Raw genomic sequence first — 57671 nt, 5'->3', positions numbered from 1 at the left:
AACTACTACCGGATCTATTTCGATACCAGCGGCAACCTGCTCCATAAAAGTAGCAATATATCCCAGTTCCTCTTTGTTGGCCTTGTTAAGTGGATTTCTAGGTTTATCGGATACCCGCTTGATCTGGGCATTGTTCATAACAGAAATACTATCCGTTAATTCTATGGCCCGGAGGTTACAGAATGCTACCGCCCCATCCGTTCCTTTTTCCTGTATGGCCTTCATTAAATTTTTTCCCAACGCAGCTTTTGTGGCCAAGGCATAACCAAGTCCTATATCCCCATAATCCGTCTGTACTCTATGTTTGGAACCTGGGCCCATTCCTTTGCCCATTCCCATTCCTTTTCCTTTGCCCATTCTTCCAGCATGCTCCCTCTGAAAATGATCATCAAACCATTCTGGCTGTGCAATTTCATAATCGTACATATATTCGGCAATTAGGCCAATGGTTGCTTCGGGGTAGGGTTGATAGGGCATTATCCCAAATCGATTTAGTGCGCCGGGCATTTTGGATTTTTCTTCCTGTGGATCATTAATCCAGTCCACCATAGCTTTTATGAATTGTTCCTTGGTAGTAGTTGAATCTATATAGTGTTTCTTAATAGCCACCATGGGAGGCGCAATCATACTGACTTCCGATGCCTTAGGATTATGACATAAATAGCACTCTGTCTCAATTATCTTTTTACCAGGATGTATCTTTTCCTGATCAGCAGAGGCGCTTTCTAGTTTTGTTTCCACCGGTTTCGTTTCCGCATTTTTAGCCTCCTTACAGCTTAGCAGGGTCATTAAAAGGATTGTAAAGTAAGATAGATACTTCATAAAGCTACTATTTTTGGATTTATTCCTGCATTATCCTTCCCGAATCACAGCTTAGAAAGGATTTGGCCTTATCTCCCAAGCCGTTTTTGGCATCGGCCGTAGGATAGCCCAAAGCTTTAAGAGAATCCCTTAGCCTTTGGGTGGACTCAACGTTCTTGGATTCAAAAGATATTGTTCCGGAATTTACATTCACCAAAACCTCTTTAATATTCTCCAATTCCGATAATTTGGTGCTAATTGTTTTAGCACAACCTCCACATTTAATATTTTGGACAACTAGAGAAAATTTCATAGTCTTTATTTAAGGCTAATTTATAAATTGCCATTAGTTGCCAAATTATCTCCAAGACATGTAGCCGCCTTTCAGGTCAACTACTTTTTCAAAACCCATGCCGATTAATTTACGAGCTGCCCCCCTACTCCTGGCACCCGAACGACAATATAGGTACACGGGCTTGTCTTTGGACATTTTTTCACAGTATCTTTCAAACCCTGCTGCATTAAAAAAATCGACGTTTACTGCATTTTTTATATGCCCATTGCCATATTCACCAGGCGTACGGACATCTATAAGTTGCACCTTTTTATCCTTTATGGCAGCCGCAAAATCGGCTTGATTCAAAACTTCAATTTTATCCGATTTCTCTTTGCCTGTTCCGAAAAGTGTACTAAAAATAGACATAATAATTATTTTTTGAGTTATTCCAAGGTAGTTGTTTAAAAAAGGAAACCGCCATCTTTTACAATGACCGTTTCCTTAAACAACCAACCAAAACATTTATAGTGTAAAGATAGGACAGGTAATTAATGTCCACAGCAACTTTTGTTACACTTGGCCTTTTCCATCAAAAATATGCCATTCTTAATACATTAACTTACAGAGAGTTTAAAACCAAAAAAACCTCCGGAGAACAACAAAAGAGTTCAAAATATAAACTCCAAAAAGAAGCCGAGATTCCCATAGTTCCACAGTCCTAGGATTATCAGAAGTACACTTTGCAATTGTCATATAATATATATTACTTAATATACATTATATTTTAACCTAAACTAATATTTAATTGGTTTAATTGATTAAAATGAGTTAATATTATTGCATTAATGGAATGAGAAAAGATTAAATGCGCTCAATGCCCCTTATTTGTGAACAACCAAGGGATTAGAGGGCCGAACGGAATTCAAGATAAAATCAATTAAGACCAAAACTTAAATACTCACAAATAAGAACTAGCCATGTTTAAATATTCTTTATTGCCCTTGGTTTCGGTTTTCATTTTTATAAACCATGGCCTGCTTGCCCAAAAAGTAAATGAATTTCCAAAAAAAACAGACCCTCTGTACAAAAAGGTGGAAATGTTTGACCGATTGATGCTTGGAAACCATTGGAACGAAGGCGCCATCATGCAACACGTCATTTTCCCCCCTGCAGGACTGGAGCGACCCATTATAGGCTCCCAGGCCGATTGCCTTGACCCTACTTCCGAAATGCTGGCTGCCTACTCCCATAAGTACGCTATTACCGGAGACCCAAAGGACAGGAAAATAGCCAATGACATCTTCGAGGCTGTATTAAAACTGGAAAAAGTAACCGGTGTTGAAGGATTGGTGGCCCGCAGTTTCAATAGGACCAACGAACCCCTTTGGCACGAAGAAGTTTTTTGGTACCATGAATGGCACCAATCGTCCTCCATGCCCGGTTACCGATGGCTGGGCGATTTAAGCGCCGATAAGTTTACTTCCATCTTCTATGGTGTGGGAACTTTTTGGGAACTATGTGCGGATGACGAGTATAAGAAGAAAGCAGCAGGCCTCCTGGATAGATTTATAGGGCGGGTAGTGGACAACAATTTTAAACTTACGGATCTAGATGGAAAAATGACCTTATGGGGCAACTTTTGCCCCAACCTTCCGCACCAAGAACTCAACTCATTGGAAATGTTGGCCGCGCTTAAGGTAACCCATCATATTACGGGAAAGGAACGGTACAATGCCGCCTACCACATGCTTATAGACCGCTATCATTATGACGACCACCAGATTAATTCCAAAATAATATTCCCTAAAGAATGGCGGAATGTAGGGGACGACTACCACGCGGCCCGTTCCCTCTATATGATTATGCGTTTAGAGACCGATCCCAATCTACTCAACAAATACCGAATGAACCTAAACCGACATTGGTACGATTGGAAGGATTTGGAATTTACTTGGGAAAGCAATATCTGGTTTTTAATGGTCTATAAGGTCCTGACAGGGGAAGACATTTTTACCGAAGAGAAAAAGCAGGGCATTAAGGACATGTGGGGATTTGAACGCAATACCAGGGAATTCAAAATCCCCCAAAAAGATGGTAGTTTTAAATTGGTTCGTTCTGAGGAAGAGCAAACTGCCGCGGCCATGATCCGAAATTATTGGTTTGGCAGGTACTACGGAATTATTGATGAAAAATGGTAATCACAAATAATAGGAAGCGCATGAAATCTTATTTAACACTCCTAACTTTTTTTGTACATATTCTTTATCTAATAGGGCAAGAAACGCCAACACCTCCCGAGGGAATGGTTTATGTTCCCGCCGGCGAATTCATTATGGGCAGTACCTATGGCGATCCGGACGAACGGCCTCAACAAATTGCAAGTACAAAAGCATACTTTATAGACCAATACGAGGTGAGCAATACGGAGTTTGCCAAATTTGATCCTACTTTTAAATTTCCTCCGGAAAAAAAGAACAATGCCGCGGTGGTAACATGGTCTATGGCCAATGCCTATGCTAAATGGGCAGGTAAACGTTTGCCTACGGAAAAAGAATGGGAAAAGGCGGCCCGCGGTATAGACGGCCGCGTATTTCCTTGGGGAGATACCTATGACAACACTTATGTGGTGTGGGACCAAAAAGAAACCCGTGGAACTTCCATTGCCAAACCTGCTAGTCCATACGGTTGCTATGATATGGCCGGGAGTGTGTGGGAATGGACATCGGACTGGTATAAACCCTACCCTGGCAACGAGGTGCCTATGGAACAATATGGCGAAACCTACAAGGTAATGCGGGGCGGATCCAATTTTAACAACCACTCCTTTATTCGTACCTCACAACGCTATTATGTGTTACCGGAAAAAATACACGTTTACCCTGTGGGAATACGATGTGTAAAGGACATAGATTAATCCAATGCCCTGATAAAAGAATTATAATAAAAATGTCGCACAAGATGAAAAGACAATTAAGATTTTGGCTGCTACTGATTGGTATTGGCTGTATGCTGTCTTGCGAAAAGGAACAACCTAAAACCTTGGACCTTTCCCAAGCAAACATTGTGATCTCGGCTCAAATTAAATCTCCGATCCAAGAAACAGCGGCTAACATCCTAATCGAAGAAATTAAAAAACGAACCGATCTTCAATTAGGATTAAACCAAAATTGGGATTCCAATATTACCATTGCCTTGGCCCTGGCCCATGAAAAGGAATTGTTCGGAGCAAAAGTACCCGCACCTGAGGCCGATAATGCCTCCGAATTAAAAAAAGAAGGCTATCGCCTTTTCCATGTCCATGAAGGGGACAAGAACACTTTATGGATCATAGGGGCAGACGAAAGGGGCATCCTTTATGGCATTGGCAAACTATTGCGAACCGCTAAAATGAGTAAGAGCCAAATAACACTTAGCCCTAACATTGATTATTCCGAAGCCCCGGAATATGCGCTTCGCGGACACCAATTCGGCTACAGGAATACTGCCAATTCCTGGGACGCTTGGACAGTGGAGCAGTTTGATCAGCATTTTAGGGAACAAGTGCTTTTTGGAGCCAACAGTTTTGAAAATATTCCATTTCAGGAAGCAAATTCCAGTCCCCACTTTAAGATAGATCCCCAGATAATGGAAGTGGAACTAAGTAAAATTTGCCAGAAGTACGATGCCGATTATTGGGTCTGGACACCGGCACCGCATGACCTGACCATAAAAAATGCGCATGCGGACGGACTTGCAGAACAGGAGGCCTTCTATGCAAAATGTCCAAGATTGGACGGAGTGTTTGTTCCGGGCGGAGATCCAGGGGAAAACCATCCTGCCCAGCTCATACCTTATTTAAACGACTTATCGGAAATACTGCACAAATACCATCCAAATGCCGGTATATGGGTTTCATTACAAGGTTTTAATAAGGAAAAAGTAGACTATTTTTTTAATTACCTAGACAAGGAAAGTCCGGATTGGCTTAAAGGTGTGGTTTACGGACCTAGTAGTCCTCCTATTGACCTGGAGCGCGAAATGTTGCCGAAAAAATATCTGCACCGTTTTTATCCGGACATAACCCATACGGTTAGATGTCATTATCCAGTAGATAACTGGGATCAGGCCTATGCATTGACCTTGGGGAGGGAACCTATCAATCCACAACCACTTATGTACACCCAACTTTTTAACAGGGATACCAAATATACCGATGGATTTATTACCTATTCCGATGGTTCACATGACGACGTTAATAAAGTATTATGGAGCCAATTGGGTTGGGATTCCAAGAAAGATCCCAAAACCATCATCCAAGAATACACCCAATTCTTCTTTGGCCCTAAGGTGGCAGAAGAAGCGGCCCAAGGCATATTTAATTTGGAAAAAAATTGGGATGGACCCATTTTGGAAAATAATTCCATAAAAGAGACCTTGGCCTTGTGGAAAGGCTTGGAAGAAAACAACCCCGATCTGGCAAATAATTGGAGGTGGCAGCAATTAATTATGCGGGCCTATTACGACGCTTATATTCAGGACCGACTTGCCTATGAAAAGAGGCTGGAGGACGAAGCATATGAAATACTGGCGCAGGCCAATACCATTGGGGCCGACAAAGCTATGAGCGATGCCCTACAACACATAAAAAAGGCCGATACCGAATTGGTTTCCCAAGACCTCAAGGAAAAGGTTTTTGAATATGGCGAAAAACTTTTTCGATCCATAGGTGCCCAGACCAGCGTGGAAAAATATCAGGCACGTGGCGCAGAACGGGGGGCCATTTTGGACTTTATAGATTACCCCTTGAACAATAGATGGTGGCTGGAAGACGAATTTAATAAAATTGGCGAATTTAAGTCGGAAGCTGACAAGCTTGCGCGATTGGAATTTATTAAAAATTATGAATCTCCCGGAGAAGGCAGTTTTTATGATAATATTTCCAGTGCCGATGCCAAGCATGTCACCTCAAAAACCGATGATGCCATAGACTTTCTATGGGAAAATGACGGTATAAGCAGAAAGCGGCTCTCTACCCAATTGTTCCAATTTACCCCTACCTTGGAATACCATGATCTGGATCCCGATTCCGATTATTTAATTCGTGTTTCCGGTTATGGAGAGGCCCTATTAAGAGCCAATGGAGAACGCCTAAAACCTACCAAATATGAAAAAGGTTTTGAGGAGTTTAAAGAATTCCCACTTCCCAAGAATTTGATCAAGGACGGTCTATTAAAAATAAGCTTTGATAAACCAGATGAGGAACACCTTAACTGGAGAAAACAATCACGGGTAACCGATGTTTGGCTTATTAAACAACCATAATATGTGGGCCGAAAAAAATCGCTTCCCACTAAAAGGAATAGTTACCGTTCTCAACACTCCCTTTACCAAGGAGGATACCATTGACCATAAAGCCCTAAAGAACAATGTAGAGGAAGCATTAAAGGCCGGAGTTGCGGGTATATTGGTGCCCGCAATGGCCGCGGAAGTATATAAATTATCCCATTCGGAAAGATTGGAAATGCTATCCACGGTATTGGAAACCGTAGGGGACAGGATCCCAGTTATTGGAGGTGCAGGGGAAACGGATCTAAATAAAAGCAAGGAGCTTCTAAAGGCCTATTTGCAACTGGGCTGTAAGAATGTTCTATTGCAGATTCCTTTTGTAGAGGAGCAACAGTTCAGGAATCATTTTATGGAATTGGCGGCTCTTGATCCAGAAGTGATTATGCTACAAGATTGGGATGCTACCGGTTATGGCCTTTCGGATGACCTTATAGTAGATTTATTTGAAAAAGTGGCTGCATTCCAATGTCTAAAAATTGAAACCGTCCCAGCGGGTCCCAAATATTCAAGAATTTTAGAACTTACCCAAGGGAAATTGAACATTAGCGGAGGCTGGGCCGTTACCCAGATGATGGAAGGGCTACAAAGAGGTGTACATGCCTTTATGCCCACTGGAATGCATTTCATTTACACTAGCATCTATCGTTTGTATACAGAAGGTAGGACGGAAGATGCCGAGGCCCTTTTCGGGAAAATTATTCCGGTGCTGTCCTTTTCCAATCAACACTTGGATATTTCCATACATTTCTTTAAACGGTTATTGTACCGACAAGGAATTTACAATACCCCCAATGTTCGCCATCCTATCCTTCCCTTTGATGCCGTACATAAAAAATTGGCGGACAAACACATAGACACAATAATCAAGCTTGAAAAACAGCTTAAGTCCCAAAGGTCCAATATTTATTGACCTTGATAAATGCGGCCTATACAATTTCTGACAAAACCTTAGGATAAAAGACACAAGGGTCAATATATTATCTGTTTTAAATAATATAGTTGTGGTACACCCTTGCCTTTTAAATTTACTTTGTTCCAACTAAAGAAAATATATGGCATTAGAATTAAAAGGGATCATTCCCCCAATGGTCACACCTCTTAACGCAGATGGTGGTTTAGATGAAAAAGGATTGGAAAAACTTATAGAGCACCTAATTAATGGTGGTGTACATGGCATATTCCTTTTAGGTACCAACGGGGAAGCTCCTAGTCTTAGCTATGCATTGCGCAAAGAGCTTATTACCAAAGCTTGTAAATATATCCGTGGAAGGGTTCCTGTTCTGGTTGGTATAACCGATACCTCCTTTAGCGGTTCCTTGGACATTGCAGCCCACTCCAAAGAAGCTGGTGCAGATGCAGTGGTGGTAGCCCCTCCTTATTATCTTCCCATTTCCCAAGAAGAAATGATCGACTATTTGGAGCGTTTAATTCCACAATTATCCTTGCCGGTTATGATGTACAATATGCCAAGCTGTACCAAACTTCACCTTTCGCTGGAAACGGTAAAAAAGGCTAAGGAATTAGGTGCCATAGGTATCAAGGACAGCTCTGGTGATATGTCCTATTTCTACTCGCTTATTGAAGCTTTTAAGGAAACTCCAGAATTTTCCATCATTGTAGGTACAGAATTATTTTTACCGGAGACCATCATTTATGGTGGTCATGGAGCAGTAGCGGGAGGAGCAAATTTCCTACCAGAGTTATTTGTTGATCTATATAACGCCTCTGTGGCAAAGAATTTGGAAGATATAAAAATACTTCGCAATAAGGTGGCCTTTGTGAACAGTAGTATCTATTGCGTGGGGAAAAATGCTTCTAGAATAACCAAGGGCATCAAATGTGCCCTATCGGTAATGGATATCTGCGAGGACCATATGGCCCTTCCATTAAGAAAATTTGAAAATAAGGAAAGGGAAAAGGTGAAGGAATATTTAGACCAGTTCGCAGGGTCACAGGTCGCATAAAAGAGTATGGGCAAAAAACTAAAATGGGGAATTTTGGGCACTGCCCATATTGCAACGGAGCATGTAATACCGGCAATGCTCAACTGCCGATATGGAGAGGTTTATGCTATTGCATCCAGAAATTTGGAAAAGGCCAAAGTTATATCCAAACGATATAAAATAGAAAAACCATACGGTTCCTATGAGGAATTATTGGCCGATAAGGAAGTAGATGCCGTCTATATCCCATTGCCCAATCATCTGCACGTGCAATGGGCCATTAAGGCTTTGGAAGCGAACAAACATGTTTTGGTTGAAAAACCTATTGGACTATCCAGCCAAGAAGCCCAAAAATTGTTGCAGGAAGCCAAAAAGTACCCGCACTTAAAGGTTATGGAAGCCTTTATGTATAGACATCATCCCCAATGGATAAAGGTTAAGGAATTAGTGGACCAAAAAGTTATTGGTGACATTAAAACCATTCAATCTTCTTTCTCTTTTTATGAAGATGACCCCAATAGCATTGTAAACAATAAGGAGTTTGGAGGCGGAAGCTTAATGGATATTGGCTGCTATCCAATTTCCCTCTCCCGTTTTTTGTTCAATTCGGAACCTAAAAGCATTGCTTCGGTTATTGAATACCATCCCGAATTTAAGGTAGATGTCCTAGCCTCCGGAATACTGGAGTTTGAAGCCGGTACATCGGTATTTTTTAGCGCTACACAATTGGCGGACAATCAACAAGCACAAATTTTCGGCAGTAAAGGAAATATAAAATTTGAACTGCCTTTTAATCCGCCCATAGACAGGCCTTCCAAAATATGGGTCAGCATAGGCGAAGATTGCCAAGCCATTGAATTTGATACCTGCAATCAATACACCATCCAGGCCGATCTTTTTGCTCAGGCCATAAAAAACAATACCCCAGTGCCTACTCCACTTGAGGATGCCGTTAAGAATATGCTGGTCATTGAAAAGTTGGAGGAAAGTAATTTAAAGGGGCAACGGGTACTTATGTAACCTCCTTTTGCCCCTTTTTACAGTAATTAGTTCATCAATTCTTTTAAAGTCCAATAACTTTTCCTGTCCGGATTTTTGGCACGGATATCCCTAACCTCATTTTCATGGACCATGGTAGTATTATTCATGGAGCGTATGTAAGTAGCCACCTGACCGATCCACTCATCGTCATTGGAGCCCATTGGGAGCATAATACCATATTCCTTTCCGTCTATTGGTCCGGTAAGTCCATTTAGAAGAATTTTTACAAGCACTTCTTTATCGCCTGTAACTCTCGGTGAACCCATTAAGGAAGGTGCTATCAGAGAATTTTCTCCATTGGGAACCCCGGTTAGATCTGGGCCATGGCAGGTTACACAGGTCTGTTTATAAATATCATATCCGTCCAAAGCTCTCCATTTATGACCATTACTTTTATTGGCCAGTTTATGCTTTAATTGTTGCAAATCCGAATCCTTGGCTTTTAAACCTAGTTCAACGGAAGCCATGACCATCTCATTGTCCTTATATTTTTCCGATATGGAAGTTAGGAGATCTGAGCCTTCACTACTTTTGGCATAACGTAAACTCAGTACTAATTGATTTACCACATTAATATCGGTGTCATTTTGTAATTTGGCCAAGGCCTGCATTATGTCCCGATCTTCTTTCTTCAAAAACTCCTCACTCAACCTTATGGCAGTAATACGGACCCTGTAATCCTTATCGTTTAGCTTCTCTAGAATAAGTGATTTATCCACAACACCTAGACCCTCCAACGTCCATAGGGCATGGACCCTTTCACGGGGATAATCCTTACTTCCAAAGTATTCGGTCCAAAAAGACTCATTGTTCTTGGCTATTTCCTTCAGCTTGGGCACAACACCCATATCCCCTTTTAAGATAATCAACTTTTGTGCCGTATTCCTATACCAACCGTTAGGGTGTCCTAAATAATCCGCTAGTTCCGCTGCGGATTTATTCAAAAGATTTGGTTTTCCTGCCGGCTTAATGTCTTCATGGACTATTCGGTATATCCTTCCCCTACCGATGTTCTTGTCCAATCCTTTGCGAAGGATAACCGGTCTTAAATGACTTCCTTCCCTGGTCCAGTTTCCTTCCTGGATTATTCCACGATACATATCCACAATATAAAGATTCCCATCCGGTCCTGTTTGTGCCTGTACAGGTCTAAAGTTCAAATCTGTAGATGCCAAAAACTCGGCCTCGTCATATGCATTGTACAGCACTTTTTTACCGTTCTCATTTTTTACTTTGGCTCTACGTACCAATCTGCCCACAGGTTCCGGAATAAATAAATCGCCATAGGTGGATGGAGGTAATTTATCACCCCTAAATATCTCTTGTCCGGCCACCCCGGTAAATTTATTAAGGGTACCATCCGGCTTTAACCTTAATTCTGCACCTCCCTGAACATCAGGGGTACCCACCACTGGCCATGGTTCCATAAATCCCTCTGAGATCTGTCCTTCCAGATCCACTTCCCCGTAAATTGGAGGTACTTGAAAACCATAGGCTGCCGTTTCGCCACCTGCAGAAGAATAATACATATTTCCCAAATCGTCCTGGGTTAGGCCCCATTGCCCGCTGGAACCATCTACCAAAGAATCTACTTGAACACCGTCTTTGTTAAACCTGAACCGTAGGGGGTTATAGGTGGTGTACACCCAATTATCCAAGTTCCAAACCAGACCACTCTGTTGGTGTTCCAGATTTCCTCCCCTTCTTTTTGGATTTTCATAAACCCTAATCTTTTCGTCCGCCACACCATCGTTATCGGTATCCCTATAACTCCAAAGATCATAGGAATAGGTTTCATTTACAATAAGTCGGTCATCTAGAGGCAAAATCATCCTGGGTAATAAAAGACTGTCGATAAAGACGGTACTCTTGTCCATTTTTCCATCCCCGTCCAGGTCTACCAGAAGTTTTATCTGACTAATAGGTTCATCTTCGCCAATTGCATCCACATTTTGCATATAGGTGTCCATTTGGGCCACATACATCTTGCCGTTTCCGTCCCAAGCTATGGCCACAGGTTCATTTACCATAGGTTCGGATGCCACCAGTTCTATCTTATATCCTTCGGGCAGGTAAAACTTTTCAAGACTTTCCTCGGGGGAAAGAAAATCTGACGGGGCTTCCCTTACAATTTCTGGTTTTACATAAATCTTATCCTTGTACTCCTTCTTACCACAACCAACTATCACCAATAGTAGTAAGCACCCATAAATTTTATTCATAATTGATCAACTTGTAATTCAAATATTTGCGGTTTGGCCAAATTTAAGTTTAATTTTCGAATCATTGTCCCTCTTTTGGAGGTCTCTTGTGCCAATAGGAGGCCAAAATAGATCCGGTTATATTCATTAGTGGTCCAAATACGGCCGGAGCCAGACCCATGGTGGCTATCTTACCCAATGAATTTGCGATACCCGAAGCAAGGCCTCCGTTCTGCATTCCCACCTCTAAAGCAATAGTACGTGAATCCTGCTCATTCAATCTCAATAATCGGGCATACCAATACCCCAGCATATAGCCGAATAAATTATGGATCAGTACCAACAACATTAAGATTCCACCGATATCCAAAAGACTATCCCTTCCCGCTGCCGTTATTACGACAATTATAAGACCTATCCCCAACATTGAAATTACGGGAAGAGCCTTGTCCAACCATTTACCCTTATCCCCCCTCAAACGGTTGAGCAGAAGCCCGGCACCTAAGGGCAGTATAATCATCTTTACAATACTCCACATCATGTCCAGTACATCAATTTCAATAAATTCGCCAGCCAATAATTTCATTAAAAGCGGGGTAACAAAGGGGGCTAGAAGTGTTGAGATAGAGGTTATGGTGATGGAAAGGGCCAGGTTGGCCTTGGCCAAATAGGCCATTACATTGGATGCCACCCCACTGGGGGAACAGCCTATCAGCACAATTCCCGCGGCTATCTCCGGTGGAAAATTGCTAAATTTAGCCAGTGCAAAACCCATAATCGGCATAATGCCCAACTGTGCGGTGACCCCTACCATAACGCCTTTGGGAGACTTGATAACTTCCGCAAAATCACTAATCCTCATGGAGGTACCCATGCCGAACATGATGAGTTGGATCAAGGGTATAATTAGCGCCGTAAGTTTAAAATTGCCAATTTGCAAAAAGTAATGTGGGTAATATAGGGCAAGGGCCACTCCGGCAAATATGGAGGCAGTAAAAACATAACTGTTCAAAGATTTATATCCACTGAAGCCAAGGGCCAAAAGTACAAAAAAGGCCATTATAAAAAGACCTGCATTTTCTAGGTTATGTGTAAGGATCATGCCCAGTACAACTAGCAGCAATACAGCGGCCACGCCAAGGCATACGGAATAAAAAGTTGGTTTTTTCAAAATTGGTCGGTTTAGGTAGTTTAGTTAGTTGGGCAATTTATAGGCCTGTCTGGCCAAAAGCTTAAGTGTACCTTGCCCATTTTTTTGGTATACCTATACATTGCCTATACAGACATCTACAGGCTCCCCGGTATTGGTGCCCTTGGCCAGAAAAATATGGCGGACTATAGCTGTATTGCCCGAAATATGGATCGACTGATCTGCAGCTTCCAAAGACATAAAATGGCATGGCCCGTTAACTATATCATCTATGAATTCTGATTTGTTCTGGATAAGTCCACTGGAATGCCAGTAAGTAAGCTGGTCCGCACATAAGTCGTCCATGAGTTCCACGGTAGGATTGACCATAGCTTCATTAAAAATGGACACGGCCTGTTGAACTTCTTCCATTGTAATTTGAATTTGTTCATCCCCCGTAACCTTGGTTGGGCTTTGATCCATATTTTGCTTACAGCCCATCAAAACCAATAAGGGCATAACGGCTAGGATACAGTAATCCTTAACACCAATTATTAAATTCCGTGCTACGACTACCATGTCCTTTTGCTTAATACCTTATCCAAAGTTTCCTTGGACATACTTCCCAATTCGGGATGCTTTTCCAACCACACCAAAAATTCCTTTTTTAGCTGCTCTGTCCATTTGCTATCTATTTCCCCTGTGGAATATTTCTTTGTTCTTACCATCTCAAAGCCAAACTGGTCCTTTAGGGCCACAAATTCAGCGGTACCCACGACCTGTTCCGCCAAATGCGCAGGAATGAACAGTACCCCCTCTCTTTTGGCCAGTACCAAGTCTCCCGGCAACACCATTACCTGACCGATACGTATCGGGGTATTGAGTCCCATAAGCACTTCTTCCTCTAAAAAGGACGGGTGAAAATCGCGTACAAAGGCATTGAACCCTTCCATCTGGCTTATACTCTCCAAATCCCTTGCACTGCCATTAAAAACTACTCCGTTCCCGGATTTGCTATAAATGGAGGTAGCCAAAGTAGCACCCATAAGTGTGCCTGCATCGATCTTGCCAAAGCTATCGGCCACATAAACGTCGCCTTTGGTGAGTACCTCTATAGGCCATGAATTGGTGTTGCCCTTCCTCCCTTGGGAATTTATACCCCTTTCCTTGATGTTCTTCTCCACATCGGGCCTGCTGGGCATAAACAGTGCAGTAAGTGCCCTGCCTACCACAGGAACCTCATCATGTACCATTTTCCAATTGCCTTCGAACTGATTTTTATATCCTTCGTTTTCAAGGACGGTCCATGCATCATCTATCCCAATTTTTTTTGCCCGTTCCAAAAGATCGTCCGGAATTTTTGGACGGCCGTCCTCAAAGCGTTCCCCTTGCCATTCAGAGGTCAGGAAAATCAATTCCTCCTTGGGAATGGTCTGTCCTAAAACAAAGGAATTCAATGTAAAAAAGCAAAGGAACTGTACAATTATATTGAACTTCATAATCCTTAAATATTTATCCCTCTTTTAGTCCAAGGCAGCTATACAGTCCATTTCAACCAAAGAATTTCCAGGTACGCCCCCATAGGTGGCCACGGTGGTCCTTACTGGAGGATTTGGTCCAAAACGCCCCCTAAACACTTCGTTCATTCCCTTATAATCGGCCAAATCGGCCAAATACACATTTACTTTGAGCACCTTATCCATGGAAGAACCATGCTTTTTCAGCTCTTTTTCCAACTCCTGTAAAACAATCTCGGTATGCGCCTTGATCTCAAAAGGTTCCACATGCGCCCCCTTACCCGCTATATATAGGGTATTTCCATGCTTTACCCCACCCGAAAACAAAGGGATGTCCTGGTCCATAACGATATCTCCCACTACCTCCTTTTTTGGTTTTGAACCTCCTTCCATTGCCCTAGCAGCCGTGCCTATTCCAAATATAGCAGCCAAGCCCATTCCTAATTTTTTAAATGATGCCCTTCTTGTTGTTGTTTTGTTTTCCATGGTTTAAAATTTATGATTATATGTGTTCTAAAATGAAATTCTAATTTGCGGCTAATGACACTCCAAACCTTCTAAGCGCTTGTTTTTAAATGGTCTATTGCCAATAACATGAATATATGAAAATTTCTCCATCCTAAAATGGTTGCCCATACAATTGTTGAACCCACTAATTGGAATAGCAGAATTATAGAGCTTTGGTATAACCTACCAAAACAATTTTACATTGGTATTACTGCTATTATAGATACCTAAAATCTACTTATTCATTACAAATTCCCTTCCTGGATCCTCTGTATCAAAGGTTTCAAAATTACCATTGTCCTGAAGTGTTATAAAGGCCTTAGTGCCGTCTTTACCTCCAAAGGCAATATTGGAAGGGGTTTTGCCCTTTAACTGTACTTCCTTTAGAATTTCACCTTTGGGCGACACCTTGACCACTGTTCCTTTTCCATGCCTTGTGATGTATAGATTACCTTGTACATCGGTGCGCATGCCATCCATTCCAAAATCCTCAAATTTGATCAGAAGGCGTTTATTGCTTATATCCCCAGTTGGTGAAAGATCGTAAGCCCAAACATTGCGCTGGACCGATTCGTTAACGTAGAGTGTTTTGTTATCTGGACTAACTTCTATCCCATTGGTGGTCCCCATATTCCCTTCCAAAAGAGTAACGGTACCATTAGTGTCTATTTTCCATATTTGTCCCTTCGAATTTTTCCAATCGGGATCACTGGCGAAAAGTATATCATTGTCCATTATGGCCACATCATTGGGCTGGTTCATATCAGCGTTATGGGCAAACACGCTTATCTCCTTGGTATCCATATCCACCTTTAAAATATTGTGCTTGGTATAATCGGCTATAAACATATCTCCCTTGCTATTGAAACGGATCCCATTACCAATACTACCCTCTGGGAGATTAACAAATAAGGAAGCTTTGCCATTGGAATCAACTCTGCCAATGGTTCCCGTCCTTTCAAAATTAACGGCATACAAAATTCCATGGGCATCCACCGCAGGTCCTTCTATTCCAGAAGGAAACAGTGCGGGTGCAGTAAATTCCGTACTTTGGTACAATTCCGTTTTTTGCCCAATACTAATATCCTCAGTTTCTATTTTATCGGTATTTTCCCGCTTTTCCTTACATCCTACTATACTTAGCACTAAACCAAGGCCTATTAGTTGACATTTAAACAATGAACTTGTCTTATAATTCATGCCCATTTAATTAAAGAATGACTATTGCTTTTATATATTCCCTTAGATAAAATCCTTCACCAAAAAAGTACGGAAATGAAATTCCAAAAAAGTTGGTAGCCACATTCCCAATTATAAAATCAGCATTGATCCCAGAAAATATACTTTTAAATATACATATTAAATTTAGATTGCCCCTCTCTCTATATGCCTTAAAAAAATATCACAAATCAAAACCGGAGTAGTTCCTGTTCCGTTAGGGCATACCGCTATGCAAGAAATTGTCAAGCAGTTATCAATATTCCAAACTAGAACAATAAAACTCAAAATTTAGGAACAATTTGTTCCCCAAAAGACTACCCCCAATAGGATAGGGCCATTTATTCCTTTGTTTAGAATATTTCCAGTGAAAAAAGACAGTAGTTTCGTTTATTTAATTGTGCTTACATTGTTTGGAAAAAAAAAGAATAGCAACTTCTAAATTGTATCATTAAAAATTTCAAAATCCATAGGCTTAACCAATAGTTTAAATCAAATAATTGTAAGCAATGATCTTTCACATATGAAAAATCAACAGGCCAATTAAAGACCTTTTATACCCGAACATCACAAATGATCAAGCACGAAACAATGACAATTAAAATACTCCTAGCAATGGGTTGCGGTAATAAAAGGTATTAATCCTCTGGGCAAGCTGAACCCAATGGCAGCGAAATTGACTACTCCATTAATTATGCGGATTATTATTCTTTGGAAGCGTTACTAAGACTCAAAAAGCTTAAGGAGGGTATTCCTTTGAACAAACCTCTGCTAACCACCATCAAACAAAAAGATTAAATTAGAAAAGCTGAGGTACGGAAGAATTAGGAAGTACCTAGCATACCGACCAAATATTATCATATACAAGGGACAAAATCTATCTTTTTCAAATACTTTGATTTTCTGCATACGTGCTACGGTACGCCCGAAGTTCTGGAAAAATAGGGTTGAAGGCAAGGCCCACAACCCAATTACATTGCATGCTTTATCCCCTAGAGCGTATTTCCCGCTTCATAAAAACGAGGTAGGAAAGCAGAAAACAAAGCAATGTAAGTGCCAATAATCCCGTAAACTGCGGCCATACCAACATAATGCTCTGTCCCAATGGCAGGGAACTAGGGATGGCCCCCTGCAATTGCTCCATACTTAGCGGCCCCAAACTACGTATGGAAGGTACCAGTATGGCGGAGGTAATCCCATCAAACAACTCATTTGGCATGATCTGCCCCAGATAGAACTTCAATTTTTCATAGAAATAAATGGCTTTGGGGGCCGCGAATTTTGAGGGTTCATATGCCTTAATGATCATGTTGGCTATCAAAGGATAAAAAATGGTACAAAACAACCATACCGCTATCCCCAACAAAGCGGAAGTGGCAGATTGTTTAAAACGGACCGAAAACAAAATAGCAAGGTTTAACCAAAAGGATACATGGACAATACTAAGTACGGTATATACCAATATCCGCATAAACTCTTCGGCTGTAGGCGGTATTCCTATGGCTATGAGCCCCGACCCCAAAACCAAAAAACTCAATGTAAAAAACATAACACTGATCACGATTATCCCTGCCAGAAATTTAGCATTAAGAATACTATCCCTGGGAACGGGTTGCGCCATAATCCTACTCAAGGTTCCCCTTTGCTGTTCCGAACTAATGGCATCGAACCCCAAACTTATTCCAAACAAAGGCCCGAGGAATCCCACAAATCCAAAAAAAGGCGGCAGGGTACCATTGGATTTTGTAAATAAATTCAAGAAAAAAAAGCTATTTCCTGAACTATCTGCCGCAATGGCCTTCATGCCATCGGCCAAAGTGGCAAATAATGTTCCCATACAGGCCATCGAAATAATGGCAAATAGTATTATAAAACGCCAGTTCCTAAAATGATCGGAAATCTCCTTTTGTACCATCGCCTTAAAAGGGCCCCAAGGAAAATTACCCTTACCGGCTCCTGCATCCTCATCCCTAAACATCAAGGAGTGCAGGTTTGAGGTCCAATCGCTAATGGTCAATGCCTTTAAATTTGATATCCCTGTCCTTAAAACTTTATTTTTCATCTGTTTTTATCTTCTTGAAAATATTGATAATAAATGTCGTCCAAACCGTATTCCCTTTTGCTTAGAAAATTAAGTCCGTATCCCGACTTTACGATAAGTCTGGACAAATAAGCGGATACATCCCTATGGGATTCTACTACAAATCCATTGTCCACCAATTCCACATGTGCCACCTCTGGTATCGCCTTCATTTTTTGGACCATCTCCTTTAATGGCAGAGGTGGTTCTACATCTTCTGTCAAAGTGGCTATGCCCCCTTCCAAGGTAAAGGCATTCTTGGAAAACAACTGTTGCGCCAAGGAGCTAATTTTACCTTCCGCCAACATTTTACCTTTCACAAAGATCCCCACCCTGTCACATACCTGTTGAATCTGGTGCAAATGATGGGAGGAGAACAGCACGGTAATGCCTTTTTTTCTACTGAGGCGAACAATGAGCTGAAGAAACTTTTTTACCCCCTCGGGATCAAGTCCTAGGGTAGGCTCGTCCAATATAATTACCTCGGGGTTTTTTATAAGCACATCGGCCAGGCCAAGACGTTGCCGCATTCCTCGGGAATAACTGGATACCTTATTATCCTTGACATCTTCCAACCCCACCTCTTGCAATATCTCCAAAGCCGCCTTTTTGGCCTCTTCTTCCGGGATGTCGTTTAAGCGGGCCACATACATAAGATTCTGTAATCCGGTATAATCGTTGTAAAAACCCACATCTTCCGGTAGATATCCTACTTTTCTTTTCACCTCCAGCGGGTACCTGCTACTGTCTATCCCACACACCTTTACACTCCCCGAATCCACTTCGGTAAGTCCAAGGATCATAAGAATTGTTGTTGATTTGCCCGCCCCGTTGGGCCCTAAGAGACCAAATATCTCGCCTTTTTCTATAGTGAGGTTCAAATTGTCTACCGCTATATGCTCGCCATATTTTTTGGTCAATCCCTTTATATCTATACTCTTTTCCGCCATTACCTCCTACCGTATTTTCTAAACAGATAATAGATTCCCCCCAAGGTCCCCAAAATGATAAAGATTCCTAGCCAACCCCATAATAAAGGTGTCTTTACCATAATCCTAAAGGAAGCCGTTGAAGAAGCCTCTGGGGTCTTGGCCGTAATCTTGGGCAGGTAGTCGCCGGGAATGGCCTTATCGGCAGATTTAATGGTAGCCTGTACCTTAGTACTGCCCCCAGCTTGAATTACAGGAATAGTATCCGGCTCAATTGTAATTTCCCAATCCTTGGGTTTTGAAGAGCTAAAGCTAACATTTCTGAGTTCGCTGGTTCCTGTATTTCTCAGTAGCAGCTCCAATTGCTTTTCCCTCCCCGAAGTAACATTGGCACTCAATAATCCCGTTGGGGTGGTAAGTTCCAAATCATAAGACCCTTTTATGACCACCTCCAATTCCAATTCGGCCGAACTGTACTTGTTGGTAGCCTTTATCGGTATTTTAAAAGATCCGGATGTTACTTGCGGGGAAGGCTGTACCTCCACCGAAATATTGGTGGTTTTACCCGCTTCGATCTCCACTGCCGTGGCCTGCCTACCATTGGGCTTAAAGGCCACGTTCCAACCCCGTGGTGGTAGCGCCAACAAGGAGTACAATTGCTTTTCACTCGTATGATTTTTTAATTTTGTGGAAAAGTTAAAATTGGATTTGGAATGCCCTTCCATATTGATCTGGTCCGAGCTGAATTCGGTCTTAAAAGTGCCCTCTTCCGAAACGTTGACCACAATGGGCAGCACATCGTAATTCTTGGCAACAAGCCTTATATTATATTTCCCCTTTTCTACCTTTAAGGGTACATTTAGGGTTAAGGATACCGTTTTTTTCTCACCCGGCAAAACAGCAATGCGCTTAATGGAATAGCCCCCGGCCTTTAAGGAGGAATTCCATTCATCTGGTAAGCCGGAAAGGTCAATTTCCACATCCTTCAACTGACTACCATAGTTTTTAACCTCAACGGTATAGTCAATGGATTCTCCAGGCGGTACCGTAATGTAGGTATAGGGGGTATAGAGTGTTATTCCGTTCCCAGCCATGGCGCCATGGCTATAAAAGAATAATAAGGTAAACAAAAAGAGTACACTTTTTAAGTAAGGTTTATTGGATTTCATAAAATATGGTTTATAATTTATAAAAGGTTAACAAGTTTGGGCCGAGCCAGCAGCCAGTCTATTCTGTATTCATTCAAAATCAATTTGTATCTATTCCCTTTTTATTAAGATTTCCCCATAATCAATAATCATGGTTTGTATAGTGCCATAGGTACTATATATCTTCCTTGGCTACATTTATATGGAATTCATGTCTATATAAGCAGGTTAAACTATTTATAGTCTAACAGAGGTATGGATCCCCTATTAACCGCTGGTACGCCAATAGCTCTTTAATGCCGTATGGATGAAGTAGATCGATGGAACATTGTTGATGGTCCCACATACTTTATTCCATCTCGGGATCCCTGCCGATCACTTAGGTGAATTTGCAGGGAACCGTTTTGATAGCGAACGGAATTTATATGCCTGAACTTTTTATGGGGCAAACTAATTTGAAAATCCATGTCCTTATATTGGTCCTTTTGTGAAGCGGAATCAATGGCATACCCAAATAAACCTGTGGCCCGCTTTATTTTTAGGTGCAGAATGCCATTCTGTATTTTTAGGGAATGATTGCCTTTTTTAAGAAAATTGGCCGAAATGAGGATATGGACCCCAAAATTGTCCATTTGCATTTGGAATTTCTTAAATTTCAACGGCAGGTAGGAGTTAAGTCTTCTTTGGTAGTTTTTATTCTTAGTGGTATTTATTGCTTCCATAACTATTTTTTTAAATTATACTTTACTGTTAGCAAGTAATCGTCTAAAGAAACAGAACGAAAAATGATTTTTTTTTGGGCTAAAGGGTTCCCATTTAACCCATTTATCTTAGTGGGTATTTGGAACAGTCCCTGCTCCAATTAAGGGACAAGATACCTTCATCTGTAAAACTTGAATTCGTAAAAATTGCTCCCGGAAAGAAAATCGGGAAGAAAGTGTTGAAATCCCCTCCTTAAGTAAGAAGGTTCCGTATAACGCCCACTTATTATACTATTTGACAATAGATTATTAGTAATTCTTTCAATTGACCAAACAGAAAACGTGGGCGAAAAATCGTCTTCTCGTTTAATAAATTGCATGTTATCGCTATTTCAAATTTTGAATAAAAATAAAAATTAACAGAAAATTCTAAAAGTTAAAAAATGTGAAAATATAGACTTCTTTCACTGTTCAATCCTTCAAGCGAACTCTGAAAAAGAAGCCAATAACATTTTTCCTAAACAGCAAGTTCAACATATTCCTCTTAGCCTATGTGCTGTACTTGCTAAAGGAATATATTGATTTTTAAAATGGCCCCATAGAAGTAATTCTACAAGTCCATTTGTCTTTCTAATTTACAAGTTTTAGGGTTTCTCTCTCCTTAGAAAAACAATTTTCAGGTGCTGCAATAGGTAGGGAACTTTGAAAAGCCCCGAGTTTGTAGGTGAGCTCCTTGAGCTTCTCAGGATTATCAGCCGACACATCTGTCTGCTCCGCCCAATCGGAAGCAATATTGTATAGTTCGGCCCTTCCTAATTGATCGTTCGTCAAAAGTTTCCAGTTGCCCTCTTGTACAGCAGCACTGGGCCAAAAATCGGGCCGGTCACTGGAAAAGCGCCAATCCCAATAAATGGGCTTTTGTCTAATAAAGGATTCGCCCCTTATGGCGGAAGCGATGCTTACTCCATCGGCTTGGTAATTCTCGGGATAGCTTGCCCCTGCCAACTCCAAAAATGTCGGCAATAAATCTACGGTGGCCAATTCGGTAGTTTTATCAATCGTTCCTGCCGGTACCACACTTGGCCAGCGTACCAAAAAGGGTATACGGACACCACCAGCAAAAAGGGAGCGCTTACGTCCTTTAAGCTCGCCTGTTTCCCCAACGGAATAATAAGTCCCTAAACCAGGTCCGGTAGAATTATCCTCTGTAATTTTATTTTTACCGGTTATTTCGGGACCATTATCAGAAGAAAAGACAACCAAGGTGTTCTCATCTATTCCCAAAATTTTTAAAGTGGAAAACAATTCCCCTATACGGGCATCATACTCGGCCACAACAGCAGCATACACCTGTTGCTGTTCGTCCAAATGTGCAAATTGTTGCATGTACTCCTCTTTGGGGTAATGGGGAGTATGCGTTGCATGGATCCAAGCATTAATAAAAAAAGGTTTGTCCTTATGGCGCTTTACAAAATCAATAGTTTTATATATAGTAGAATCCGCATGCATTTGATGTAAGTTACTCGGTAAATTAAATGCTCCATACTCATCGTATCCATACTCCAAGGGGGAAGGTGCATCTTCAACATGGGTATTGGACAAATGCCATTTACCAAAATGGGCCGTGGAATATCCAGCTTCCTTTAACATTTTGGGAAGTAAGGGGGCTTGGGGATTCAACCAATCTGGCATATTTCTTTTTATATGCGATTCTACGGACGCAAAATGCCCGTGAACACTTTGTCGGGCTGGGTATTGCCCCGTCATTACCGCCACCCTACTTGGTGAGCAAACAGGATTAACCACAGAGAAGTTCTGAAAATCGATGCCTTCGGCAGCCATTTTATCCAGGTTGGGGGTTTTGCAAAAAGTACTTCCATGAATTCCCAAATCTGCATATCCCCAATCATCGGCAAATATGAATATGATATTCGGTTGCGTTTTTTCCTCGGCAATAGGTTCTTTTTTGGCTTCTTGCCGGGCTCCACACGAAAGCAGGATTAAAGTGAATAAGCTAAGAACAATACCTCTTGTAGTAACTTTCATTCTTTTAATTTTTGGATGGTAATTTTCTGAACAGGACATAATAGAGCCAAGTATACACAAAAATGTCCATGGTACAAACCTAGCGCAAAACTCAAAAAAAGTATTTCTCTGTTAGACCATATTTTTGCTGTATTTGATCAAAACTAAGGGAAATGCAGCTTAGCGTACCTAAATTTGGGATTTGATCCAATTTGGCAAATCCCAATTCTCCTTAACATATTCCTGTGGTACGCCGGCTGTTGTTCTACCGTCCTTAATGATATTGACTATCTTTTTGGTAAGTCTTTTCACCACATCGGGATGCTCATAATAGAGGTTGGTAGTTTCGCTTGGATCCATTTCCATATTATAAAGTTCAAAAACGGCTTCCCCTTCTTTGGGCTGAATAAATCTTGGTTCTAGTGAACCCCCGGATCCACGAAACATATTTAATTTCCATTTTCCTTGTCGAATGGCAAAATCCCCTGATACCGAATGGTGGATTACCGCTCCCCTAACCGTTTTATCATCATCCTTTCCTTGTAAAATGGGCAGCAGGCTATAACTGTCCTCGCCCGCATTATCCGGAAGCTCTACTCCAATGATATCGGCAATAGTCGCCAGATAATCGGTCTGGCAAACCGGTACATCCGATTTTAAACCGGCCTTTATTTGTGCCGGCCAACGCATTAGGAAGGGCACGCGATGACCACCCTCGTATATGTCGCGCTTACCACCTTTAAAATGTAAGCTACTAAAGTGCCCATATACATCGCGTTGATAAACATAGTTGGTTTCCGCACCGTTATCCGAAGAAAAGATTACCAAGGTGTTGTCATCAACACCATTGGCTTTTAAGGCATTCAATACCTGCCCCACCCTATAATCGGTTTCTTCCATAAAATCGCCATAATTGCCACAGTTGCTTCGGCCTTGAAAATCTGGATGGGTACTATGCGGCAAATGCGGACTGTTCAATGGCAAGTATAAAAAGAATGGCTTGCCGTTTTTTGCCTCTTTGGAGGATTCATTAATATATTCCACTGCCCTATTGACCAGGTTTTCCAATACCAACTCATCATTGAAGGATGGAGCCACCTCCACCCAGCCCCTACCACCTTCTTTTTCGTAAGGGGGGGTCATCCTATAGGGCTTTGGGGTAATGTCATCACTATACGTCCTAGGGTTAGTGTCAGGCTTCTTCTTGGTCCATAAGACTGGAGGATCCAAAACCCTATCATTTTCCAAATAGGTAAGTATGCCATAGTTCATGGATGCGGGAATCCCGTAAAAATAGTCGAATCCCTTCTCAATAGGACCATCGGTAAAGGGTTTGGACCAGTCACGATCTTTGCCCAGACTTCCTTTAAACTCCATTTGAAGGTGCCATTTCCCTACCATAGCCGTATTGTAGCCATTATCGCTTAGCAAGGAAGCAATGGTCATCCTATCCTTCTCTATCAAACAGGGTCCATCGGCTTCTAGGACTCCTTTTTTTAAGGAGGTCCGCCAACTGTATCTTCCTGTTAATAAGGAGTATCTAGAGGGGGTACAGACCGCATCACTGCTATGCCCATCCGTAAAGATCATCCCCTCATTGGCCAATATGTCCATGTTGGGAGTCTTAAATTTAGCATCGGGGTTAAGAGCTGCTACATCCCCATAACCCTGGTCGTCGGTATAAATAATGACGATATTTGGTTTTTGAATACGCTGTGCTCCGGTAGCCATGCTAAACAATAACAAACAAACTCTAAGATGCTGTTTCAATAAATGCATAATGCTTTTAAATTAATTTTTACCATATCCAATAACCACGAATACCCTTACCTACTTCGAATACTAATGCCCCAGACTCTGTAGACGTGATATAGTGCTTTCTATAATTTGTGTTTTCCCAATAGCGCCAAATTACATTTTAAATTTATTCATCAATAGGAATCACATTATCCGTTCTGAAAGGATAGGCAGGTAAATCTGCACTATTGACCAAATTGACATCCGGTTTTCCGGCAAAGGCATACCTAACAAATTTGGGGTCTTTAATGTCACCATGGGACAGCACTACCGTTTCCCCAACAATTTTCGCTTTTGCCTTTTGCCATTGCATTGATCCATCAGAAATCCAGAATCCCACAGGGGCGTTTCCATCCACCGTTTTTAACCCCTGGGCATTCTTAAAATAAACTATAAGTGTATGGTTTAGTGGCTCAACTTCCCTAAAGATGGGGCCTTCCGCCACCACATCCTTATCAAGGGTATATTTTTCCGCAGCCAGCGCCAGTCTAATCCCTATGGGGAGTTTATCCACTGGGTGAACGTTCTTTTCGTCCCCTAGATCAATAGTGTTGACAACACTGGTATAAGGAAGATCCAATACCTTCATTTGCGACTCGCGCATCCATGCCCAGGACATGGCCGTTGGACTCGTGGGATCGATATCCGGGTTATTGTTCGTGCCTTTTCCATAACCAGGAAGCATTACAACAGAGAAGTGCATCTTATCATTATTCCATTCCTTTCTATACCGCCTGATCCAAGATTGTAGCACATCTCCATATTCCTTCATCCCAATCACTCTATGGAACCAATTGTCCCCGTTTACCTCCGGTACCCCGGCATAATAACGAGTGTTGCGTTCCCCTTGATACCACACCAAGCCTCTACAGGCATAAGGAGCCAAAGGCTTCATCATGGCATTATACAGAATATTGGGTTGCCTACGCATAAATATATCTTCTTGATTAGACCAACCTTCCAAGGAATTAATGGCAGATTTAATTCTATTCCTCGTTAAAGTATCGGCATCAAAGTCGTCCATTATATTCCTAAAATAGGGAAACTCTTTTGCCATATCGCGCGGCATCCAGGCTTCGAGGGAAGAACTGCCCCAAGAGGCATGTATTATTCCAATAGGAATATTGGCCGACTTCTCAAGGAAATATGCAAAACCAAATGCTACCGCACTGCTTGGGGGGGCATCTTGCCACTTTCCAAAAACATTGTCTTCTTCTTTAAAGGACACCGTTCTCTTCACCTCAAAACTTCTGATGTTTTCCGAAGAAGCCAACAGTGCTTTTGTTTCAGGGACGTTGTTCACCGAAAATTGCATATTGGATTGTCCGGAACATATCCATACTTCACCCACCACTACATTAGATAATACTATTTCCGTATTTCCAATAATGGTCATTTCCCTAGGTGTTTTTGACGCCTCCAAAGGGGCTAATGCAACCATCCACTTTCCATCTTTCCCAACTTTTGTTGAAACCTTTTGGCCTGCAAATCTTACCGTTATCCTATCCTTGGGCGCTGCGATTCCCCATACAGGGACTTCGGTACCGCGTTGCAATACCATATTATCGCAAAATAAATTGGATAACTTTAATTCTTGGGAATATGTTATTGCTGTATTAAAAAATAGAAAAATATAGAGTGTTAAGATGAACGGTTGTTTCGTCATTATTATAAATTATCTGTTTTATTCCATACTAACAGCAGGGGTCAATCGGATTTCTTTAAGGCTGGCACTTTTCCTATTTCCGTCTACCAAAGTAACCGTTATGCTATGTTCTCCTGGCGTTTCAAATTTTAAAAGCCCCATTTCATAATAATTATAGACCTCCGATGAGTTCTGCTGATTCTGTACAACCTTTCCTTCTTCCGAAGTAATTCTCCATACCAAGCGGCCAGATCCAGCATAATTCAGTTCCGTTTGGTAATAACCGGGCTCCTTCACCATAACCTTCCAGGTCACCTTACCCTTGTCTGTCCAATCTTGGGCCTGTTCAATATGTTTCCACTCCCCGAACTTTTCCATCCACCTTTTTTCGGTGATGGCTGCACCTTCCGCCTTTGCAAAATCCACTGGAAGCTCTGTAGCAAAAACAGGGTCTAAACTAAGTCTGTCATCCACTTTTGGGAGCCCCTCTACCTCAAGCTCAATTACGGAAATCAATCTTTCTGGACGCTTTGCGGGAAGGCTTATCACGGCCCAATCCCCCTCCTTGGCGGTCTCCAATGCTATAAACTTCCCGTTTATCCAAAGCTTAGCGAAGATAATATTATTTTTGAGGCCTGGAAGCCATAACTTACCATCCAAAGGCCATTCGTACACGCAGAGATTCAACTTGCCATCCGCTGCTATGGTAACATCTCCCCAGGGTAACTTTCGGCCCCATGGCGAAGAACCGGTCTTATATACTACCTGCGGGTACTTGTTGATCCATTCCCCGGAAGCCCTTAAGGATTCCTGTGCCTCAGTTGGAATACTGCCGTCCGGTGCCGGACCAACATTCAACATATAGGTACCTCCCCTGGCCACCGTAGAAATTATACTCTTTAAAATACGTTTGGGACTTTTCCAATTCCCATCGTACCAGGCATATCCCCAAGAGTCGTTGGTAACATCTACAGTCTCCCATAGGCCCCCTATATTTTTAACGGGAATGTTCATATCGCCCAAGGATTTATAATCTCCCAATCCATGGCCCGCCCTTCCGGAAATCATGGCGTTGGGTTGGTGCTTGCGGACTACATCCACCAATTCGGCTACATATTTTTTCTCCATATTGCCGGGAGTATCAAACCAGACCATGGCAATTTCCCCATATTCGGTCACGATCTCCTTTACCTGAGGAAGACATTTTTTCTTAAAGTAGTAATCAAAACCTACCTCTTTCCCTTTTTCATTGACCTTGGGTCCGCCATTGCCCCCTGGAAAGGTCCAGTCCTGATTGTGGGAATAATAAAAACCGAATCCAAGTCCCAATTCCTTACAGGCCTTGGACAATTCTTTCATGGGATCTCTGGCAAAGGGAGTAGCCTTTACAATATTGAAATCATTGCTTTTGGAATTATACATGGCAAAACCGTCATGGTGCTTACTGGTAACAACAACATATTTCATTCCTGCATCCTTGGCCAATTGCGCAATAGCCTTGGCATCAAAATTTACCGGGTTGAAGTTTTTTGCCTCTGCCATATATTCATCTACCGGAATATTGGCCCTTCTAGGATTCATGATCCACTCACTAATGCCGTAATAGGTACTATCCTTCCATTTGTTGGCAATGTTGGAGTAAATACCCCAATGGATGAACATGGCGTAATTGCCATCATCAAATAGTGCTGTCCTGGAGGCTGGGGCATCCGCTCCCAAAGTGTTCTGTTCGCCCCACATTTCGTCCATTGACTTTCCATTTTGCTTTTCTTGTCCCAAAATAGTACCAACTTGCAGTACAAGTGCCATCAATAGCAATATGGATTGTCTCTTCCCAATTTTTAAATTCATTGTTTGTTGTTATTAATAGATTTATGTTTATTTACTTAGGTCCATTATCTTATATGCAAATTTGCTAGTAACTATATTTTCTTGACCAATCGCGTGGGAGAACTATATATATGCCCTTTAGAATCAATGATGTTGACAAAATAGGCCTGTGCATTTTTGGGCAATGTTGCCGAAATTATTTTCTTGGAATCGGAAAAACGCATGCTAATTTGCTGCCATATATAATTATCCCTACCCCAATCTGCCGTATCGGAGTTAGTATATAGAACAGCTTCCATTACTTTTCCATCAACCCCATATACCAATTCGTTATTTCTCTTTAGCCTCTTAAACTTCGGTTTTAAAAAGCGTTCACCCTTCTTTATCACATAATCTGCAAAAGCGTAAATTTCTTCCGGTTCCCTACCAGGGCTATGCCCGTGTTTCATATTATGTTCCACATAGAGGTACTTTTCGTTTTTGGAAGCTAGATACGTTTTAGTGAAGCTGTTCATAGTGAAATGAAAATCATTGGTGCCGTTAACGAACAAGGTAGGTTGCTCCTGCAAGGGGATATACAAAGAAGGCTCCCAATTTTGAAGGTAGAATTGCTGTTGTTCCTTACTCAAAAGTCTTAGAAGGTGGCTATAGTGTGGAGTTTCATGCAAAAAACCGCAACCGTATACCGGAATGGCAAAGGCATAACGGTCATCAATGCCCGTAATCACATTGGTAAGAATGCCTCCCCAAGAAATTCCGCTAATACCTATGCTCTCGACATCCACTTCCGGAAAACTTTTAAGTAGACTAGTGGCCAGCATTACGTCTGCAACGGCATGATAAAACCATTGGTCCTGCAACTTTTTAATAACAACATCCTCAAAAAATCCTATTCTTCGCGGTCCGTAAAATTCATGTCCAGGCCATAGCTTTTCCCCACTAGTATGTTCCATTTTTTCACCCGGAACCTGGCCCTCCAAAGCTACCGCAATGGCGATATATCCTCTATCTGTCCATTCCTTGATCCATTCCGGAAAAGCGGTACCGCCACCACCATGCACCAAGACCACAGCTGGTCTTTTTTCCCCTTTTGAAAGACCATTAGGCACCCCGTACCAGCAAAATACCTTGGTCTGTTTTCCGTTATAATCCAGCCCCTTAAAAAAAAGGCCTTTTATATTTGAAAACTGTTTGTACGCTTCAAAATCATGGGTAAAATCAAAACTTGGTGTGTTCCATACCCCGGCTTTTGCAAGTTCTGATTTTACCCCAAGTGGTCCATATAGAGCATTGGATTGACCTTCCGCTCTATTGCAAATAGCCAAAAACAATAGAAGGAACCCTAAAATAGGCCTTTTAACGGGAGGCTTATTTTGCATCTGGAACGTATGAATAAAGTATTGCATTATTGATTTAAGACCTTTTGTAAACCGTGAACCATTACAGATGATGCGCAGTTTTAATTAGGTCAAATCTAATTAGGGAATTGCGAGAAGGCCTTCTCTTTTCGACCAATCCTTTGCTTATTTCAACCAATCCACTTGTATTGAAACCATAAGATAACACCAAAACAACCTTCAAAAACCAGGTTATAGTTGATAATGTTTAATAGGACCTGCCCAAAAGGTGGGTCGACGATATTATTCCATGTATAATATCATCTTCAATCTGTCTTGGTAAATTCGGAAGGAGAAACTCCGTGAAGTTTTTTAAAAGCTGTGGAGAAATAGGAATTGGATTCGATACCGATTTGATACATGACCTCGGCCACGTTATAGCCTTCGTTTTGGCCTAGGAGTTCCGCTGCTCTTTGAAGTCTAAAATTTCTTAAGTAGACATTGGGGGCCTGACCGGTAAGCTGTTTAAGGCGCCGATAGAAGTGCGAGGTACTAAGTCCAATTTCCAGGGCAAGCTCTTCGACCCCAAAATTGGAATCTGAAATATTTTTTTCCATGATGGCAATGGTATTGCCCAAGAATTCCTTGTCCCTGGTCGAAATTCCGACAGCATTCTTGGGAAGCTTGCTATTCTTTGAAAAATACTCCTTTAAGCGTTCCCTGGTCTCAATCAATTTTTCGATCCTTAGCTCAAGGTGTCTCAATGAAAAAGGTTTGCCAATATATTCATCGGCTCCAAATTCGAGACCTTTGATCATATCTTCGTTCTCGTTCAATGCCGTTAGGAGCAACACGCGAATATGACTGAGATCAGGATCGGATTTTATTTTCTCGCACAACTCAAAACCATCCATTCCGGGCATCATTACATCGCTAATGACCAAATCCGGCTCATTACCTTTTATTTTTACCAGCCCTTCAATCCCATTGTTTGCTACTTCAATATTATATTTTTCCGAAAGAGTACCCTTTAAAAAGGTCTGTACATCCACTTCATTTTCCACCAACAAAATTGAATATTTCCTTTTGCTACCATTTTTGCTTGGCGAAGCTAAATTATCCTCAGTAATTTTAGAGGACAAGGGAATCCAATCATCCACAAAGGACTTTTTGGAAAAATCAATTTCGTCCTCCTTGTATTCCTTTAGGGATTTGGAAGGTAATATGACCGAAAAGCGGGTCTCTACCCCAGGATTGCTTTTTACGGAAATCTCACCATCCAGTAAATTCACCAAGGATTTGCAAAATGATAGGCCTATTCCGCCACCGCTAACCTTATCGCTCCTATTTCCCAATTGATAGAACCGTTCGAAAATATTTTCCAGATCTTCTTCAGGAATTCCCTTACCACTATCTACCACATCAATATATATCATTTTTTGCCCCGAAGTACAATCAATTTTAGATTCGATACCTATAGTGCCAAAAGGCGGTGTATTCTTAAAGGAGTTGGAAAGTAGATTGAAGATAATACGTTCTGTCTTTTCTACATCAATAATAATCTCTTCGTCCGGGGAACCAATTTTATACGTAAAATTGATGTCCTTTTCAATGGCAAAGTTTTCAAATGCCTCAATGGTGGGGTTAACAAAGGCTCCCAAAGTCTCCTTCCTTAAATTCAATTTAAGTCGACCTTGTTCCGCTTGTTGAAAAGTGATCAATTGATCCGCAAGGCTCAAAAGCCTTTTGGTGTTTTTCTGGATAAGTGCTAAATATTTGTTGTTTTCTGGATCTGTGTTTCGGGTAAGCAACCGCTCCAATGGGCCTGCAATTAATGTCAACGGTGTCCTAAATTCATGGGACATGTTGGTGAAATACTGAAATTTTCCCTGATTGATGGTATGCACCCGCTCCTTATCCAATTCTTCAAATTTCAACCGTTGCTTTAATTTCTCATGTTGCGAAAAATAGATGACAATGCCTATGCCTATACCCACAGTGAGCAAGGTAAACAGCAAATAACTCCACCACGTACGGTACCAGGGGGGCAATATTTTAAGGTTCAAAGTTTTGGTCTCCGTACTCCAAATACCGTCACCATTGGCTGCCCTTACCTTGAATACATAACTTCTGGCGGGCAAATTAGTATAGGTAACCGTAGTCTTACCCTCGTTTACGGTTACCCAATCCTCATTAAAACCCTCCAATTTATAGGCCACTTTATTTTTGGAAGGCGTTGAGGTATGTTCCACGGCGAGGTCAAAAGCAATAAATTGTTCCTTTTGGCTTACGGCAATACTGGTGGTCTCTGAAATGGACCTATCGAGGATTACCCTGTTATTCAATTTTTCCCCTATACTTACACGTTCGTTGTTTACAAGAAGGTCTGTGATCAAAACCTTTGGAGGTTGATCGTTAAGTTTAATATCCTCTGGCCTAAAAATGGTCAGCCCATTCAATCCGCCAAAATAAAAATACCCGGATCTGCCCTTAAAAAAAGCCCCTTGTCTAAAGTTGTTCTGGGCGAGACCATCGCGCACATCAAATACATTTATAGTGCTGTCCTTTAAATGAAATCTCAATAGTCCCATATCGGAACTTAACCATAAATAATTATCCCCTTCTGGTAAAATACCGTAGATGGCATCGTCCGGCAAGACATCATTTTTGCGGAAAAATTCTATTTTGGAAGGTATTCCTGAACTATCCATAGTCATTTTATTGAGTCCGCCACCAAAGGTACCTACCCAGATATTTCCCGAATTATCTTCATATAGGGAGAAAACATTCTCATAGCTCAAGTTTATTTCATCATTCCTGTTGTGCGAGTACTTTTGGTGGATCCTAATTTCCTCGCCGTCATAACTAGCATGTACCAATCCTTTTTTGGTGCCGATCCACCATGAACCATTGCCTGACTTTAAGAAAATATGGCCAATTTCATTTTCCAAAGAAATACTGGACCTCAACTCGAGAACCGGGTTTTTACTGCCGTCTATTACGGGCCATGGATTTTGCACAACCGTGAGCTGGCTACCCAATAGAAGAATTTCATTTTCCGAAATCTGGGAAATACTTCTAATTCCGTTGTTTAATAGTGGTAAGCCATCTTTGGCCAAGCTTAGACTTTTAAATTGATCATTCAAGGGATTGTACACTACAAGGGAATAGTCGGTGCCAAACCATAAATATCCTTTATTGTCCTCATAAATGCTCCGAACAATATCCATAGCGGAAATAGGAAATCCATTTTCTAAATTTTCGAACTTTAGCGAGTTTGAGGTTTGACCGTTCACTGCAGTGGTACTTCTGAAAAGTGGGGTGTTGTAACCGGACAACCATAACCTTTCCTTTCTGTCCTCGAGAATTGCCGTCAATAAATTATCTGTCAAGGACTGCGGCTCATAAGGATTGTTGGAATAGCTCTTAAATTGTTTCTGGCTAAGGTCCAGCTTATTTATTCCGCCTTGGGCGGTACCTACCCACAACACATTAAAATCGTCCTGAAAAAGGGCATTTATATTTTGACTGCTTATGCCAAAAGTATTTCGGGGATCGTAGGCAAAGTGTTGAAAACTGTCCCCATCCTCTATATATTTAAAGAGACCGTTATCTGTAGTGCCGATCCAAACGCTGCCCGAATGGTCTTCAAAAATAACGTCTACCATAATGATAGCGCTTTTGGAATTTAATTTTTTATCGGTATCAAAATTGGTGATAATATGTACCTTTTCCCCATCAAAAGATGCCTTGTACAAGCCTTTTTCGGTACCGATCCAAAAAATATTATTTCTATTCATGAGGCAGGAAACGACCTCATTTTCCAAAGTTTTAAATTGGGTCAAATCCCTGATTTCCATATCAGCACCGGAAACACCAGTGGCAAGGGATAAATTCCACAAGCCCGTCGAAGTAGCTAACACCAGAGAATTTTTGTCCCTAAAACCAAAATCGTTTAGGGAAGGCACTTGAGGATGTGATGCAAGGATGTTATGAGAAACCTGGAAGACGCCATTCTGTATATCCGTAAGTTGGCAAACATATAGCTCATTTTCACCAGAAAACCAGATTTTGCCATCCGGTCCGGAACTAATCCTACTAATACTAAGCCTATGGTTCAGGGGTACTGTTAGGAATTTTTCGAGTGATGGAATATAAACATTAAGGCCAAGGGTAGTTCCAATCCACAATAACCCATCCTTATCCTTAAATAACTGTTTAACATCGTTGCTAAGAATATTTCCGTTGCTCTCGGATTGGGTGGTAAAGGTTTTAAATTCATAGCCATCATGCCTAATGAGTCCGTTCGGCGTACCAAACCATAGAAATCCGTACCGATCCTGTACTATGGAATTTATGGTATTTTGGTTAAAACCTTGCTGGTTGGAAAACCTTTCAAACTTTTGGGAATACCCGAAGAATGGGGCCATAAGGCTAAAAATTACGACTCCCCAAAAAAACAGTAAACCAACTTGCTTATAATTTCCTCTCATTCCTTTGGTTAAATCTTTGCAGAAGACTAGCGTCCAATACCTTTTACTACAGGATATAAGCAAATATAAATGTGTTGGGTCATAAAGCCTAATTTATTCACAGGACCCGTTTTTCACGAATCGCAGGTGCATTGAAATACGAGTTTTTAATTTGAACCGGATAGTTTATTTAATTTCCTGTGTAAATATGCAAATGGTTTTATTAGGAACAAACATAAATATAACTGAAATCATAGGGGGGGGTATGGGGTCAAAACACCTTAAACATCAAATGTTTAACATCGCCATCTAGTTGAAATTTTACTCAGAACTGAAATAGAGGGGGGGGTTAGTTCCCTAATTGTGGAATGACATCATTTGTCTGTTTGGAAATTATTTTACTTCTCATATCTTCTTTATCCTCCAAAGCTCTTGAAATATTCATTAATATATTTCTAAAATTGTCTCGATTATTTTTAGATTTTTTATAGAAAATTCTGATTTGCTTGCAATTTGATTTTTGCATTAAAGTTTTTAGCAAAATATTATCAGATAATCCACAGGATAATCCATAAATATAAACCTCGTATGGTTGGTGTAATTGTGTTTCCAAATCTCGATAATCGGTACTATTGAAATAATGTGTAGATTTAATATTTTCTAAGTACTCATCACTTTGACTTTCTAATCTTAAATATTCATCTCCTGTTTCGTTTCCATATCCAAAAATTATTGGAGATACATTTATTTCTCCATGAATGTTGTTGACTCTAATCCTCCGACTAAGATCTGCTGAAGTATGGGTCAATAATTTACTTAAGAATTGCGTGTAATTGAAATTTACAAAATAATACCATTCCGGATCGTCATTTGAATCCTCATATAACTGATAAGTACTATTATATTTAATAACAGGTCCAAAAAAATGTTTCCGGTATTTTGAAAACGTACTGACATTATTGTCTTTAAAATCTAATTCTTTTAAATATTCAGCTAGCTTAGATTTAATTAACTCAAAATACTCGTTGAGTTCAATAACATCCTTCTGTTTCGTTTTCAAGAGTTCAAGAAAATATAATTCTTCGACATTTACCCAACTATTTTTATTGTAGAAGTCAAAAAGGTCATAAATTAGGCCATGTTTAGGCCTTAATTTAAGCAAAAATATACTTTGTGGTTCTAACCTCTTAATTTCTTCCATAAACGCCCTATACTTGAAATCTTTTAGGGGTAGTGTTTGGACCCATTTGAAAGTTGCAGAGTTAATTGTAATATCAAATATTTCGTTTTCAACTTTAAACTGATAATGATCTCCTTTATACGATTCTGGAGGGTGTTTTAATAAATTAGCCAAAGTTTCAGACATTAGCCAATCTAAAAAATGAGAATAGCTAGTAGGCATGTTTAAAGACCTATCAAATCCATTACCAATTAAAATAATTCGATTCATTCAAAAACGGAAATATGTGAACTCCAAACATATTAAAATAATTGGATTCAATCATAAAAAGAAATATGTGACCCCCAAACGTGACCCCCAAATACAACAAAACCCCCATAAATAGGGGGTTTTTTGTGGTCCCACCTGGGTTAGCTCGCAGTGCTCGTGAACCAGGATTACCCCCTACTGCAAACAGAAAACCACACTTCGCTGACGCGAACCACTTTTTTCATTTCCTGTTGAAAGCTCGGTCTAGCCCAGCTTTCTTCCAAGAAATGAAAAACCCACGCTATAGGCGTGGGTTTTCTGCTTGATGTGGTCCCACCTGGACCCCCGATATTTTGATACTATTTTATCACATTTTATTGTATACTAGGCCTTTAACCCCTATAAACAGTACATTTAATTACAATCCTTTACAAGCCAAAAACAAACCAAATTAAAATTATTCCGCCCCTCTCTACGCCCCTATATTTATTTTTTGATATATATTAGCACCATGGCAAAAGCAAAATTCAAACTTAAAGAACCTAATTCCAAGACTGAAACTTTAATCTATTTGAATTATTATTATAACTACAAAAGATTTAAGTATTCCACAGGTGAAAAGATAAATCCCAAATTTTGGAATCCTACTGGGCAACGAGCAAAAGAAAGTAAACAATTCCCTCAATATCCTGAATTCAATTCAAGATTGGATATACTTCAAAATGGTATTAATACCGCTTATCGAAGATTACTTAATGACGGGATTCAACCAAATAACGAAATCTTAAAAAAAGCTCTTGAAGCAGAATTATCGGGCAACATTTTACAAGCCAATAAAAAGACCTTTTTTGATTTTGTTGAGGGCTATATTGAAGAGAGTAAACTTAACAAGAAATCAGGAACAATTAAAGTATACAATACCACTTTCAAGTACTTAAAGGAGTATGCTAAAAAGATAAACAAGAGTATAGATTTTGAATCTATCAACCTAGAATTTTATAATCAATATACTTCGTATTTGGCAGTTGATTCGAATCTATCCGCCAATACCGTTGGCAAGCATATAAAGACAATTAAATCTTTTATGAATGAAGCTACCGAAAGAGGTTATAATGAAAATCTGGAATTCAAAAAACGAAAATTTAAAACCTTAAGGGAAGAAGCGGATACTATTTACTTAAATGTAGACGAACTAAAAGCAATGGAAGATATAGACTTATCATCTAGCCCAAGATTAGAAAAAGTAAGGGATTTATTTTTAGTTGGCTGTTATACAGGATTGCGGTTTTCAGATTTTACACAGATTAAACCCGAAAACATTATTTCAGATAAATCCATGCTCCAAATAAGAACTCAAAAGACTGGAGAACGTGTTTCTATTCCACTGCATCAAACTGTAAAAAACATCCTCAAAAAATACAATAATAATCTTCCTACTGCGTATACTAATCAGGTTATGAATAGATATCTTAAAGATGTTGCAAGTTTAGCACAATTAAAGGATGAAGTAGAAACAACCATTACCAAAGGTGGCGTTATGAAAAAAGAAGCTGTAAAAAAGTTCAACTTAGTTACTACACATACAGCAAGAAGAAGTTTCGCAACCAATTTATTTTTGGCCGATATTCCCGCAATATCTATAATGAAGATAACCGGACATAAAACAGAACGTTCCTTTATGCAATACATCAGAGTAACACAGGAACAAAATGCAGATAAATTATTAAATCATCCATTTTTCAACTAATGAAAGTAAGAAACGTTCAAGAATTACAAGACATATTCAATACAAGTCTAAGCAAAGCCAAAAACAAAGAAATTATAATTGAAAATGAACTCAAACAAATAGATGTATTTCTTCATACTCAGGGGTCTAATAATTACAGAAAAGAAATTATAAATCTAATAGCCGAACACGATAATTTAAACCCCAATTTTGACCGTATTAATTGGCTGTATTTTACCAAGGGAGATTTTGATACATTTCATCGTTATTACGACGACTATTTAATACAAGAAATTGAAAGCCCCTTACCTGTATACGAATTCAATAATGAAATATCTCAAGAAGAAATAAATGGATTTTTTGAAGAGATTAAGCGAATTAGAAAACAAGCCATTGAATTGGCAAAATATACAATTTGGTTAAAAGCATTAAAATCTACCAATAATTCAAAACCTCAAAAAAAGAATAATACTCTTTCCCAAAAACAAAAATTATTAGCACTTCATTATTTGGGATTGGATTTTAGAAAGCAAGATTATATTAAATCAGCTAAAGTCTTGCAAGAAATTTATGGCCATCATTTCGAAGATAGTCGTAAACTGATGCCTATGCTATACGATACCAACAATTCATTGAAGACTAGCGATAATCTGCGAAGTGTTTTAAATTTATTCAAAAGCATTGGTTTTACTGATGCTGTCGAAGATATACAAAAGGATTTAGACAACTGTACAAATAATTCATAGGTAATCTGGTAAAGAATGTGGGGTACCCCCCAGCTTAAATTAGGGTAGTTCTCAAATTATGTTTGTCCCATAATTAATTAAATACAATTAAATAATGGGAAAATTAATGTTGAGTACATTGGAACTTTCCGACATCAAAAAAGTAGTCGAGGAAGTTATTGAAAACAAGTTAAAGAACTTGAACCCACAACCTGAAAAGGAAGGGTTAAAACTCTTATCACGAAAAGATACGGCTAAACTTCTCTGTATCTCCTTACCCACCCTCCACGATTGGACAAAAACTGGAATAGTTAAAGCCCATAGAATAGGGAACAGAATTCTCTATAAACTTGAAGAGGTCAACGATGCTTTGAGCATGATTCAAACATCTAAAAACGAAAGGGGGTTATCATGTTAAAAAAGAAAAATGATTACTCCGTTATCGTATTCTTTGAAGAAGGAACAAAGCCTAAAAAATGGCAGTATGTCCACAAACTGAACGGCTTTTCTATGTTCCTGAAAAAGAAGCATCCTACTTGGCAATATATGAACGTTTACAACAGGCGTTCGGGTGCTTTCATGCGGAGAATCCACAAGGACAGTTTCGTTCCGCCATTCATCACCGAGTAGTTTTCTTTTTTTTTAACCTTTAAAACTAAGCACCTTCAATTACAACCTTTAATAATTAACCTTTTAATGGTTTTAATTAATGTGCAACGATTCAGATTATGATAGTTAAGAATACGTACGGAACAAGCGTAGCTTTTTCCACCAGGCAGTTCGGGGTAGTTCCCAAGGATGAATTTTCAGGCTCTGCGCTTCAACGCAAGAAAAAAGACCCCAACAAGGATAAGCCCAAACCAAAACCCAAAAAGAATGACGGCAAAATAAAACTGCGTTCACTCTCTAGGCGGTCAAAGCAAAAAATAAGGAAGAAAATAACCTGCTTTGCAAGATGCTATAAGCGATTAAGTTTTGTTACTCTTACATTTTTGAACAAAGTAGACGATAAACAAGCGGTCGATGTCCTAAGAAAATTCTTGGACAACGTTAAAAAACGCAGTACCGATTTTCAATATGTATGGGTAGCGGAAAGACAGACCAAAAACGCAGAATTTGAGGGCAATGTTCATTTCCACATCATCACCAATAAATACTGGAAAATTGACAAGTGGTGGAATTATTGGTTGGACTTGCAGAAAAAGAACGGTATAGAACCAAGGGAAAAGGATTTCAAGCCCTCTAGCGCATTTGATGTAAAACAATTAAACTCTAGCAATATTAGGTCTATTGCATCATATGTAACAAAGTATGTCACCAAGAACAACGCAAAGTTTAAATGTCAGGTCTGGAACTGTTCTAGGCGCGTTTCTGAACTGTACACAGACTTTTATACAACTACGGAGTTTACTGACCAATTTAAGCGCCTAAAAGCAATATTAAAGGAAATTGAAATCGTAGGGCAAAGAAACCAGCCTGCTCTAAATATAAAAATGATTAATCTAAACAGACAAACCTTACCCCTTTATAAAAGATTAGACGATAAAAACAAAGCAATAAAATAAAACTCATGAAACATATAAATATTAGCATTAAAAACGAATTTGGAAAACAAACTAGCTATAAAGCCAACAACAAAATCATTAAGGGATTATATGCTACTACAGACAAGTTAAAAGTACAGGAGAATTGCGTCAATTTGAAAATTATCGTTAGTAGACCGAATTTAAAATTAGTATTATTTAATAATACGAAAATTACCGTATTCGGGGAGATTTGTATATTGACTATCTTGGGGCTAGGTAACAAACAAAGTCAATTTTTAATTCAAAAGGATTTAGATTTGAACAATTTAAAATGGTTGGCATCCAAGAAACTTAATGGTCATTATCATGATGCGATTAAGAGAGCCTATCAAACTATGATGGTATTAAATTTGAACAATCGATTTTCAAAGATATAACACAGAATCAGTCATAATCTAGTCGGAATATCTGGCCACTATATTAATATTAGCGCCATCAATTTCAAACGAAGAAATAAAATCAATATTATCCAAACTTCTAATTAATTCTAAATTATCCTTTGTATTTGAAATTGATGGCTTTTTTCTTTTTTGGGCAATTTTATTATACGGTTTAGGCAATTTTCCTATTAGGATTTCAAGGTCTGTCTTACTAAAATCCCAAAAATGCAGATTGAGAATTTTAATCCTATCTTCTATCGAATCCGAATTTTCAAATAAAACAATAGCTAAATCTATAGGTATAGATTTAATATCATTGTTTCTAGCTTTAATAGCACAATAGAGACTACTAATCTTCTTATCCTTTTTGATGATATCTTCATCGATTTTATATATGAATTCCAATTTAATTTTTTCTGAAATATTATTTGAACTCAGAATTGCTAAAATCTCCTTCTCGTTTAAGCTCAACTTATCGAATTCAGAAATAAAGGTTACTTGATTTTGCTCAACAAAAGAAAGATATAGCTCTGAATAATGTTCTTTCATTCTTTTGAAATTGGATTCGCTAAATATTAACTTCCCATGTTTAATTAATGATTGGACTTTATCTGAACTTAAATTCTCAAAACGTAAATTGTCATAAGTATAAGTTGTTGAATTCATTAGATGGTTATAACTTTCATAAGTTAACTTATTACATAAAACAATATCAAGTGTAAAACAATCGATATCAACTTCCTCTGCTTTAATCTCATCATCTAGTTTGAACTTTGATAACTCTAAATAGGCTTCTTCCGAGTTCAAATAAGAAATCAATACTTCGCTTAGAACTTCATCGCCTATTGCAGTGTAGTAAGTAAAAACATTAGCCCATGTATGTTTAATTTTATTATACTCAAACAGCAATTCCATGTTATAAGCTTCTTTTACATTAGCTAAATTGGTTATTTTAATTTTTTGACCCCTAACTATTCTAATAATTAATTCCGCGTTTATTTCTGCATTATTCAAAAAGTCAACAACTGTTTCTTCTGTTTCAGAATCATTTGTTTCTATTTTCAAAAAAACATTTTTTAAATAATCATTTATATTGGAATTAATATAATTTTTAAGAATTTCAAGATTGGAATTTTGTATCGCGCTATAATTAGAAGTATAATAATTATTTTCACCCTCCTCCTCATTATACAACTTGTAAATTACTTCAACATTAACATCATTAATAATATAATGGTTAGATTCATATATGGCATCAAAAAGGGCCCTAGTTTGAATATTTGGACTGGAAAGAGTGATGAATTTAATATTCAGTTTTTGAAATAACGTGACCACCTTCTGATGCTCCGTTCCTTCTACTGACGATAGGATATCGCTATCCTTTGAAATAAACGTTTTTAACTGAGATTTAAGTGCATTGGTAATTATATCATCAATATCAGCAAATTTTAGTATGAGTTGAAAAAAGTCCAAAACATCAGCTTTGGGCAAATTCGAATACGTTTCTATACAACTCCAAAACTTAGGCCATTCCTTGGTCAACACCTTAACAAATTCACCAGTATTTTTATTTGAAAAACCCTTGTGCAAAGTTTGATTAACTTCATATTCAAATAAGTAACCTTTGATAAAACTAAACATCTCATAACCATCCTTGCTATTATATTTATATCCGGTTAAAAGTTTTATAAAAGCTTCAAACTTTTCTTTAAACTCGCTAGAATTAGTTAGAAGAAATGCTAATAAATCATAATTTAAAATTGGCCTTCGTTCAAAATATCGTGTCGGAATTTTTTTAACAACGTTCCTAATTTTATTGAGTTCATAATTATATGCACTTGAAAACCCCTTCTTGACATTTCTTTCAAAATCATAATCTGCCTGAGTAATATTTACAGCATGGAACTGAGAAATATAATGGTGGTAATTCTCATCTATATAACCATTTAGAAGCAAGTTTCTCATTAAATTGCTATTAACAAAATCAGCTAAATAGGGATCTATTTCAACAACTTCAAACACCTTGCGTGCATCCCATGTTTTAATTTCATTTCTCCTTTCTTTAAGCTCCTTCTTTTCTGCTTTTAACTTTTCAACTTTATGATCGTCCCTATCTTTAATTAGCGATTCTCTTTCTCTAAATGTAAAATCCCCATTAACAAATTGTTCAATTTCGGAAAAAGGCATATCCATAGTAGCAATGGTGTAATCTTTATAATTACCACTATATGGACGTAGCCAGTAATATTGAATACTTTTTAAATCCAGCAACTCTTCAAAAACGTCTTTATCATTGAGCTGAAAAAAATTATAAATTCGTCCCTCTATACTGATATCTACGGCCTTTGGAATTTTACTTTGAATAGCGTTAATATATATTGCTCTTAACTCCCTAATATTTGCTATTTGTTCCCCCTCTATATTTGATATTTCAGTCTCAATTGCATTTATTTTAAAGTCAATATCTGATATTAATTTATCGATATAAATATGCTTTTTTCTAAAAAAATCAAATAGCTTTCCTTTGTTTTTGCTTAATTCAACAAAATCCTTTGGATAGAGATTCTTATAAATAATTATCGCAAATAAATTATCTTGAATTAATTTATTACCTCCTAAACTCTCTTTATAGATGGTATATTCATGAAAGATATTTGTAAGAAATCGCATATCAATATCATCAATAAAAGTGACTACTCCATCTTTAAAATCTTCGGTAAAATCATGTTCTAGGCCAGCGTCTTTAAGTAATCTTGATAGTTGCTCGTTAGCATTTGTTGGACTAATAAATGGAATTACTGGAATTATGTAATCAAAGAATTTTGTTCTTTCCTCATTCTGAAATATATCGTCCCTTATTGCATAAATAAATGCGATTTTTCTTTTAATAAGCTTCGAATTATTAAGTAGTAAATTAATTTCTCTCAACTTAGTAAATACTTCTGTGTTTTTAAACCTATCTAAATCTTCTATTACAATTACATTATAACTGGTAGATTCAAAAAAATATAAAATTTCATCTAAGTGTTGATTAAAGATTGATTTATCAACACTATTTCCTATTTCGATTTCTCCATTAAAAATATTAAGCTTATTTATTTTTGAACGGTTTAATAGTCTAGTAATTTTAGCCGATGCTAAGCCAATTCCAAATAAGAAAATGGTAATGACAATAAGTGCTATTAAGTCAATATCTTCAAGCGCAAATGTCCAAGTTTTGGGATTGAATAGTGCTAAATAATTTTCTTTAAATAGTATAATAATTGATACAGTCCATAAAACGATTCCAATCGAAAAAACACTTAATTCCTCTCTACTAATACTACGAATTCTTTTGAACCTCGAATCTGGAATTTCAGAAGGCTCTACATGATAAAAAATTTGTTGAAGTATACTTAACTCAATTAATCTATTTATTTTGGAATTCTTTATATTCTCAGGTTTAGCCAAATCAATTGATGACCTATCACCTTCAATCCCTTCATCTCTAAATGTGGCAAGAGATATATTAAGAAAATTAAAATTAGGGTTTTGGTGTTGAAACGTTTTGATAATTGTACTCTTACCAGAGCCATATGCTCCCGTGAGAGCAATATTGTTTATTTCATCAGATAATATAGCGTTTTCTAAGGCATTTAAATAAGGTTTAATTTTATCCAGCTCTTCAATCTCAGTTAATACTTTTGGAGCTAAAGAGGTAGTTTTTTTAGGTTGTTTCAAAATGCTATTGGATTTAAATCAAATAATGAATATCTACGTATATTTATAACCTAGTAATAATCAAAGTATTCACGATATAATATCTAGAAATATACTAAAGTTATTGATATAATGAAAAGCCTAATTTGAACAATATAATACGATTCTATTAATAACATCTCTGATATCACTCCGCCCCGCATTCCGCCCCTAAAACGAAAAAAGCCCCGTAAACGTAGTGTTTACAGGGCTTATCAACCGTTTTACGTGGTCCCACCTGGGCTCGAACCAGGGACCACCTGATTATGAGAATCTTAATTTTGTCTTCATTAGGTATCATTTATTTTCTTATAGTCTGATTATCAATATTTTATGATATTTTGTTTTGTAACAAATTGCATTTATTTTACCTTTAAAGGGCCATTTGTTGTACCTATGTTGTACCCAAATTTAGAATGAAATGATAAATGTCAAGACAGTTTTGCGGAAAAAGAAACTCTCAACGGGAACGTTTCCAATATGCCTCAGAATTACCAAAGATCGCCAAACAAAATATTTCAAAACTCTTTTTAATGCCACTGAAATTGAATGGGACGCCCAAGCAGGTAAGTTTAACAAACGAAATCAGAATTATCTACAAAACAACCGTTTAATAAATAAGTTCCAAGATAGGGCACTAAAAATTATTGGTGAACTTGAGTTAGAACAGGACGATTATACCTTGAATGATATTGAAAAAAAATATCGTATCGAATCCAATCCTATAAAGAATAATGTATTCGAGTTTTGGGATGAAATAATAGAAGAAATGCTTTTGGCCGGAAGAACAGGGAATGCACAAGTAAATAAAGACGCCCGACATATCGTCAAATTATTTCATAATTCACTAAAACTGACATTTAAGGAGGTTACTCCGGCTTTCCTGCAGAAATTTGAAGTCTATTTAAGGTCTAGAGGAGGTACGGATGGTGGAATTGGTGTAAAAATGAGAGCTATTAGAGCACTTTACAACCTTGCAATTGAACGCAACCTTGTTAAGGAAGAGTTCTACCCATTCAAAACATATAAGGTTTCCAAATTGAAGGGTAAAAGTCCTAAAAAGGCATTGACTATAGAGCAAGTCAAGAAAATAGTTGACCTTGACTTGAAGAAATATCCTTCTTTCACCAATACCAGAAATTATTTTGTCTTTAGCTTTTATACAAGGGGAATGAACTTTACCGACATGATGAAGCTGGAATGGAAGGCAATTGATGACAACAATATTTTCTATACCCGTTCGAAAACCAAAGGAAATTTTATGATCAAGATATTACCTCCTGTTCGGGAAATTTTAGATTATTATCAAGAAAACTCCTTGGGAACGAAATATGTATTCCCCATTCTGTTAAAGGATGAATTAACCCCATTACAACTCGAAAATAGAAAGCATAAAACCCTTCAACGTTACAATAAAGAACTAAAAGAAATTGCAAAAATCTGTGGAATAGATAAACCTTTGAGTAGTTACGTTGCACGACATAGTTATGCCAACTGCTTAAAGCAAAAAGGAGTTGCTACAGATGTTATCAGTGAATCTATGGGGCATCAAAATTTGGCAGTTACACAGGCTTATTTAAAAGAATTGGATAACTCAGTTTTGGACGAGGCCACAGCATTATTATTATAGGTAGCACATAATAAAACAAATCTTAAGATAGTCAGAGGACATTGACTTAATTAAAATATTTTTCTTTTCAAAATATTCTAATACAATAGCACCTTGATCATTATCGTTGAACTTATCCGTTATTTCTATGTCGATTTGTAAATCCATATTCAAGTTATTATGAAGTTTCGTTTTGGCATTAGTTGGACCAAATAAGGGGACGTGTTTGTATTCTCAATTGTTTTCCATTATTTTGGCCCTTCATTTTCTTCTTCCATGCCCCATATAATATAGTATTATTATTATGAGAATTGGTATCAACCACATTCCCAACCCATTCCCCAATTCCTGTTGCTAACGTGCATGATTTTAATTGATTTTGGCTGTAGTTGAATTCATTTTCATGACCCTGCTCCACATTTCAGGATTGCCTTTAATCATTTATATCATGGTGTTAAACATTGTTGAATCTGAAGCTGCCATACTAACCAAATTATCCATCGTACCTTACATTTTTATATAGTCTCTCATCATGACGCGCATCCCAATCCCTTCTGGATTTTCCATCAATTTTTGACCCTACAATTTACTGCAACTGTCATTACCTATCATCGCGCTCACCAATTCCGTTCGACAAGGTTAGTCTAAGATTAATAAGGTCATAATCCCAGAACGCTGCGAATCATTTTCAAGTAATCTATTTCGGGGTTGTTTGGAATCGCATGCCGTAAATAAAAACATAGCTGTGGTGGCATCAAGCAAACAAGTAATCACTAATTTTTCATTTCATTTATCTTATAAAATTTATATTAGTCTAAATGCAGAGAAGATGCTGTACGCCAAATCATTCTACCCGAGATTGCATATTGGTTTGAAGATGTTTCTGCCTAGATAAGACCTTAAATAGTTGAATTGTGTTCAAAAGAAGCTACGTTGTTTTTCCTTTTATCTTTTACCAATTATTTTCACGACCAAACTACACTAAGCAGCATAATTATATAGACAACAAAAAGAATGAAACATTTTCTCATAATAGTTTATTATTAATTATTAAAGTATTGTCCACAATTTGGGCATTTGAGCTCAGGTGACTATAGGTTATTTCTATTTGCGTTGATTCTAGTTGTAAATAGAGCGATAGCTTTTAGTTCCTGTCCAACTTTGGCCAGGTAGAAAATTGGATACGCTGACCATCTAATTAAATGAATAATGCTTTTTAAGTTGGGACGCTGTCATCCTTGTTATTTATTAGCTTAATGTTTTTGAGTTCGAGCAAAACAGCTTGTAGGGATTTGGCAGTAGCCCTCTCCTTGGCAGTAACGGAACTGCCATTATAAAATATCGGTCTAAGTAAACTTCTTGATTTTCCAAGAATTCTGATGAGCAAATTATTCCACTTCCAACTTTCCATATGTTCTGATTAAAATGCTATTGAATAATTCTATAGCACACAAAGTTGAGAAGGGAACAAGAAAAGATTACTACATTATTTTGCAATAACATTACATATATCACAGGTTTTAGACTTGCTTGCTGTTTTGAAATACCTTTAGCTGTGCCTTTAGAAATGCGCTATATGCTTCAAATTCTGAATCTGAAATATCGTTGTGTTCATAGCTCAAAAAAAGTGGTGTTTCGGTTAAATTGTTGTATATTACAGGAAACTCCCTTTGAAAGGAAAGGGTTAGGTCAAAAATCTCCTTATTAAGCTGATTTTCGATTTTTTTACTCATCATGGCCTTATATCATTATTATACGCTATAAGTTAAGTATATATTTCTGTAGTTTTTTTACATGATTTTGAGAAAGAATTGCATAAATCCCACTTCCATGTTTTCGGTCATCGATTAATTTAACTATCAATAATTCAATGTCTCATGCTTATTTACGTGAAATACATGGTTAGTTTGCGCTGTAAAATGGTAGTAAAGCAGGAGCTGCAAAAGATGGGCTTAAATTATGTCAACGTAGACCTTGGAACAATAGAAATCTTGGAAAATATCACAGATTTCCAAAAAGGACAACTACGTACCAACCTTAAAAGGTTTGGACTCGAATTGTTGGACGACAAGCGGAAAATTATGATTGAAAAAATCAAAGCCGTAATTATTGAAATGGTCCATTATTCCGATGAATTGCCAAAAGTGAACTATTCGAACTACATCAGTGAGAAACTGGGTTATGATTATACGTATTTGGCAAATACATTTTGTGAAGTAAAGGGAATCACTATTCAGCAGTTCATCATTCTAAACAAAATTGAAAGGGTAAAAGAACTGTTGCTTTATGACGAGTTGAGTTTAAAGGAAATATCATATAAGTTACATTATAGTAGCGTTTCACATTTATCCCATCAGTTTAAAAAAATTACGGGGCTTACGCCATCGTATTATAAAAAACTAAAGGTAAAACGGTTTGGGAATTTAGAAGATTTATAGTCCATAGTTAAACTGTGCCATTTAAAGTCTACTATTAAACTATTGGACTTTTTTTAACCTCCAAATATCAATAATGTGAGAATGTTATAACTTTTAAGCTTTCGTATGTAATACATTATCGGCAATAAATCCTCAACTTGAAGCTCAGGTATCTTGAAATAAATTGAGTACCCTAAGCTATAAGCCCATACCTATGGAAAATACGGAGGTAGAAAAATCAAAAACCTTTATTATTGTAGAAATTATTGAATATGTCCCCAATGCGGTGGTTATAAAAACCATCATAAAAAAAACGACGGGTAACGTAACCGCAGTTTCTGTTGATACAGGCGAAAACATAACAGAAAAAATATCGCCTTACGATAGGTTTGTCCAAATCATCGAAGGGCGTGCCGAAATCGTGATTGACAACAATTCGCAGACCTTGGAAACGGGGCAGTCTATCATCATTCCAGCCAACTCTAAAAATACCATAAAGGCCAATGAGCGGTTCAAAATGATTTCAACCATCATTAAAAGCGGCTATGAGTAACTGTTATCCTTAGGTCTTAATAATGAAACATAAAAAACCAAGGAAGCTATTATGTTTAAAAAACGAAATAAAAAACACCAATTTAAAAACATAAATTCATGAACAAATTACCAAAAATTGCGATACCGGGGATAATCACACTTATTGTACTGGTTGTTTTAATAATAAAATCTGCCGTTACGATCGATTCTGGACAAGCAGGCGTGTTGTATAAAACTTTTAGTGGAGGCGTTGTGATCGACGAGCCACCTATGGGCGAGGGTTTTCATATCGTGGCACCCTGGAACAAGGTTTTTATATACGAGGTTAGACAGCAGGAAGTATTTGAAAAAATGCAGGTGCTTTCCTCCAACGGATTGGAAATAAAATTGGACGCCTCTGCTTGGTTTGAACCAAAACGCGAATTTTTAGGAAAGCTTCACCAAGAAAAAGGGTCGGAATATATTCAAAGGGTACTATTGCCTACAATTAGATCAGCAGCAAGAAGCGTTGTAGGGCGGTATACTCCGGAGCAATTGTATTCTAGTAAGCGCGATGCGATACAGGCCGAGATTTATGAAGAAACCAAAAAAATAGTTGACGGACAGTATATTCAACTCAATGAGATATTGGTGCGGGATGTCACTTTGCCAGCTACCATCAAAGAAGCTATAGAACGTAAACTAAAGCAAGAGCAAGAGTCCTTGGAATACCAGTTTCGATTGGTTACTGCTAAAAAGGAAGCTGAAAAGGTAACCATTGAAGCTCAAGGAAAGGCAGATGCAAATAGAATTCTAAGTGCTTCTTTAACAGATAAGATTTTGCAGGACAAGGGTATCGACGCAACATTGGAACTAGCGAAGTCATCAAACACAAAGGTAGTCATAGTTGGAAGTGGCGATTCTGGATTACCGTTGATACTCGGCAATAATTAATTATTGTTTTGTATGATGGAATAAAAATATTAGACGAAAACAACTTTAATAAGCAGGAACTTAAAAATAATGTGGATGTTCCTGCCTAATGGAATAATTAACAAAAACTAAAAAGATGTTCAAAATTCAATTAAACACTGATAAAAATAAATCGGGAGACAAAAAGCTTGAAAGATGTTTGAGTTCGGTAATATAAGATGAGCTTTCTCTTTTTAGTGATGATATAAGGAGGGTTGAAATTCATCGGGCAGATGAAAATAATCATAAAAGAAGAAAGTATAACAAACGGTGTATGCTTGAGGCCAGGCTCAAAAACAGGCAACCAATTGCCGTTACTAGCCATGCAAACTCTGTGGAGAAAGCTTTGAACGACGCTCTAGATAAAGTAATTGCTTCAATGGAAACAATATATGGCCGGTCAAAGAATCACCCCAACTATTAATGGGAAAAGGTTATGGAAGTAAAACCTCGCAAACTGTAATGGTTTAAAATATAATAAGTTAAATAAAGGATGAGGCCCTAAAGTAGTTTATCAATCAACACTAGAATTAGGTTTCCCCAATAGGGTTTACAGCTAATACCTTAACTGAAAAAAATGCTGGAGCAAAACTTGAAGGCTTTAACTTTCAAATAATACTAAAATATTATACAATGAACACAACAGATTATAGAAAAGAACTATCGAATCAGGATCATGATTTACTATTGAAATTTCCGGCATACATATCTTTATTGGCGGCCAATGCAGATGGTACCCTTGATAAGGATGAGTTATTTGCCGCCAATGAATTGGCCCGTATTAAAAACTTTTCATGTCATCTGATACTTGAAGACTTTTATAAGGAAGTGACCCTTAATTTTGAGTCCACTTTACTTAATCTCGATAAATCCCTGCCTATTGGCAAAGATGGTAGATTTGTCGCTATCAAAACTGAACTTGTGAACATCGAAAAGATTATGCTTAAGTTGGGTGATGAATATACGAGCATCATGCACAAAAGTATGAGGGCATTTAAGGACCATGTTTCTAACGCGCACCATAATGTGTTAGTCGATTTTATATTCCCAATTCCAATTAAAGGATTGAGTTATTAACAAGGAAAAGGTTTGCGCTGGGGATGCTATTTGTAAAACCAATGGGATTTTAGAATAATGAAATGGTTTTAATTGAGTATTAAAAAAGGTTCCTTACGACCAACAATAAATTCAGGTCAATGGTCGGTTAACGCATGGATGAAATGAAAAGAGGACTATCGCCCCTTTTCCTTTATTATCCTGGTTAAAGAAAACCATTTTGAAACTAAGGCAGTATGCCTACAGCAATCTTTATCCAAACCTGCGATAGATTAATGTTAATTCTATGCTTTTGTCACTATCATTTTATAATTCTATTTTTTACTTTGATTTTCATCTATAGTTTTTTTGTCAATGTCAAAATTCTTATTCTTGACTCTGGTTCCACCAGCTGGATTGGTAGGGTTTGATTGTTCTACTTTTCTATTAAATTTTCTTTTATCCTGCGTAACTCCCATGATTTTTGTTTTTAATATTCGTATTCAATGTAAAGGCTAGAGCTTCGAATATCCAATTAAATTAGCCAAACCTTTGTTAAATCGTATATTTCGAGATATTTATCACTCCTAGACAGCTTTGAGACTTTTTGCCTCTATGCCATCAGGTTATTGCCGCATGGGGAAGAGGCACTGTTGGATGATCTTAAACATTATTATAGAGAAGAGAAATTAATAGAAGGATTAAACTAATAAAATATAAGTCCGTCTTATTTCAAAAAATTCCTCGACACTTACCATTAATCACGGCATGGTCCCAAAATCTTACCATAACTAACCTGCGCATGGATCCTAATTCGATTTTATAGCGTACGGGCGGATAAGCGTTAAATAAAATCGAATTAGGGCGCATTGTGCTATGGTTTAGGAGGACAATGCCAATACTTTTATTAAACTGATATTCCGTAATACGTTTGTTTACAATTAATTCCAATCACCCGGTATGGCATTCAATTGGGTCAGGGTACTCCATAGATTATAATTGGGTCATATAATAACAATGTTCATAGGCTTAGGAAGACATTTTGACCCAATTGAACAAAATCCATCAGCCTATTAAGATTCAAGGCTTTGAATACTGGCGAGTACTAATGGGATACTATTTAGAGTAAAAACTTCAATGATCATAGGGGTTTCGAGATGATTTACATTAAAAATAGGACAATGTCCCGAATTTAATCTTTCAACATAGCACTAAAAACCAACATTTTAACATCCGTAACACCGCCTTGGCGTGTTACCCTCTTGCTATTCCAAACCTTAAACGCTACGCATCCGGTTTTCGAATACTCTTCTTGTACTTTTCCATAGACCTTCAAATTTTGTTTTTCTTTTCACCAGCTACTTTCTCCGACTGGGGCCGTCCAACTTTAACAGGTTGAACATCCTTACGAACCGATCCGAGATCTGCCTCCCGTACCGGTCCTCTATTTGGGAAGAGTTCAGATTGGTGGTGATGTGCGTTTTTGTCCCAAGGTCCTCAAAATTTCGGTAACGGTTGAGCAGGATCCTGACGAATATATCCTCCTTTCCATACTGGTAAACATTGTTCGCCACCGTTTCCGATCCCAGGTCATCGAACAGAAAGGTTCCCTTGGAATAGTAGTCTATGACATCGTCCTTGTTCTTCTCGGCATTGTACTTGTCCACAACTTCCTGGGCACTGATGGATGGGAACCAAAGCGCCCTGAGACCATATTGTCTCGACATGTTCTGGATGATCTTAAAACTCGATGTCTTTCCGGTGCCATAGGAACCGAAGACCATCAATCCCTTCCTCAGGGAGATATTTTCAATTAGTTCGAATGCAGGGTCACGGTTCCAGTACCTGCAGAAATGCCCGAGGAAATTTTTGTTGGTCCCGTCCACTTCAAAGTCGAGGTCCATGCGGGCATAAAATTCCTGTGCCGCCCTATAAAAAACTTTTTTAAAAAGCTCTGGGGCGCAAAGCGGTTTTGGTTGCGTTTCCTTTTTCTGAAATTGTTCCGACCATCCCTTTTCCATATCGATCACTCCAATATTGGACTTCTATTTTTGTTTTCTTCTTTTAAAAAGGTAAATTCTTTTTTTCCTTGTTTTGTTACTTGTTTAGTATACTCGACATTTTTGTCCATGCTGCCTGGACATTTTTGTCTAGGCAGCCCGGACACTCTTGTCGGGGCAGGGTCGCCCATTTTAAACCCAAAACGGAGCAGACTTCTCAGGTATCGCTTCCTTCCGTTGAAGGAGGTCTCCTCTATCCAGCCCAGGGATTTCAGTTCGGAAATGTACCTGCTGACCTGTCGTTCGGAAATATGAAGGAAGGAGGCGATGTACCTGTTGGACATATAGCATTCCCTCCCATTTTCCGTAAAGCTGTGTATCTCCAAAAAAAGGATCTTGGCATACCAGTTCACCTCCTTGTTCAGATAGATCGTTCTAGGTATCCAGATGCCCTGAAAATTCCTTTCCGTGGGTTCCATGCCAATGGACATCCGTTTACCTCCTATTCTTTATTAGAGACTCATTGAACCTATGTTCCAAAGTCTCATCGGAAAGATCGGGCTCCCCTAGGAGCCATGCGTCGATGGTATCCTTGTCGAAGAATTTCTGGCGTATATTGGGGTTGTTGCCCATGGGGATGAGCTTCTGTTGTGTAAGTTTGTAGATCTTGCTTTTGGAGAGTCCGGTGTATTGTGCCAGGTCTTCCACATTGAGCGTTTTTTTGTTGTGGGCCAATAGCCCCTTGATCTCTGTAAGTAGTGTTACCACATCCTGTTGATTTTCCATTATCGTATTTTTAGGATTTTGAAGAATGTGCAACCGGCCGATCGCTCTTTTGTACGGGACAAACATATGGCAACAGATATACACATGTCAATACGATAATCGGGGTTTGGGAAGGATTATGCTATAATTATGCTTTGCCCAGCATCTGTTTTACCAATTTCCGTTGGTTCTTGGAATTTGTCTTTTCCTGATCGGCCTTCCAAGAGGAGAAACTGGACTTTAGGGTATTGGGGTTGATCGGTTCACCGTTCATAAGAAATGAGTTTTGTAAAAATTGGAAGAATTCCTGTTTCCGTTCTCCGGTAATCTCGGTAATTCCCCCGACAATGATCTCATCGAAAAGGACAAAAAGTAAACGGTGGTTTGCAGATTCCCCACTTTTATTGCCCATGGTAAAATTGATCTTGGTAAGGACATTCCTGCCCAAGAGTATGCGTTCGAGTTCCTTCCGCCCATCGGGGTCCAGATCCAAAAGATGGAACTTCATCCTTGGCCTTTTCAACCGCTCCATTGTAAAACCATGTCCGTCCTTGACCATATGGGATTCGGACTCATAAAAAACGGCCACCCAAAGTATGGCCAGAACCAAGGCCAACAACAACCCAAGATATATCTGATAATGGTCGATAAGCGACCTAAAATTGATAACGGCCGAAACAAGAAGTATGAACAGGATATATACGCAAACAAGGAAAAAAATAAGGTTTCCCCTATTGCCACCGATCCGTTCGTTCAGAAAATCATTGGTGGCGGTCCGTACCCTGGCAAGTGCCCTACCGGCGTTTTGGATGAATTTTTCCATTGAGACCCAGTCTTCCTACCAATAAATATAAGTAAAAAACCGGTAATCAAAACCATGGAAAATTTGATCAATAATTAGATCACACAATTCAAATATGCCCAATTTAGTCTCCAAACATTACATTGTATTATGAATCTTAAAAATCATCCTCAACATATCATGTTTTGAGGTAACCTTATTAAATTTAGAATTCAAAAATAGATCAAAAAAAAAGCAACATTCTATAAGAAAATTTGAAATGAAAAAAGAAAATGATGAGCTATAAGGGAATTGGTCGCAACCTAAAAAATATTAACTTTAGCGTTTAAATCCATAAAAATTCATAACTCTGCTTAGAGTCCCAATATTAATACTTTTTATTTTATGCTCTCCCTTAAAAGGGAATTGCCAGGGTCTTTTATTTAATTCAAATGACAGTTTAATCGCCCAAAGAACTGAATACAATGTATTTGGTAATATCCAACCTAAATTTAACAAGCCCTTTGAGATTAATTTTGATCTTTCCATATTGGACAGTGACAGTTTCGGATATATTCTTTCTATAGGCGATAAAAATCATTTAACTTCCTACTCCCTTACCTACCTGAACAGTTCAGATGAATCATTTCAATTAAGTTTTAACCTAGATGGTGTCAAAAATCTCTTAAAAATACCGCTAGAGGAGAGTTCTCTTGGAAATAAAAAATGGATCAAGATTTCCCTAAAGTTTAATCCCCTTTCAAAAAAAATTATCCTAACCGTAGACGATAAGATATATAGCACCAAACGGTATGAATTTGAAACAAATATCACCCCTAATTTATTCTTTGGAAAACACGGAAGTATAATTGATGTTCCTTTGATGGCCATTAAAAACCTTACCATTGCCGAAAGTTCCAACATATATAGATTTAACTTTCATGAAAGTGAAGGGAATACCGTTTATGATGGCCATGGAAAAGGATATGGCACCGTACAACACCCAAATTGGCTAATTAATGATTCCTATCATTGGAAACATAGATTCACCACCAGTTCCAAATCAATAGCTTCCCTGGCTTTTGATGAAGCCAACCAAAGGTTTATCTATATCAATTCGGATACCATCGGCTTTTATGAATATGGAAAAGATCTAAACAAGAAGCGTCCATTAAAAAGTAGATTGCCAGTTCCTATGAATCTTGGCAATAGCTTTGTTAATACGGAAACAAACGAATTAATTGTATATGAAGTAAACGACCTTCCCAATGATAGTGCTACAATTGCCAGTATTAATCTGGACAATTTAAATATTGAAATACTGAGCCGCCTGCAGCTCACACAGCAAAGACATCACCATAATTTAATATGGGATAACAACAACAACCGATTTATCATTTTCGGTGGCTTTGGAAACCAAAGACTAAACAATACTTTTAATGCATTTGACCTTTCTAAAAACAATTGGGATACTTTAACTTTAAAAGGAGATACTATTTCCCCTCGGTTTTTCTCAGGAAAGGTTGAAACCGGACCTGAGAAAGTTTTATTATTTGGAGGTGTAGGTAATGAGTCTGGTGACCAAAGTATAGGCAAAACTTACTATTATGATTGTTACGAGGTAGATTTTGTAAAAGGCACCATAAATAAATTATGGGAAATAAGTCGGGACCAAAACCTTGCTTCCGTAAGGAATATGGTACTTTCTTCCGATTCGACCGCTTTTTATACTTTAAATTATTCAGAGTACATACCGGATTCCTTCTTACAAATGAATCGTTATGACATTAAAACTGGAAAATTTGAAATTCTTGGCGACTCGGTACCTATTGTTTCTGAAAGAATAAAGACCAATGCCAATCTCTATTTTAACAATGCAACGAATGAATTTTTTTGTACTGTCCAAGAGTTTAATATTGATGGTTCAAATACTATCAATATATTTTCATTAAACAATCCCCCAGTTTCCAAAAAAATGATTGCCAAATATACCTCAGAAAAGATCACTACCTCAAATGTATGGGTTTACATCTTATCGGGTATTTTCCTTACCCTCATTATCTCTTGGTATCTAATAAAAAAATGGAACGCTAATAAAAAGGAAAAAGAAAAGCAAATAAAGTCGATCATTGCTGTAGATCAAAACCCGCACTTTAACGGCATTGTTAAAAATTCCATTTCACTATTTGGCCCATTTACAGTTTTTGATCCTAATGGTAAAAACATTACTTATTTATTTAGCAATAAAATACGTCAGTTATTTGTGATCATCCTATTGCATAGCTGGGAAAAAGTTCCTTTGGGAATCGTTTCCGAAGAAATCAACAATATCCTATGGCCAGAAAAGGAGCCTAAGAAAGTAAAGAACACAAAAAATGTAGCCATAAACCAGTTGCGAAAAACACTGTTGGATATGAAAGGTCTGGAGGTGGTTTTCACCCAGGGCATGTTTTCTATAAAGTTTAACAACGACTTTCAGTGCGACTATTTTGATTTTATCAAGAGCTTAAAATCCTTAAATCAAAAATTGGGAAATGATATGGCTATAGAAAGACTTATATACATATCCAAAAAAGGAAACTTTCTAAAATCCTTTAACCATCCTTACTTTGACCAAATAAAAACCGACTTTGAACACGAGGCCCTAAAGGTTATCCCTGATCAAATAAAACATTTCTATAGAGAGAATGATTATGCCAAAGTGGTTCAATTGACAGAAATACTTAGTAATATAGAACAACTGAACGAGTTATCGTTTTACTATAAAATTCAATCTTATATTAAATTAGGACTTATTGATAGGGCAAAAAAATACTACAATAATTTTGTCATCGAGTACAAAAAAGTACTCGATGACGATTTCCCTTATACCTTTAACGAAGTTTCGGAGAATATTCCTGACGATTTAAAATAAAGCATCTCCAACCAGCATTTGAAAATAAATACCTAAGTAGCGTCCCTATTTACCATGTAAGTCGTCTTTGGATAGGGAATAGGGTTTTGTAGTCCCTTCAGTTCCCCTTTTTAGGTTGGGTTCCGATTTCATAATTAGATCAAATTTACTGCCATTCATAATATCTTCATAGGTGATATAAGTTTTGTTGTACATTTTTTTATTCCTCTGAACAACATTAATATATATGTTTTCCTTAGAGTTCTCCTGGGCGTTAATTTCAAATGTTTCCCCATTTCTCAAATGCATTTTCACATTTTTAAACAATGGACTTCCCAAGGCGTATTGTCCAGTACCCGGAGTTACGGGATAAAACCCTGCTGCTGAGAACACATACCAGGCAGAAGTCTGCCCGTTGTCCTCATCCCCACAAAGGCCATCAGGTGCAGAAGAATACAATTTATCCATAACATTGCGCACATGCTTTTGTGTTTTCCAAGGTTGTCCTAACCAATTATACAAATAGATGGCATGTTGTATAGGCTGATTTCCATGTGCGTATTGTCCCATATCTGCCACCAACATTTCTGTTATTTCGTGGATTTGTTGACCGTAATACGACTCATTAAATGTTGGGGGAGTGGTAAATACGCTATCCAAGCGCGAACGCATTTTCTCTTCCCCTCCAAATTCATGGGCTAGGCCCAATGGATCGTGAAACACACACCATGTCCAATGCCAAGCAGCACCTTCTGTAAAAGCATCGCCCCATTTATCCGGCGTATAGCTAGAAGCCCATGACCCATCTTTATTTCTGCCCCGCATAAATCCAATTTCCGGATCAAAAACATTCTTATAATTTAAAGAACGTTCCCTGAACAACTCTATCTCCTTCTTTGGTTTTTTTAAAGCTTCTCCTAATTTTGCAATGCTCCAATCGGCAAAAGCATATTCCAGTGTTCTGGCGGCATTTTCATTTACACCAACATCATATGGTACATAACCCAACTCATTATAAAATTCAGCACCAAACCTACCTACCGAACTTAATGGACCTTTACTTCTAGAATTCTTTACAACCGCCTCATACAACGTTTCTATATCATAACCCCTAATCCCCCTTAGATAAGCGTCAGCTATATTTATGGCCGAATTGGATCCTATCATACAATCCCTATG

The 57671-nt window shown here is 38.4% G+C and carries 46 protein-coding genes (2 of these 46 cut by a window edge); 17 read left to right on the top strand and 29 right to left on the bottom strand.

Going from position 1 to position 57671, the window contains the following annotated elements; genetic code table 11:
* The 3 genes in view from B9Y87_RS19110 to B9Y87_RS19100 are tightly spaced (at most 45 nt apart) and all read right to left on the bottom strand, a layout consistent with a single transcriptional unit that may run on beyond the window.
* Window positions 1-822, bottom strand: partial view of a Tll0287-like domain-containing protein gene (locus tag B9Y87_RS19110; protein WP_085500561.1) — the 5' portion only. 201 nt of this gene lie to the left of the window's left edge; 822 of the gene's 1023 nt are visible here — the first part of the coding sequence; the start codon lies at window positions 820-822; its stop codon lies beyond the left edge, outside the window.
* Between the two features lie 19 nt (window positions 823-841).
* Window positions 842-1114, bottom strand: coding sequence for a heavy-metal-associated domain-containing protein (locus tag B9Y87_RS19105; protein ID WP_085500560.1), 273 nt, complete (start codon window positions 1112-1114; stop codon window positions 842-844).
* A gap of 45 nt (window positions 1115-1159) precedes the next feature.
* Entirely contained in the window at window positions 1160-1504 is a 345-nt protein-coding gene (locus tag B9Y87_RS19100) for a rhodanese-like domain-containing protein (RefSeq protein ID WP_085500559.1), read from the bottom strand.
* A 551-nt stretch (window positions 1505-2055) separates the two neighbouring features.
* Here B9Y87_RS19100 and B9Y87_RS19095 point away from each other — a divergent pair.
* The 6 genes from B9Y87_RS19095 (at window position 2056) to B9Y87_RS19070 (ending at window position 9366) form a co-directional block, all read left to right on the top strand.
* The gene (locus B9Y87_RS19095; RefSeq protein ID WP_085500558.1) at window positions 2056-3276 is read left to right on the top strand and encodes a hypothetical protein; all 1221 of its coding nucleotides are present in this window, start codon (window positions 2056-2058) and stop codon (window positions 3274-3276) included.
* A 20-nt stretch (window positions 3277-3296) separates the two neighbouring features.
* Window positions 3297-3992 carry a formylglycine-generating enzyme family protein gene (locus tag B9Y87_RS19090; protein ID WP_176225685.1) on the top strand — a complete coding sequence of 232 codons (696 nt, stop codon included), beginning with the start codon at window positions 3297-3299 and terminating at the stop codon, window positions 3990-3992.
* A 44-nt stretch (window positions 3993-4036) separates the two neighbouring features.
* Window positions 4037-6379, top strand: a complete 2343-nt coding sequence (locus tag B9Y87_RS19085) for an alpha-glucuronidase family glycosyl hydrolase (protein ID WP_085500556.1) — start codon at window positions 4037-4039, stop codon at window positions 6377-6379.
* A 1-nt stretch (window position 6380) separates the two neighbouring features.
* Window positions 6381-7313: a dihydrodipicolinate synthase family protein gene (locus B9Y87_RS19080; RefSeq protein ID WP_176225684.1), complete on the top strand. Its 933-nt coding sequence runs from the start codon at window positions 6381-6383 to the stop codon at window positions 7311-7313.
* A gap of 142 nt (window positions 7314-7455) precedes the next feature.
* A complete protein-coding gene (locus tag B9Y87_RS19075; protein ID WP_085500554.1) occupies window positions 7456-8367 on the top strand; it encodes a dihydrodipicolinate synthase family protein in 912 nt (303 codons plus the stop codon).
* Window positions 8368-8373: 6 nt separating this feature from the next.
* The gene (locus B9Y87_RS19070) at window positions 8374-9366 is read left to right on the top strand and encodes a Gfo/Idh/MocA family protein (protein ID WP_085500553.1); all 993 of its coding nucleotides are present in this window, start codon (window positions 8374-8376) and stop codon (window positions 9364-9366) included.
* Window positions 9367-9392: 26 nt separating this feature from the next.
* On the opposite strand, the gene B9Y87_RS19065 is transcribed toward B9Y87_RS19070, so the two are convergent.
* From B9Y87_RS19065 to B9Y87_RS18985, 17 genes are all read right to left on the bottom strand, one after another.
* Window positions 9393-11609, bottom strand: a complete 2217-nt coding sequence (locus tag B9Y87_RS19065; RefSeq protein ID WP_085500552.1) for a DUF7133 domain-containing protein — start codon at window positions 11607-11609, stop codon at window positions 9393-9395.
* Window positions 11610-11670: 61 nt separating this feature from the next.
* Window positions 11671-12759 carry a bile acid:sodium symporter family protein gene (locus B9Y87_RS19060; protein WP_245808754.1) on the bottom strand — a complete coding sequence of 363 codons (1089 nt, stop codon included), beginning with the start codon at window positions 12757-12759 and terminating at the stop codon, window positions 11671-11673.
* Between the two features lie 93 nt (window positions 12760-12852).
* A complete protein-coding gene (locus tag B9Y87_RS19055) occupies window positions 12853-13296 on the bottom strand; it encodes a nuclear transport factor 2 family protein (RefSeq protein WP_085500551.1) in 444 nt (147 codons plus the stop codon).
* Window positions 13290-14216, bottom strand: a complete 927-nt coding sequence (locus B9Y87_RS19050) for an RraA family protein (RefSeq protein WP_085500550.1) — start codon at window positions 14214-14216, stop codon at window positions 13290-13292. The genes B9Y87_RS19055 and B9Y87_RS19050 overlap by 7 nt, the downstream gene beginning before the upstream one ends.
* A gap of 24 nt (window positions 14217-14240) precedes the next feature.
* The gene (locus tag B9Y87_RS19045) at window positions 14241-14720 is read right to left on the bottom strand and encodes a RidA family protein (RefSeq protein ID WP_085500549.1); all 480 of its coding nucleotides are present in this window, start codon (window positions 14718-14720) and stop codon (window positions 14241-14243) included.
* Window positions 14721-14975: 255 nt separating this feature from the next.
* The gene (locus B9Y87_RS19040) at window positions 14976-15941 is read right to left on the bottom strand and encodes an SMP-30/gluconolactonase/LRE family protein (protein ID WP_085500599.1); all 966 of its coding nucleotides are present in this window, start codon (window positions 15939-15941) and stop codon (window positions 14976-14978) included.
* A gap of 1003 nt (window positions 15942-16944) precedes the next feature.
* Window positions 16945-18021, bottom strand: a complete 1077-nt coding sequence (locus tag B9Y87_RS19035; RefSeq protein WP_217807548.1) for an ABC transporter permease — start codon at window positions 18019-18021, stop codon at window positions 16945-16947.
* Complete coding sequence (locus B9Y87_RS19030) at window positions 18018-18989, bottom strand: ABC transporter ATP-binding protein (RefSeq protein WP_085500548.1); 972 nt, start codon at window positions 18987-18989, stop codon at window positions 18018-18020. Before B9Y87_RS19030 ends, B9Y87_RS19035 begins: the two co-directional genes overlap by 4 nt.
* Complete coding sequence (locus tag B9Y87_RS19025) at window positions 18989-20137, bottom strand: COG1470 family protein (RefSeq protein WP_085500547.1); 1149 nt, start codon at window positions 20135-20137, stop codon at window positions 18989-18991. The genes B9Y87_RS19030 and B9Y87_RS19025 overlap by 1 nt, the downstream gene beginning before the upstream one ends.
* Before the next feature lie 272 nt (window positions 20138-20409).
* Window positions 20410-20838, bottom strand: coding sequence for a hypothetical protein (locus tag B9Y87_RS19020; protein WP_085500546.1), 429 nt, complete (start codon window positions 20836-20838; stop codon window positions 20410-20412).
* Between the two features lie 609 nt (window positions 20839-21447).
* On the bottom strand, window positions 21448-22863 hold the full coding sequence (locus B9Y87_RS19015; protein ID WP_085500597.1) for a sulfatase-like hydrolase/transferase: 1416 nt from the start codon (window positions 22861-22863) through the stop codon (window positions 21448-21450).
* A gap of 168 nt (window positions 22864-23031) precedes the next feature.
* On the bottom strand, window positions 23032-24621 hold the full coding sequence (locus tag B9Y87_RS19010) for a sulfatase family protein (protein ID WP_085500545.1): 1590 nt from the start codon (window positions 24619-24621) through the stop codon (window positions 23032-23034).
* 145 nt (window positions 24622-24766) lie between these two features.
* Entirely contained in the window at window positions 24767-26305 is a 1539-nt protein-coding gene (locus tag B9Y87_RS19005; RefSeq protein WP_217807547.1) for a sialate O-acetylesterase, read from the bottom strand.
* A gap of 18 nt (window positions 26306-26323) precedes the next feature.
* Complete coding sequence (locus tag B9Y87_RS19000; protein ID WP_217807546.1) at window positions 26324-28135, bottom strand: alpha-L-fucosidase; 1812 nt, start codon at window positions 28133-28135, stop codon at window positions 26324-26326.
* Window positions 28136-28206: 71 nt separating this feature from the next.
* Window positions 28207-29493, bottom strand: coding sequence for an alpha/beta hydrolase family protein (locus B9Y87_RS18995; RefSeq protein ID WP_176225683.1), 1287 nt, complete (start codon window positions 29491-29493; stop codon window positions 28207-28209).
* A gap of 284 nt (window positions 29494-29777) precedes the next feature.
* Window positions 29778-33881, bottom strand: a complete 4104-nt coding sequence (locus tag B9Y87_RS18990; protein ID WP_217807545.1) for a hybrid sensor histidine kinase/response regulator transcription factor — start codon at window positions 33879-33881, stop codon at window positions 29778-29780.
* A 391-nt stretch (window positions 33882-34272) separates the two neighbouring features.
* Window positions 34273-35373, bottom strand: coding sequence for an AbiH family protein (locus tag B9Y87_RS18985; RefSeq protein ID WP_085500541.1), 1101 nt, complete (start codon window positions 35371-35373; stop codon window positions 34273-34275).
* A 490-nt stretch (window positions 35374-35863) separates the two neighbouring features.
* Between B9Y87_RS18985 and B9Y87_RS18980 the strand changes: the two genes are divergently transcribed.
* From B9Y87_RS18980 to B9Y87_RS18960, 5 genes are all read left to right on the top strand, one after another.
* The gene (locus B9Y87_RS18980; RefSeq protein WP_085500540.1) at window positions 35864-37099 is read left to right on the top strand and encodes a tyrosine-type recombinase/integrase; all 1236 of its coding nucleotides are present in this window, start codon (window positions 35864-35866) and stop codon (window positions 37097-37099) included.
* Complete coding sequence (locus B9Y87_RS18975; protein ID WP_085500539.1) at window positions 37099-37824, top strand: hypothetical protein; 726 nt, start codon at window positions 37099-37101, stop codon at window positions 37822-37824. The genes B9Y87_RS18980 and B9Y87_RS18975 overlap by 1 nt, the downstream gene beginning before the upstream one ends.
* 94 nt (window positions 37825-37918) lie before the next feature.
* Window positions 37919-38221: a helix-turn-helix domain-containing protein gene (locus B9Y87_RS18970; protein ID WP_085500538.1), complete on the top strand. Its 303-nt coding sequence runs from the start codon at window positions 37919-37921 to the stop codon at window positions 38219-38221.
* A 310-nt stretch (window positions 38222-38531) separates the two neighbouring features.
* Entirely contained in the window at window positions 38532-39368 is an 837-nt protein-coding gene (locus tag B9Y87_RS18965; RefSeq protein ID WP_085500537.1) for a rolling circle replication-associated protein, read from the top strand.
* A 5-nt stretch (window positions 39369-39373) separates the two neighbouring features.
* Entirely contained in the window at window positions 39374-39766 is a 393-nt protein-coding gene (locus B9Y87_RS18960) for a hypothetical protein (RefSeq protein WP_085500536.1), read from the top strand.
* Between the two features lie 18 nt (window positions 39767-39784).
* On the opposite strand, the gene B9Y87_RS18955 is transcribed toward B9Y87_RS18960, so the two are convergent.
* Entirely contained in the window at window positions 39785-43489 is a 3705-nt protein-coding gene (locus B9Y87_RS18955; RefSeq protein ID WP_085500535.1) for a YobI family P-loop NTPase, read from the bottom strand.
* 439 nt (window positions 43490-43928) lie between these two features.
* On the opposite strand from B9Y87_RS18955, the gene B9Y87_RS18950 reads away from it, so the two are divergent.
* On the top strand, window positions 43929-45137 hold the full coding sequence (locus B9Y87_RS18950) for a site-specific integrase (RefSeq protein ID WP_085500534.1): 1209 nt from the start codon (window positions 43929-43931) through the stop codon (window positions 45135-45137).
* Between the two features lie 1195 nt (window positions 45138-46332).
* Here the strand turns inward: B9Y87_RS18950 and B9Y87_RS22090 are convergent.
* Together B9Y87_RS22090 and B9Y87_RS18940 are read right to left on the bottom strand one after the other, a co-directional pair.
* Window positions 46333-46527: a hypothetical protein gene (locus tag B9Y87_RS22090; RefSeq protein WP_085500533.1), complete on the bottom strand. Its 195-nt coding sequence runs from the start codon at window positions 46525-46527 to the stop codon at window positions 46333-46335.
* A 109-nt stretch (window positions 46528-46636) separates the two neighbouring features.
* Window positions 46637-46852 (bottom strand): hypothetical protein, encoded by a 216-nt coding sequence (locus B9Y87_RS18940; protein ID WP_139827292.1) that lies wholly within the window; start codon window positions 46850-46852, stop codon window positions 46637-46639.
* Window positions 46853-46993: 141 nt separating this feature from the next.
* Between B9Y87_RS18940 and B9Y87_RS18935 the strand changes: the two genes are divergently transcribed.
* From B9Y87_RS18935 to B9Y87_RS18920, 4 genes are all read left to right on the top strand, one after another.
* Window positions 46994-47554: a helix-turn-helix domain-containing protein gene (locus B9Y87_RS18935; protein ID WP_217807544.1), complete on the top strand. Its 561-nt coding sequence runs from the start codon at window positions 46994-46996 to the stop codon at window positions 47552-47554.
* 193 nt (window positions 47555-47747) lie between these two features.
* Window positions 47748-48086, top strand: coding sequence for a cupin domain-containing protein (locus tag B9Y87_RS18930; protein WP_072860170.1), 339 nt, complete (start codon window positions 47748-47750; stop codon window positions 48084-48086).
* Window positions 48087-48184: 98 nt separating this feature from the next.
* Window positions 48185-49000, top strand: a complete 816-nt coding sequence (locus B9Y87_RS18925) for a prohibitin family protein (RefSeq protein WP_085500532.1) — start codon at window positions 48185-48187, stop codon at window positions 48998-49000.
* A 651-nt stretch (window positions 49001-49651) separates the two neighbouring features.
* A complete protein-coding gene (locus tag B9Y87_RS18920; protein ID WP_085500531.1) occupies window positions 49652-50095 on the top strand; it encodes a hypothetical protein in 444 nt (147 codons plus the stop codon).
* 293 nt (window positions 50096-50388) lie between these two features.
* On the opposite strand, the gene B9Y87_RS22035 is transcribed toward B9Y87_RS18920, so the two are convergent.
* The 5 genes from B9Y87_RS22035 to B9Y87_RS18900 form a co-directional block, all read right to left on the bottom strand.
* On the bottom strand, window positions 50389-50532 hold the full coding sequence (locus B9Y87_RS22035; RefSeq protein ID WP_176225682.1) for a hypothetical protein: 144 nt from the start codon (window positions 50530-50532) through the stop codon (window positions 50389-50391).
* Window positions 50533-51411: 879 nt separating this feature from the next.
* Window positions 51412-52074 carry a P-loop NTPase family protein gene (locus B9Y87_RS18915; RefSeq protein ID WP_085500530.1) on the bottom strand — a complete coding sequence of 221 codons (663 nt, stop codon included), beginning with the start codon at window positions 52072-52074 and terminating at the stop codon, window positions 51412-51414.
* Window positions 52075-52079: 5 nt separating this feature from the next.
* Complete coding sequence (locus B9Y87_RS18910) at window positions 52080-52532, bottom strand: helix-turn-helix domain-containing protein (RefSeq protein WP_176225681.1); 453 nt, start codon at window positions 52530-52532, stop codon at window positions 52080-52082.
* A 16-nt stretch (window positions 52533-52548) separates the two neighbouring features.
* On the bottom strand, window positions 52549-52839 hold the full coding sequence (locus B9Y87_RS18905; protein ID WP_176225680.1) for a helix-turn-helix transcriptional regulator: 291 nt from the start codon (window positions 52837-52839) through the stop codon (window positions 52549-52551).
* Window positions 52840-52966: 127 nt separating this feature from the next.
* The gene (locus B9Y87_RS18900) at window positions 52967-53641 is read right to left on the bottom strand and encodes a hypothetical protein (RefSeq protein ID WP_085500527.1); all 675 of its coding nucleotides are present in this window, start codon (window positions 53639-53641) and stop codon (window positions 52967-52969) included.
* 508 nt (window positions 53642-54149) lie between these two features.
* On the opposite strand from B9Y87_RS18900, the gene B9Y87_RS18895 reads away from it, so the two are divergent.
* Complete coding sequence (locus B9Y87_RS18895) at window positions 54150-56513, top strand: kelch repeat-containing protein (RefSeq protein ID WP_085500526.1); 2364 nt, start codon at window positions 54150-54152, stop codon at window positions 56511-56513.
* Between the two features lie 45 nt (window positions 56514-56558).
* On the opposite strand, the gene B9Y87_RS18890 is transcribed toward B9Y87_RS18895, so the two are convergent.
* A protein-coding gene (locus B9Y87_RS18890; RefSeq protein ID WP_085500525.1) for a GH92 family glycosyl hydrolase crosses the window boundary here: on the bottom strand, window positions 56559-57671 show its 3' end. 1215 nt of this gene lie beyond the right edge of the window; only the last 1113 of its 2328 coding nucleotides appear in the window; its start codon lies off the right edge, out of view — the gene reads right to left on this strand; it ends in the stop codon at window positions 56559-56561.

This window comes from Arenibacter troitsensis (genome assembly GCF_900177645.1).
Lineage (GTDB): Bacteria > Bacteroidota > Bacteroidia > Flavobacteriales > Flavobacteriaceae > Arenibacter > Arenibacter troitsensis.
Note: the sequence above shows the minus strand (reverse complement) of the source record. Positions and strands in the feature narration are given on the sequence as shown.

Excerpts from the sequence above, each read along its gene's own strand:
- B9Y87_RS19105 (WP_085500560.1), bottom strand. The coding sequence starts at position 1,114 with ATGAAATTTTCTCTAGTTGTCCAAAATATTAAATGTGGAGGTTGTGCT.
- B9Y87_RS19100 (WP_085500559.1), bottom strand. The coding sequence starts at position 1,504 with ATGTCTATTTTTAGTACACTTTTCGGAACAGGCAAAGAGAAATCGGAT.
- B9Y87_RS19095 (WP_085500558.1), top strand. The coding sequence starts at position 2,056 with ATGTTTAAATATTCTTTATTGCCCTTGGTTTCGGTTTTCATTTTTATA.
- B9Y87_RS19090 (WP_176225685.1), top strand. The coding sequence starts at position 3,297 with ATGAAATCTTATTTAACACTCCTAACTTTTTTTGTACATATTCTTTAT.
- B9Y87_RS19085 (WP_085500556.1), top strand. The coding sequence starts at position 4,037 with ATGAAAAGACAATTAAGATTTTGGCTGCTACTGATTGGTATTGGCTGT.
- B9Y87_RS19080 (WP_176225684.1), top strand. The coding sequence starts at position 6,381 with ATGTGGGCCGAAAAAAATCGCTTCCCACTAAAAGGAATAGTTACCGTT.
- B9Y87_RS19075 (WP_085500554.1), top strand. The coding sequence starts at position 7,456 with ATGGCATTAGAATTAAAAGGGATCATTCCCCCAATGGTCACACCTCTT.
- B9Y87_RS19070 (WP_085500553.1), top strand. The coding sequence starts at position 8,374 with ATGGGCAAAAAACTAAAATGGGGAATTTTGGGCACTGCCCATATTGCA.
- B9Y87_RS19065 (WP_085500552.1), bottom strand. The coding sequence starts at position 11,609 with ATGAATAAAATTTATGGGTGCTTACTACTATTGGTGATAGTTGGTTGT.
- B9Y87_RS19055 (WP_085500551.1), bottom strand. The coding sequence starts at position 13,296 with ATGGTAGTCGTAGCACGGAATTTAATAATTGGTGTTAAGGATTACTGT.
- B9Y87_RS19050 (WP_085500550.1), bottom strand. The coding sequence starts at position 14,216 with ATGAAGTTCAATATAATTGTACAGTTCCTTTGCTTTTTTACATTGAAT.
- B9Y87_RS19045 (WP_085500549.1), bottom strand. The coding sequence starts at position 14,720 with ATGGAAAACAAAACAACAACAAGAAGGGCATCATTTAAAAAATTAGGA.
- B9Y87_RS19040 (WP_085500599.1), bottom strand. The coding sequence starts at position 15,941 with ATGAATTATAAGACAAGTTCATTGTTTAAATGTCAACTAATAGGCCTT.
- B9Y87_RS19035 (WP_217807548.1), bottom strand. The coding sequence starts at position 18,021 with ATGAAAAATAAAGTTTTAAGGACAGGGATATCAAATTTAAAGGCATTG.
- B9Y87_RS19030 (WP_085500548.1), bottom strand. The coding sequence starts at position 18,989 with ATGGCGGAAAAGAGTATAGATATAAAGGGATTGACCAAAAAATATGGC.
- B9Y87_RS19025 (WP_085500547.1), bottom strand. The coding sequence starts at position 20,137 with ATGAAATCCAATAAACCTTACTTAAAAAGTGTACTCTTTTTGTTTACC.
- B9Y87_RS19020 (WP_085500546.1), bottom strand. The coding sequence starts at position 20,838 with ATGGAAGCAATAAATACCACTAAGAATAAAAACTACCAAAGAAGACTT.
- B9Y87_RS19015 (WP_085500597.1), bottom strand. The coding sequence starts at position 22,863 with ATGAAAGTTACTACAAGAGGTATTGTTCTTAGCTTATTCACTTTAATC.
- B9Y87_RS19010 (WP_085500545.1), bottom strand. The coding sequence starts at position 24,621 with ATGCATTTATTGAAACAGCATCTTAGAGTTTGTTTGTTATTGTTTAGC.
- B9Y87_RS19005 (WP_217807547.1), bottom strand. The coding sequence starts at position 26,305 with ATGACGAAACAACCGTTCATCTTAACACTCTATATTTTTCTATTTTTT.
- B9Y87_RS19000 (WP_217807546.1), bottom strand. The coding sequence starts at position 28,135 with ATGAATTTAAAAATTGGGAAGAGACAATCCATATTGCTATTGATGGCA.
- B9Y87_RS18995 (WP_176225683.1), bottom strand. The coding sequence starts at position 29,493 with ATGCAAAATAAGCCTCCCGTTAAAAGGCCTATTTTAGGGTTCCTTCTA.
- B9Y87_RS18990 (WP_217807545.1), bottom strand. The coding sequence starts at position 33,881 with ATGGCCCCATTCTTCGGGTATTCCCAAAAGTTTGAAAGGTTTTCCAAC.
- B9Y87_RS18985 (WP_085500541.1), bottom strand. The coding sequence starts at position 35,373 with ATGAATCGAATTATTTTAATTGGTAATGGATTTGATAGGTCTTTAAAC.
- B9Y87_RS18980 (WP_085500540.1), top strand. The coding sequence starts at position 35,864 with ATGGCAAAAGCAAAATTCAAACTTAAAGAACCTAATTCCAAGACTGAA.
- B9Y87_RS18975 (WP_085500539.1), top strand. The coding sequence starts at position 37,099 with ATGAAAGTAAGAAACGTTCAAGAATTACAAGACATATTCAATACAAGT.
- B9Y87_RS18970 (WP_085500538.1), top strand. The coding sequence starts at position 37,919 with ATGGGAAAATTAATGTTGAGTACATTGGAACTTTCCGACATCAAAAAA.
- B9Y87_RS18965 (WP_085500537.1), top strand. The coding sequence starts at position 38,532 with ATGATAGTTAAGAATACGTACGGAACAAGCGTAGCTTTTTCCACCAGG.
- B9Y87_RS18960 (WP_085500536.1), top strand. The coding sequence starts at position 39,374 with ATGAAACATATAAATATTAGCATTAAAAACGAATTTGGAAAACAAACT.
- B9Y87_RS18950 (WP_085500534.1), top strand. The coding sequence starts at position 43,929 with ATGATAAATGTCAAGACAGTTTTGCGGAAAAAGAAACTCTCAACGGGA.
- B9Y87_RS22090 (WP_085500533.1), bottom strand. The coding sequence starts at position 46,527 with ATGGAAAGTTGGAAGTGGAATAATTTGCTCATCAGAATTCTTGGAAAA.
- B9Y87_RS18940 (WP_139827292.1), bottom strand. The coding sequence starts at position 46,852 with ATGATGAGTAAAAAAATCGAAAATCAGCTTAATAAGGAGATTTTTGAC.
- B9Y87_RS18935 (WP_217807544.1), top strand. The coding sequence starts at position 46,994 with ATGCTTATTTACGTGAAATACATGGTTAGTTTGCGCTGTAAAATGGTA.
- B9Y87_RS18930 (WP_072860170.1), top strand. The coding sequence starts at position 47,748 with ATGGAAAATACGGAGGTAGAAAAATCAAAAACCTTTATTATTGTAGAA.
- B9Y87_RS18925 (WP_085500532.1), top strand. The coding sequence starts at position 48,185 with ATGAACAAATTACCAAAAATTGCGATACCGGGGATAATCACACTTATT.
- B9Y87_RS18920 (WP_085500531.1), top strand. The coding sequence starts at position 49,652 with ATGAACACAACAGATTATAGAAAAGAACTATCGAATCAGGATCATGAT.
- B9Y87_RS22035 (WP_176225682.1), bottom strand. The coding sequence starts at position 50,532 with ATGGGAGTTACGCAGGATAAAAGAAAATTTAATAGAAAAGTAGAACAA.
- B9Y87_RS18915 (WP_085500530.1), bottom strand. The coding sequence starts at position 52,074 with ATGGAAAAGGGATGGTCGGAACAATTTCAGAAAAAGGAAACGCAACCA.
- B9Y87_RS18910 (WP_176225681.1), bottom strand. The coding sequence starts at position 52,532 with ATGGAACCCACGGAAAGGAATTTTCAGGGCATCTGGATACCTAGAACG.
- B9Y87_RS18905 (WP_176225680.1), bottom strand. The coding sequence starts at position 52,839 with ATGGAAAATCAACAGGATGTGGTAACACTACTTACAGAGATCAAGGGG.
- B9Y87_RS18900 (WP_085500527.1), bottom strand. The coding sequence starts at position 53,641 with ATGGAAAAATTCATCCAAAACGCCGGTAGGGCACTTGCCAGGGTACGG.